Source organism: Rubripirellula obstinata (assembly GCF_001642955.1).
Taxonomy (GTDB): domain Bacteria; phylum Planctomycetota; class Planctomycetia; order Pirellulales; family Pirellulaceae; genus Rubripirellula; species Rubripirellula obstinata.
Genome location: NZ_LWSK01000042.1, coordinates 1 through 45,365 on the forward strand (window position 1 = coordinate 1; position 45,365 = coordinate 45,365).

34 protein-coding genes are annotated in these 45,365 nt (G+C 54.0%); 12 read left to right on the forward strand and 22 right to left on the reverse strand.

Annotated elements, in window-relative coordinates; genetic code table 11:
* Positions 1 to 276: 276 nt before the first annotated feature.
* The 6 genes from RC85_RS12125 to gyrA all read right to left on the reverse strand — a co-directional run bounded on the left by RC85_RS12125 (position 277) and on the right by gyrA (position 10,296).
* On the reverse strand, positions 277 to 2,055 hold the full coding sequence (locus RC85_RS12125; RefSeq protein WP_068262988.1) for a serine/threonine-protein kinase: 1,779 nt from the start codon (positions 2,053 to 2,055) through the stop codon (positions 277 to 279).
* 45 nt (positions 2,056 to 2,100) lie between these two features.
* Entirely contained in the window at positions 2,101 to 2,745 is a 645-nt protein-coding gene (locus tag RC85_RS12130) for a peroxiredoxin family protein (RefSeq protein ID WP_162273202.1), read from the reverse strand.
* Positions 2,746 to 2,871: 126 nt separating this feature from the next.
* Entirely contained in the window at positions 2,872 to 3,552 is a 681-nt protein-coding gene (locus tag RC85_RS12135; RefSeq protein ID WP_202907968.1) for a phosphoadenylyl-sulfate reductase, read from the reverse strand.
* A gap of 101 nt (positions 3,553 to 3,653) precedes the next feature.
* Positions 3,654 to 5,564 carry a protein-disulfide reductase DsbD family protein gene (locus RC85_RS12140; RefSeq protein WP_149752908.1) on the reverse strand — a complete coding sequence of 637 codons (1,911 nt, stop codon included), beginning with the start codon at positions 5,562 to 5,564 and terminating at the stop codon, positions 3,654 to 3,656.
* A gap of 242 nt (positions 5,565 to 5,806) precedes the next feature.
* Positions 5,807 to 6,787, reverse strand: coding sequence for a hypothetical protein (locus RC85_RS12145; protein ID WP_068262994.1), 981 nt, complete (start codon positions 6,785 to 6,787; stop codon positions 5,807 to 5,809).
* 719 nt (positions 6,788 to 7,506) lie between these two features.
* A complete protein-coding gene (gyrA, locus tag RC85_RS12155) occupies positions 7,507 to 10,296 on the reverse strand; it encodes a DNA gyrase subunit A (RefSeq protein WP_235033506.1) in 2,790 nt (929 codons plus the stop codon).
* A 258-nt stretch (positions 10,297 to 10,554) separates the two neighbouring features.
* Between gyrA and RC85_RS12160 the strand changes: the two genes are divergently transcribed.
* The gene (locus RC85_RS12160) at positions 10,555 to 11,196 is read left to right on the forward strand and encodes an MOSC domain-containing protein (RefSeq protein ID WP_068262996.1); all 642 of its coding nucleotides are present in this window, start codon (positions 10,555 to 10,557) and stop codon (positions 11,194 to 11,196) included.
* Positions 11,197 to 11,270: 74 nt separating this feature from the next.
* On the opposite strand, the gene RC85_RS12165 is transcribed toward RC85_RS12160, so the two are convergent.
* The 3 genes from RC85_RS12165 to lipA form a co-directional block, all read right to left on the reverse strand.
* A complete protein-coding gene (locus RC85_RS12165) occupies positions 11,271 to 13,523 on the reverse strand; it encodes an ABC transporter permease subunit/CPBP intramembrane protease (RefSeq protein ID WP_068262999.1) in 2,253 nt (750 codons plus the stop codon).
* Positions 13,523 to 14,305 carry an ATP-binding cassette domain-containing protein gene (locus RC85_RS12170; RefSeq protein WP_068263001.1) on the reverse strand — a complete coding sequence of 261 codons (783 nt, stop codon included), beginning with the start codon at positions 14,303 to 14,305 and terminating at the stop codon, positions 13,523 to 13,525. The genes RC85_RS12165 and RC85_RS12170 overlap by 1 nt, the downstream gene beginning before the upstream one ends.
* A gap of 309 nt (positions 14,306 to 14,614) precedes the next feature.
* A complete protein-coding gene (lipA, locus tag RC85_RS12175; RefSeq protein WP_068263004.1) occupies positions 14,615 to 15,532 on the reverse strand; it encodes a lipoyl synthase in 918 nt (305 codons plus the stop codon).
* A 321-nt stretch (positions 15,533 to 15,853) separates the two neighbouring features.
* On the opposite strand from lipA, the gene smpB reads away from it, so the two are divergent.
* Genes smpB through RC85_RS12190 form a run of 3 tightly spaced genes read left to right on the forward strand, consistent with a single transcriptional unit; the run spans position 15,854 to position 18,476 of the window.
* Positions 15,854 to 16,372, forward strand: coding sequence for an SsrA-binding protein SmpB (smpB, locus tag RC85_RS12180; protein ID WP_068263006.1), 519 nt, complete (start codon positions 15,854 to 15,856; stop codon positions 16,370 to 16,372).
* On the forward strand, positions 16,369 to 17,103 hold the full coding sequence (locus RC85_RS12185) for an ABC transporter ATP-binding protein (protein WP_068263009.1): 735 nt from the start codon (positions 16,369 to 16,371) through the stop codon (positions 17,101 to 17,103). Before smpB ends, RC85_RS12185 begins: the two co-directional genes overlap by 4 nt.
* Complete coding sequence (locus tag RC85_RS12190) at positions 17,103 to 18,476, forward strand: ABC transporter permease (RefSeq protein ID WP_068263010.1); 1,374 nt, start codon at positions 17,103 to 17,105, stop codon at positions 18,474 to 18,476. Before RC85_RS12185 ends, RC85_RS12190 begins: the two co-directional genes overlap by 1 nt.
* Positions 18,477 to 19,028: 552 nt before the next feature.
* On the opposite strand, the gene RC85_RS12200 is transcribed toward RC85_RS12190, so the two are convergent.
* The 9 genes from RC85_RS12200 to RC85_RS12240 all read right to left on the reverse strand — a co-directional run bounded on the left by RC85_RS12200 (position 19,029) and on the right by RC85_RS12240 (position 30,456).
* Entirely contained in the window at positions 19,029 to 19,883 is an 855-nt protein-coding gene (locus tag RC85_RS12200) for a ferredoxin reductase domain-containing protein (RefSeq protein WP_162273203.1), read from the reverse strand.
* A 46-nt stretch (positions 19,884 to 19,929) separates the two neighbouring features.
* Positions 19,930 to 20,121, reverse strand: a complete 192-nt coding sequence (locus RC85_RS27455; RefSeq protein ID WP_068263017.1) for a hypothetical protein — start codon at positions 20,119 to 20,121, stop codon at positions 19,930 to 19,932.
* Between the two features lie 14 nt (positions 20,122 to 20,135).
* A complete protein-coding gene (locus tag RC85_RS12210) occupies positions 20,136 to 20,717 on the reverse strand; it encodes an electron transport complex protein RnfA (RefSeq protein WP_068263018.1) in 582 nt (193 codons plus the stop codon).
* Positions 20,714 to 21,364, reverse strand: coding sequence for an electron transport complex subunit RsxE (gene rsxE / locus RC85_RS12215; RefSeq protein WP_068263020.1), 651 nt, complete (start codon positions 21,362 to 21,364; stop codon positions 20,714 to 20,716). The genes RC85_RS12210 and rsxE overlap by 4 nt, the downstream gene beginning before the upstream one ends.
* On the reverse strand, positions 21,364 to 22,050 hold the full coding sequence (locus RC85_RS12220; protein WP_084422601.1) for an RnfABCDGE type electron transport complex subunit G: 687 nt from the start codon (positions 22,048 to 22,050) through the stop codon (positions 21,364 to 21,366). Before RC85_RS12220 ends, rsxE begins: the two co-directional genes overlap by 1 nt.
* Positions 22,047 to 23,072 (reverse strand): RnfABCDGE type electron transport complex subunit D, encoded by a 1,026-nt coding sequence (locus RC85_RS12225; protein ID WP_068263023.1) that lies wholly within the window; start codon positions 23,070 to 23,072, stop codon positions 22,047 to 22,049. The genes RC85_RS12220 and RC85_RS12225 overlap by 4 nt, the downstream gene beginning before the upstream one ends.
* Positions 23,069 to 24,424: an electron transport complex subunit RsxC gene (rsxC, locus tag RC85_RS12230; protein ID WP_068263025.1), complete on the reverse strand. Its 1,356-nt coding sequence runs from the start codon at positions 24,422 to 24,424 to the stop codon at positions 23,069 to 23,071. Before rsxC ends, RC85_RS12225 begins: the two co-directional genes overlap by 4 nt.
* Positions 24,421 to 29,382, reverse strand: a complete 4,962-nt coding sequence (locus RC85_RS12235; protein ID WP_068263027.1) for a 2-oxoacid:acceptor oxidoreductase family protein — start codon at positions 29,380 to 29,382, stop codon at positions 24,421 to 24,423. Before RC85_RS12235 ends, rsxC begins: the two co-directional genes overlap by 4 nt.
* 201 nt (positions 29,383 to 29,583) lie before the next feature.
* Positions 29,584 to 30,456 carry an RnfABCDGE type electron transport complex subunit B gene (locus tag RC85_RS12240; protein WP_068263028.1) on the reverse strand — a complete coding sequence of 291 codons (873 nt, stop codon included), beginning with the start codon at positions 30,454 to 30,456 and terminating at the stop codon, positions 29,584 to 29,586.
* Positions 30,457 to 30,967: 511 nt separating this feature from the next.
* Here RC85_RS12240 and RC85_RS12245 point away from each other — a divergent pair.
* Positions 30,968 to 32,458, forward strand: a complete 1,491-nt coding sequence (locus tag RC85_RS12245; RefSeq protein WP_068263029.1) for a nucleoside permease — start codon at positions 30,968 to 30,970, stop codon at positions 32,456 to 32,458.
* A 116-nt stretch (positions 32,459 to 32,574) separates the two neighbouring features.
* Positions 32,575 to 33,246: a hypothetical protein gene (locus RC85_RS12250; RefSeq protein WP_068263031.1), complete on the forward strand. Its 672-nt coding sequence runs from the start codon at positions 32,575 to 32,577 to the stop codon at positions 33,244 to 33,246.
* Positions 33,247 to 33,312: 66 nt separating this feature from the next.
* On the opposite strand, the gene RC85_RS12255 is transcribed toward RC85_RS12250, so the two are convergent.
* The 3 genes from RC85_RS12255 to queF are packed head-to-tail and all read right to left on the reverse strand — an operon-like array spanning position 33,313 to position 34,912.
* Positions 33,313 to 33,534 carry a SlyX family protein gene (locus RC85_RS12255; protein WP_068263032.1) on the reverse strand — a complete coding sequence of 74 codons (222 nt, stop codon included), beginning with the start codon at positions 33,532 to 33,534 and terminating at the stop codon, positions 33,313 to 33,315.
* Positions 33,534 to 34,535, reverse strand: coding sequence for a TIM barrel protein (locus RC85_RS12260; RefSeq protein WP_068263038.1), 1,002 nt, complete (start codon positions 34,533 to 34,535; stop codon positions 33,534 to 33,536). The genes RC85_RS12255 and RC85_RS12260 overlap by 1 nt, the downstream gene beginning before the upstream one ends.
* The gene (gene queF, locus RC85_RS12265) at positions 34,532 to 34,912 is read right to left on the reverse strand and encodes a preQ(1) synthase (protein ID WP_068263040.1); all 381 of its coding nucleotides are present in this window, start codon (positions 34,910 to 34,912) and stop codon (positions 34,532 to 34,534) included. Before queF ends, RC85_RS12260 begins: the two co-directional genes overlap by 4 nt.
* Positions 34,913 to 34,930: 18 nt before the next feature.
* Between queF and RC85_RS12270 the strand changes: the two genes are divergently transcribed.
* Entirely contained in the window at positions 34,931 to 35,743 is an 813-nt protein-coding gene (locus RC85_RS12270; protein ID WP_084422602.1) for a 7-carboxy-7-deazaguanine synthase QueE, read from the forward strand.
* A gap of 177 nt (positions 35,744 to 35,920) precedes the next feature.
* Here the strand turns inward: RC85_RS12270 and RC85_RS12275 are convergent, their stop codons facing one another.
* Positions 35,921 to 36,862, reverse strand: coding sequence for a nucleoside hydrolase (locus tag RC85_RS12275; protein WP_068263042.1), 942 nt, complete (start codon positions 36,860 to 36,862; stop codon positions 35,921 to 35,923).
* A 100-nt stretch (positions 36,863 to 36,962) separates the two neighbouring features.
* Between RC85_RS12275 and trpD the strand changes: the two genes are divergently transcribed.
* The 5 genes from trpD to RC85_RS12300 all read left to right on the forward strand — a co-directional run bounded on the left by trpD (position 36,963) and on the right by RC85_RS12300 (position 44,943).
* A complete protein-coding gene (gene trpD, locus RC85_RS12280; RefSeq protein WP_068263043.1) occupies positions 36,963 to 37,979 on the forward strand; it encodes an anthranilate phosphoribosyltransferase in 1,017 nt (338 codons plus the stop codon).
* Between the two features lie 167 nt (positions 37,980 to 38,146).
* Positions 38,147 to 40,525 carry a hypothetical protein gene (locus tag RC85_RS12285; RefSeq protein ID WP_068263045.1) on the forward strand — a complete coding sequence of 793 codons (2,379 nt, stop codon included), beginning with the start codon at positions 38,147 to 38,149 and terminating at the stop codon, positions 40,523 to 40,525.
* 286 nt (positions 40,526 to 40,811) lie between these two features.
* Positions 40,812 to 42,266, forward strand: a complete 1,455-nt coding sequence (zwf, locus tag RC85_RS12290) for a glucose-6-phosphate dehydrogenase (protein ID WP_068263047.1) — start codon at positions 40,812 to 40,814, stop codon at positions 42,264 to 42,266.
* Positions 42,267 to 42,345: 79 nt separating this feature from the next.
* On the forward strand, positions 42,346 to 43,737 hold the full coding sequence (locus tag RC85_RS12295; protein ID WP_149752677.1) for a hypothetical protein: 1,392 nt from the start codon (positions 42,346 to 42,348) through the stop codon (positions 43,735 to 43,737).
* A gap of 111 nt (positions 43,738 to 43,848) precedes the next feature.
* Positions 43,849 to 44,943 (forward strand): glycosyltransferase family 2 protein, encoded by a 1,095-nt coding sequence (locus RC85_RS12300; RefSeq protein ID WP_160148090.1) that lies wholly within the window; start codon positions 43,849 to 43,851, stop codon positions 44,941 to 44,943.
* The last annotated feature ends 422 nt before the right edge of the window (positions 44,944 to 45,365 follow it).

Here is a 45,365-nt window from a genome sequence, read left to right on the forward strand (position 1 = left end):
CTTGGGTCGACAAGCAACTTGGAACGACCCTGACCGCTTTCCGCCGCCAAGTCCTGCCACGTTCGATAGGAAGCGATCCGGCCTAAATAACAAAAGCCCCATCAGATCCCAGTTGCGCAGCCCAGGCTGTGCCCGACTGAACCCTGGTGGGCCCAGCTACGAAAGATTTCGCCAAGACATTTCCCTAGCCGTTTGAGCACTCAACAAAAAGGGCCAGGCTAAAGCCTGGAATCCAGCAAATTACGACATCTTTTGCAAGCCGCGAAATGCACCCAATCAAAGTGGCGATAGTCGGACGATGTCGATGTCGGCGAACGTTGCTGCATTCTTGATGCAGCGTAGCTTGATTGATGTGATCGAACTTGCGTCGCATGGAAGGTTGCCGATCGGGTCGCCGTTGATCGTCAACGACGCAGATTTTTTGGTTCGCTGAAAGGTGAGACTTTGAAAAATGGGGTCTTGGTTGGGCGACGGACTAAATGTCATCGAAGTCGACGAATCTGAATCAGGTGAACTGGCGGACGATCGAAACGCTGCGGTGTATCCATCAAAGCGAAGAACACCGCATTGCGTACTCTGATCCGAATGCATGAAGCTAACTTCGACGACGCTGTCCACCGAAAGCCGCAAGCCGAACCGTAACCGCAAGTTCGGCGAATCATTTTCTGATTTCGTCAGCGGAATTGTCATCTGTGAACCTTCGCTACCGACCAAGACGCGACTGCCATCGCTTGCAACGCCCGGAGACCAGCTTCCGGATTGGCGGAAAAGCGGAACACTTTCTCCATTGAATAAAGGCTGCGGGAATCCATCGACTATCCACTCTTCCGCTGCCTCGTTTGCTTCCGTCACCTCAGTTGATCGGCTGTGCGAATACGCGATGGCGGCGGTGATCCCAACGACAATCAGAACGATAGTAACGAAGCCCTTCGTTTTCATACGGCGATCATGCGTTGCGTCAGCGTTTCTGCGAACGGCAGACCGGGTCTTGGGGGACGAGCGACGATCGATGTCAACCAACTCATCGATCCTCGATATCAGTTCTTCATAATCTGCGATGCGATCTTCTGGATTGGTTTCAGTCATGTCGCGAAAGAGTGCGACGGATTGTTTCGATACCGACGCATCGATTTCGTCTCGCCAGCGATCATCGCCGACTGATTTTTGCATGATTGTCCGCATCGCTGATCGATCAGAACACGGTGGCAGCCCGGTCAACATGTGGTAAACGGTTGCGCCCATTGAATAGATATCGGCTCGCGCATCGACGTGGGTGTCATGTAATTGTTCAGGCGAAACATACGCGGGCGTGCCAAGCGTGGTGCCGGTTGCCGTGATTTGGCTGGCGTCATTTTCTTGGGATTCGAAAGCCAATCCAAAGTCGGCGACCTTCACGAAGGGAACGCCGGGTGGCAAGTTCGTTCCTGCCGGTGCGTGGCTGAGCAATAAGTTGGCTGGCTTGATGTCACGGTGGGTGATCCCGGCATCGTTGGCATGGGAAAGCGCCGAAGCGACTTGCCGCGCGATTAACCATGTCACGTCTTCTGGAATCGGTGATTGTCGGCGAATGAACTCCGCCAGTGTTTCGCCTTCGACCAACTCCATCGCAATGAAGAAACGTCCTTGATGAAAGCCACTGTCAAATGCGGTAACAATGTGGGGATGATGCAAGCTTGCGATCGCATGGGCTTCGCGTTGCATCCGTGATTGGCCAGTGGTCGAAGCGTTTCGAGATCGCACGTTGATGGTTTTCAATGCAACGTCACGGCCGAGCGCATTTTGGTGCGCCCGGAACACCATTCCACCCGCGCCGCAGCCCATCAATCCTGTTAACGCATATCCGGGTGCAAGGCTTTCGGGGCGACACAATAAATTGATCGCATCGACTTCATACAATTCAAGCATCGACAGAGACAGGGCTGCGTCAGACGGCTGGACGTTTGCTTGCAGCGAATGATCCAGGATCTTTTCGACGTGATGCCGTTCCAAAAGACCGTGCCGCATGGCGACGGCGACAAAGCTATTGTCTTCCAACTCAACCGTTTCGTCGTTCATGGGCAAATTCCGCGAACAACATGCATCCGAGAAATCGTTTGCGTCTTACGATCCATTGGCATCGCTAAGCACTCCCAGCATCGCACGAACGGACGGACGATCCGCCGACATGTCTGCACCGACGTAGGCCAGACGCACGTTTCCACTTTTGTCGATGATGAAAGTTGACGGGTGGGCCAAGTTCGACGCGATGTTGAAATAGCCAACGGCGCTGAGGTCTTCGTCAAGCACCAATGGAAAGGGAACGCTATCGACGGCAGCCTTTTCTGTTTTTTTGGCGGCTTCCACAAACTCATCTAAATGATCGCGAGCGCCTGGGTACACAACCAGGATTTCAGTATCCAGCTTTTCGAACTTGTCGTAGTTGGCAACCAAGCGAGAGGTTTGTGTCTTACAGAACGGACACAACATGCCACCGCCAAATCCCTCCGTGAATACAAGCACAACATTTTTGCTACCCAAGTATTCTTTCAAGGCAACACGTTTTCCCGTCGTGTCCAAGAATACTAAACCGTCCAGCCCCGTGGGGACTTCGATATTGGATTGGACTTCATCTTTGAACACAATGTCGGCGGGATCTGGCATCGCCATCTTTCCCATCGGCATCGCGTTGTTAGACCCCTGGATCTTCTCGACCGAATCGACGATATCCTGTGGTGAACATCCGGAAAGCGTAAGGCAAATTGTCATCGCTGAGAAAGTGAACAGGAACGCGCAAGTCGTGTTGAGTAGGTCGTTTCGCATGAGCATCGCCATTAGATTGTGTAGATTGAAACTTCGGTGGGCAATGAAACTTGGTGGGTGTGATTCTTCCAATTAGGTGTGCAAACCGCACTCCTGTTTCATTCCCCGGAATCGGGTGTTTCGTTCGGTGTCATCAGTCGTCGATAACGGACGGCTTGAATGATAGTCACCGACGGTTGCGTAACCTTGTTCAAAGAGAGGATGTTGCGGCAAGTGATGTTGTTGTTGATAGCGATAGACATCCCGAGTGGTCCATTCCAAAATGGGATAGATGCGATAGCGTGTGCCGGTTCGTTTGATTGGCGGCAGATGCTTACGAAAATCAGTTTGGTCGGCTCGAAGCCCCGAAACCCAACCGTGAACATTGAGCTCTGCTAGCGCACGGTTCATCGGTTCAACTTTGCGAATCTGATCGTACTTGTTTAGGTCTTCAAGGTTCTCGCTTTCCCAAAGTCGTCCTAGACGTGATTCCATTTGCGACGGGCTCAATGCCGATTCATAGACTTTCAAGTTCAGGCCAAGCCGACGAGTCAGTGTCGTTGCATATTGGTACGTTTCTTCGTGCAGGTATCCAGTATCGACCCAGATGACCGGGACGTTTGGCATGATTTGCGTTGCCATGTGTAGCGTCACCGCAGACTGAATTCCAAAACTAGTGCTGACAGCCAATGAGTCGCCAAACTCCTCTGCCGCCCACTGCATCAGGTGCTCTGCGCTGAGTCCAGTAAATTGGGCCTCCATCGATTCAGTCATAGATCCTTCGAGACTCGTAAGCATCCTGATGTTCCTAATGCGATGTAATACAAATTTTTGTGGTCGAGAGTCACACAGTGGTGTTGAAAAGATCTTGCGAGTTATTCAACTGAGTAGCTGACTCGCGAGATTCGTGATTGTTCCGGTTTTCGGGTCAATGCTTCAACAAACGGTTCACCCGACGAGAAAAGCCCATCAAGCAAGATCGGTTCGCTGGGGTTGTTGGCTGGGAAGATTGCGTAGAACGGAATGGATGCCGCGGAATTGCCAAGCTTTCGCAACAGTTCATCCACGGCGGGATTTGATTCGGTCTTATCGGCACGCAGTGCGACGGTGCCACTTTCGCGAAGCGCTGCCGCGACCGCATCGGTTTCAATCGCGGACGCTTCATTCGTTTTACAGGTCAAACACCAGTCGGCGGTAAAGTCGATAAAGACCGGTTTGCCATCGCGAACCAGCGACTCGAACAATTCGGGCGAGTACGTTTTCCAGGCAATGTGATCAGGCGACTGATTTTCTGATACGGTTTGAATCTTTGCATCAACAAGTGCTGCACCAGTCGTTTGGCTGGCGACGAATCGGCCGACAGCCCGCTCGAATCGTGATTGCATGACGTCTTGCAACCAACCGAAGGAAACCAGTGCCGTGACCACGACCATGGATGTTGCGATACTCCAAGCTTTCACTTGTTCGCGGGCGGGCGCGTAGCCGGGCGTTTGCGAGGCGTACCAAACGGCCATCCCAATCCCCAGCATCAGAAGTACGGTGGGAACGACCGACGCGATCGGCATGAAACTGATCAGATACACGACCGTGGCCAGCATGACGAAACCCATCAACTGCTTGAACGTGACCATCCAATTGCCAGGCTTGGGCAGAAAACGAATCATCGATGGGAACAATCCAACGACCAAGTAGGGACTGGCCATACCAAGGCCCACCGCCGCGAAAACGCAATACGTCAAGTAGGTCGGCTGGGTGACAGCCCACGCAAGAGCCGCACCCAGAAACGGTCCGCTGCAAGGTGTCGCTAGCAGGGTGCTTAGAATGCCCTTGCTGAATGCTCCACCGTAGCCTTCCTGTTTCGTTGTTCCATTGCCAGCGCCAATGAATCCTGGAAGCGGGATTTCCCAAACACCAAGAAAGCTGAGGCCGAACGCGAAAACGATCGCCGACAAGGTGACCGTGAATCCGGCGCTGCTGAATTGTTCGCCCCAACCAAGCCCGGCGAATACGGCAAACGTCGCCAGGATCAACATCACCGACAACAACCCGGCAGTGTACGCCAAGTTCATCAATAGAATTTGTTTGCGATCAGCATTGGCCTGCTGGACGAACGACAATAGTTTCAGGCCAACGACAGGCAGAACGCAAGGCATAAGGTTGAGCAAGAATCCGGCTACGAAAGCCAGCGGAATGACCGACCATGCGGATTGAGTTTGCGACGACGTTACCTGAAGATTCGAGAGCGAAAAACTAGCTGTATCATCGCTTAAATTTTGATTTGAAGCGGCGACAGATTTTACCGTTTGGTAGTCGGCTTTGAAGGAATAAGTCGTGGGCGCGAAGCAGCGGTCACCTTCACAGGCTTGCGCGAAAACGGTTCCGGCGAGAACTTCGGGTGGATCGGATACTTCGGTTGCCAACTCGTCGCGGATGGTCAGCGGGGCTCGCCATTGGACGGTGCCTTCAAATTCGTGTAACTCGATCCCGAGTGATTCATGCTGAACTAAGATCGGCTTTCGATCAGCGACGAACTCTCCAACCGATTCGATTCGATCTGGAAGATCAGTGATCGCGATCTTGGTGGCAAGAAATGGCTTCGGTTGTGATTGAGCATAGATGTGAAGGCCATCGAAAACCTTTGCGGTGACGACCAATTCGGCTTCGCCGGTTTTCGTTTGTTCAATCGTTGCCGAAACGTTCACATCCGCCCAGGTATCCGATTCTTGCCCCAGCACGACTGAAGTCGTAAGAGCGAGAAACAGAATTGGAATGATTTGTTGAAGCATGACTTGGAATCCTTTTACGGGGATATCAACTTGGGCGAAACTGTCTCGGTGGTGATACAAAAAAAGGTCATACGGCAGGGCATTGCCGTACAACCTCCGCAAACGACATGCGTTTGCTTAGGAAATTAGGCGAAACCTTTCGTAGCTGGTCCCGCCAGGGTTCAGTCGAGTATCGTTCCTGATGAACTGAACCCTGGCGGGCCCAGCTACGGGAAGATCGGGAAGTCATTTCGGACAGTTCTTTACTTGATCACTTTCAGCGATGAGGGCTGAAGCCATGAGATTTTTCCTTGGGTCTTCACGATCCTACCTTCAACAGCAAGTTCCTTATTTCCGAAACGGTCTTTGTAGATTTGCGGGTAGTTCTTGTGAGCGCCTTCGACGACCGTGACGCTGCCATCTTTTCCGACAACGGCCAAACCAAGTTCATCGGGGGCCGACAATGGCGTGACACCAAATTCGCATGCCGCACATCCGCTTCGTCCAACCAAGCGAACCCCGTTTTGGGTTGCGTTCATGCCTGACTTGTTCATCATTTCAAGCTTTGAAACAAACTGTTCAGGAGACCCGCGAAACATGTTGGCTTCGTTGTCCGACGGAAATAGGTAACGCAGACCATTGTGAATCACCGTATGATCAGTCGATCCGGGCATGTGTTTTCCCATCTTGACTAAGCAGACAACGCATTCGCCATCAGCACCCAAGTCGGTGTTCGCAAACTCAGCAGGATTTGCCTTGAACGCGTCTTTTTCATTGGCACTGGGGAACAGGTAAAGACGGCTGTTGTGCAGCACTGGATGTTGAACGGTTCCCGGCACACGTTTGCCAGCCTTTTCGTAACAAACGATGCAGTCACCATTGAGAGCCGGAACAAATTTTTCAGGACTGGCGTCAAACATCGCTTTGATGTTTTCACCTGGGAAGTAATAAGTCACACCGTCGAAGGTCGAACTGATGTTTGGGCTTCCTTTTTCCCATGCTTTCTTCATCACGACGCAAACCGGGCAATAACCATCGAGCCCGATCTTGGTCTTGACCGTGCTGCGATGGTTCATCATCGAGTTGGTTTTGACTGCCGGGCGGTTGGTTGTCGCCTGGGTGTTTCTGGTTCCGTAGCTTCTGGAACCGCTTTGTCCCAATGCGATGTTTGCAGTCATTGGAACGGTCAATGCGGTGATCGTTAAAACAGAAAGAAGTCGTCGTCGGGTGTGTCGCAGTTTCATGGCAAATTTTAAAAGTGAGTTAGATGGGTTGGTGTCGTCTTGCCCTGCTTAATGGTGATTGCGCACAGACGTCCGCCAACGCTGCGGATGTCTAGGGAACTGTCCCGAAATAGCTTTCCGATTTTCCCGTAGCTGGGCCCGCCAGGGTTCAGTCGAGCTTCATCCGATCGTGGACTGAACCCAACGCCTTGAAGGGGTTCTAAATCGTTTAACCGCGTTGGGCATCGCCCCGCGCGTTGTGCTGACCCGAACGCGCGGGGCGATGCCCACGCGGCTAAACGAACTAACACGTTTTTTCCGGGACCAAAACTCTTCATGGCGTTGGACTGAACCCTGGCGGGATCAGCTACGTTTTGAAACAGTCTTTAGGGAAAGGCGATCGAACTGGCCCGCGGCTCACGAGAACGTCCGGCTTATCAATGTCGTAATGGCTGCCCAAAACCAATTAATCTAGCCGCGCAGCGATGACAGACCTCCGGGGCTATTCCCAAACATTCCGATAGCGCAGCGATCAACGACTATTTACATTTAGTCTGTTCGACGTCCCCTGGAAGAGGTCGAGCCAAAGCGTGAGAGAGGGCTTTCGAGCAATGCTGCTCCGTTCCGGCTGCCCAAGCGTCCAACCTCTGCCCGCTACGCGGTGGAGGTGGGAAACTGCACGACGCCCTGCGCGGACAATCGCATGCCTCAACACATTGAACATTCAGTGGGGATGAATGCTACGCGTCCGAATCAGGTTCCGACGGTGGTTCGGCTGCTGGTGTTTCGGAAGAAGGTTCGCCACCGCTTTCAACCACTGCACCTTCAACGACCTCGCCTTCGACAACTTCGGCTTCGGATTCCTCTTCCGCAGGGACTCGGACGACTGCGATCAGGTTGTCGCCTTCGTCGACGTTCATGATTCGAACGCCTTGAGTGTTACGGCCGATGACGTTGATGTCGCCGGCAGCGATCCGCTGGATCTTACCCTTGCCGGTCATCATGAAGATCTCGTCACCCTCGTCCACGCGAGCGATGCCAATCACCTTGCCGTTTCGGTCGCTGGTGCGAATGTCACGCAATCCCTTGCCGCCACGTTTCTGAGTTCGATAGCGAGCACCCGATGCTGAACTGACTTCTTCGCCACTGTTTTCTTCGCCAGTGTCATCATCCGCTGCTACTGAATCATCATCGGCTTCGTCGTTTGAATCATCGGTGGCGTCTGATTCGGCAACGGCATCGTCGGCATTGGGACCAAAGTAGGTTCGCTTGCCGTAGCCATTTTCGCAAACAGTTAATAGGGTCGCGTTGGGATCAGCAACGACCATGCCGACGACGTAGTCATCGCCGACCAACTTGATGCCTTTGACGCCGGACGTGTTGCGGCCCATGGGGCGTGCGTCGGATTCGCGGAAACGAATCGCCATTCCCTTAGACGTTACCAGGATCACTTCGTCGCGAGGCCCGACCACTTTCGCTTCGACCAATTCATCACCATCACGCAATTTAATCGCAATGATGCCACCACGTTTTGGACGGCTATACTGTTCCAGAGGCGTCTTCTTAACCAAGCCGCTGCGGGTGGCCATGACGACGTAGTAACCTTCTTGGTCAAAGTCGCGGATTGCCAAACACTCGGCGACCTTTTCGTCTTTTTCAAGGTTCAGCAAGTTGACGATCGCGCGGCCCTTGGCGTCACGAGCCAATTGCGGCAAGTCGTAAACCTTTTGCCAACGAACTTTGCCCGCTGTGGTCAGGAACAGCAGGTATGCGTGGGTGCTGGCGACGAACAAGTGTTCGATGGGGTCTTCGCTATCGGACTTGGCACCCTTGAGTCCCTTGCCGCCGCGACGTTGGGTGTTGTAAACGCTTGATGGAGTTCGCTTGATGTAGCCCTGGTGCGAAATCGACACGACCATGGTTTCCTCGGTGATCAAATCTTCCAGATCAATGTTGCCGAGTTCTTCCATCGAAATTTCGGTGCGACGATCGTCACCAAACTTACGCTTCATGTCTTCCAGGTCATCCTTGATGATCCCGTAGATCCGTTCCTGGCTGGCCAAGATATCTAGGTAGTCGATGATCTCGGTCAGCAATTCGGCGTGTTCGCCCGCAAGTTTTTCTTGTTCCAAGTTGACCAACTGACCCAAACGCATTCGCAGGATTTCATCGGTCTGGACACTGGTCAGCGTGTACGAATCGGATTCGCCACGTTCAAGCTGGAACTGCTTGAAGCCTTCGTCGCCAAGGGCCCGCTGCATCATCGCCGCGGGGCACTCGATGCCCATCAGCCGTTCTTTGGCTTCGGCTTGTGTTCGTGATTCGCGAATCGTCTTGATGATTTGATCGATGTTGGCCAGGGCCAATAACAATCCTTCGACGGTGTGCTTGCGACGCCTTGCGCGGGCGAGCAAGAATTGGGTTCGGCGGCGGATCACGCTGCTGCGGTGACGGATGAACTCCGTCAACATTTCTTTCAGCGTCAATTCACGCGGCTTGCCATCGACCAACGCCAAAAAGATGACTGAGAACGTCGTTTGCAATGGCGAGAACTGGTAAAGCTGGTTGATGATCACGTCTGGATCACCGTCACGTTTGAGCTCAATGACCAAACGGACCGGTTCCTTCAAATCGCTCTCGTCACGAATCGCCGAGATGCCTTTGATCCGTTCGTCATTGACCAGATCAGCAATTTTTTTCACAACGCCGTCACGCGTTTGCTGATAAGGAATTTCGTGGATCAGGATGCGTGTACGCGTGCCCTTCTTCTCTTCGACCGACACTTTCGCGCGCAGCGTGATCGTGCTGCGACCGGTCTTGTAGCCACGTCGAATTCCGCCACGACCGCAAATGATGCCGCCGGTCGGGAAGTCGGGGCCGGGGACGATCTCGAAGAGTTCTTCGTCGGTGATCGCTGGGTTATCGACCAACGCGATCAACGCGTTGCAGATTTCGGTTGGGTTGTGCGGTGGAATGCTGGTCGCCATTCCGACCGCGATGCCGCCGCTGCCATTGATCAGCAGCGCGGGGAACTTCGACGGCAGGACCGTGGGTTCGGTGCGTGCTTCATCGTAAGTCGGGATGTAGTCAACGGTGTCCAGTTTGATGTCTTCCAACATCGATGCGGCAACGGCTGACAACCTCGCTTCGGTATACCGCATCGCAGCCGGCGGCAGACCTGCGATCGATCCAAAATTCCCCTGTTTGTCCACCAGCATCCGCCGCATGTTCCATTCTTGGGCCATGCGAACGAGCGTTGGGTAAATGACACTTTCACCGTGCGGGTGATAGTTACCCGACGTGTCACCGGAAATCTTTGCGCACTTGACTCGTTTGCTGCCGGGCCCGAGATTCAGGTCATTCATGGCGACCAAAATCCGCCGCTGTGACGGTTTCAGCCCGTCGCGAACGTCCGGCAAAGCACGGCTAACGATGACGCTCATTGCGTAGGTCAGATAGCTGTCGCGAAGCTCTTCTTCGATCGGCAAATCGATCATCCGCAAAGCGCCCGCACCACCACCGGCCGCCATGATGCCGTCTTCATCTGGTCCGCCAGTGTCTTCGTCGTTATTGTCGGTACCGTTCTCGTCAGCCAAGGGGAAAGTTCCTTAGTCAGTGGTGGATGAGGACACGCGTTGAGTCCCCTTTTCAGCCCCACATTGTAGGCAGACAAAGGCTTTCTCACCAGCGGGGGAGCGACTTGCTGGGAGCCCGCTTTTGTTCGTCAAAAGCGTTGTTTTATCAGCGAATCGCGTTCGTTTTTCAGGTGCCACGAAGAGGAGTGATCCATGACTCGAATTGCCAGTATCCAAATCGGCAAAATCGTCTCGGGCGGCGACCCGACCACCCGCGACGTGACCCACCGATGGTGGTCCAGTGCGTTCGACAAACGTTCGATCGCCGGACCCGTTTCCGTCGGCCCGATGGGAATCGTCGGCGACGAGGTGGCCGATAAAAAGCACCACGGCGGAGTCGAAAAGGCGATGCTGTGCTACGGCCTGAGCCACTATCAATGGTGGAACCAGAAGCATCCCGAACTAGAAATGGGGCCGGGCGGCTTGGGTGAGAACCTGACGATCCAAGACCAAGATGAAACCAGTGTTTGCATCGGAGATCGCTATCGAGTTGGTTCTTGCGAGATCGAGGTCAGTCAGCCGCGACAACCATGCTGGAAAATCGCTCGGCGCTGGGGCGTGAAGTCGTTGACCAAAGAAGTGGGCCAAAGCGGATACACGGGCTGGTACGTGCGCGTGATGGTTGCTGGACAAATCAGCACAGGTGACGAACTAGTCTTACAAAGCCGACCAAATCCAAGCTGGTCAATCGCTCGAGCCAATGACATCCTGTTTGGGCGAGAAAAAGATCCGCACGCCGTGGGGCAGCTAAAAGAGTTGCCGGAATTATCACACGAGTTCAAGAAAGACGTTTAGTCAGTGGCATAGGCTTCCAGCCTGTGATTGCGATGTCCACAGTCTGGGAGCTTTTGCCACTTACTCAACGGAACTTAAGCAGGTGACAACGCGGCAGTTGGGTCTGCGAATTCTTCTTCGTTGCCAACCAGGTCAGCCTTCGCATCTTCGTCTACTGATGGCAAGCGAATGAAGTAGAACAAACACATTGATGCGATCGCAACGCTGGCGATGACCCAAACCAAATTGTATTCGGGGCCGCCACCAGTGCTGGACACCAACGCTTGAGCAGCCGGATGAGTGCTTTGGGCGATCCGTTCCAGCGATACCGAAAGCGTGTTGTTGGTCATGTGAATCAGAATGCCCGGAAGCACGCTGCCGGTTTTCAACGCGAGATAACCCAGCAACAGTCCCATGAACGTGGCGCAAATGGATTGTTGAAGCACGCCGTGCGAAATTCCAAACATGATCGCCGTGACAAAAATTGCACGGAGCTTGCCTCGGTTACGAACGAGTCCACCGAAAATGAACCCGCGGAACGCCAACTCTTCGCAGATCGCTGGAACGACCGCCATCAAGAAGATGACTGACATCAGCGGTGCGGAACTGATTTGATCCGTGAACGGCTTCATCGCCGCCGTTGCCTGCTCGCTAATTGGATACGCATAGCTCACCAAACCAGCCAACATGACGTATGTCGGATGCAAACAAATTCCGAACACCACCGCGATTGGCAGTGTCAAAGGATTCGACAAACGAATGCGTAGCGAATGTTTCAGCGACGTTGTTAGCACCGTCGCCATCATCAACGTGGGTGCTAGGATCATGCCAATTTGCGGCATCATGACTAGCTTCGCGATGCCGGCGAACGTTGTCGGCATTTCTGTGACAACTAATTTCCCGAAGAACAACGCGACCAGGATAATCGCACCGCAGGAAAACGCTTGTGTGGGCGTTGCGGCACGTTGCCGGTCTCGCCACAAGTGACGAACCCATTGGCTCAGTTCCCACTGGTCGCCACCGCCAAACAAGACCGCTTCGTCCTCGAATTGCCGACGTGCCCAGGTCACTGCTAACCACAGGCATCCTGCGGTCACTGCAGCGACGATTGGCAAGTACATCAATGCGTGTGCATATTGACCTTCGACCAACGATCGCACCATCAAAAACATGCCGGTCACTGGGATCAAGCTGGTTCCGGCTGTTAAGGTTGTTCCAGGCAACATCGGTAACAACACAAGCGGCAGCGTCACCATCATCAATGGCATCAAGTAGTACTGACCTTCCTTGCTGCTGCGAGCCATCGCTGCGACCGCAAGTGCCAACGCGCTGAACAGGGCAGAAAGCGGAACGAGTGCAACCAACAACCACAGCATGGGTACCATTGGTGGCGAACCGACTTGTCCGCCGCCAACACCCATTTGTTTGAATACGAACGAACTGGTCACCAGCATGCTGCCCGCGTTTAGGATCGCTGTCATCATGCTAAAGGTGGTGACCGCGCCCAGTTTTCCCCAAACGATTTCGCTGCGAAGAGCTGGACTGCAAAGCAGCGTTTCTAAAGTTCCGCGTTCTTTTTCACCTGCGACCAAGTCGATCGCTGGATAGAACGCACCGGTCATCGCCCAAACCAACATGATAAAGGGCAGCAGCTTGCTCCAGAATGCCGCTTCGCGAGTTCGCTCCGGTGCAATGTCAATGTCTGCGAGTTTGAAAGGAGCCAGCAGGCTGATATCAATGCCGGTTGTTTCAAGTCTCTGACGAACCCAACCGCTTTGCCATTTCGACAAAATGCCGGTCAAACGATCCCTCGCAACCATCGATTGGTCCGACGCGACGTTGTAGAGCAATTGCATCGAGGCTTCTTGGTCAGAGCTTCGTGCCTGCGGGTCTGCGAACTTTGGCGGGATCACCAGCACGGCGTCGAAGATGCCGTCGCGAACCCAATTGTTGGTTGTTTCTTTGACGTTCTTGGCTTGGTTTAGGACGCCATCGTGTCGGCCAACACCGTTCCAGGTGTAGCAGAGCAGTTCCAGACGTTCATCGTTATCGGTTAGCCCGTCAACGAAGGTTTCTGTTTTGACCAACGGCGGCACATCGCCAATCAAGTGATCGGTGCCGACGATACAGATCGACGTTGGATGCTGTTGGGTGAACTGCGCGATTTGCATCAACAGCATTCCGACCAACGGGTACAGCAAAATCGGCAGTACCGCGATCGTGAACAGAGTCCGCCGATCTCGCAGTTGGTCCATCATTTCGCGGGCATAGATCATCCAGACGACCGACAATCTTGGCCGGCCCGCCCGTTTTGCTTTTTCTCTCAGTTGTTCGCTGCGTTCGCTCATCAGATTCCGGCCCCCACATCGTGTGCTAGTTCATTGTTTTCTGCGGACTCATGATTGCTGAGCAAGCCGAAGAATAATTCTTCAAAGTCATTTTCGCTGTGTCGTGATCGCAGTTCGCTTAGCGTCCCCGAGTCCAGAATCTTGCCGCGATGCATGATGGCGATTCGATCGCATAACCGTTCGACTTCGCTCATGATGTGTGTTGAAAAGATCAGACACTTGCCGGATTCACGAAGATCGCGAATGACGGAAAGCAAATTTCGAGCAACTAGAACGTCCAGGCCAAGCGTTGCTTCGTCAAAGATCAGCACCGGCGGGTCGTGAACCATTGCCCTGGCGATCGAGACTTTCTGTTTCATTCCCGTTGACATCTTGGCACCGGGCGTGTCGCGAAACTCGTTCATTCGCAACTGTTCAAACAACGTTTCCACGCGATCGGTCAGTTCTTTTTTCGGCATCCCATGCAACCGACCAAAGTACTCGACCATTTCCCATGCCGTCATGCGGTCATAGATGGCGGTGTTGTTGCTGACGAAGCCAATTCTCTTACGCACTTCCGCTGGGTCAGCCGAAACATCGAATCCCGCGACCGTCGCGATGCCAGAGGTCGAACTTAGAACCGTGCTTAAGATCCGCAGCACGGTGGTTTTGCCGGCACCGTTGGGGCCCAGCAAACCAAAAATCTCGCCGGGTTGAACTGAGAAAGAGATGCGATCAACAGCAACGAACTTCCCGCGACTGAGATCGTCATAGGTCTTCGTTAGATGTTGAACGTGGATCATGGCAACTTCGCTGGTGTGTTAGAACGCTTATGCAGATTGTGACGGCGCGCACCGATTCGGCGCAGCAGCGGACACGATCTTGCTTACGTTTAGAGCGTAGCTTGCAGCAAAGTTGCGGGCGGTCAGCAAGTTTGCATGGTTCCATTCAAAGCCAAGTTGCCCCCCGGATTAACCGTTATTTCCGGACAGATTACGGTAATAGACGCGTAAGTGAGCCGCGGGCGCGTAAGTGGCCGGGCATCCCGAGCTGACCGAATCCACACGGCCTACCAGTTGACGATCACCCAAGCGTGTCCGGTTTTCCGCTACCTATTCAGTCTCGGCCATGTCGCGGGCGTGGTAGCTGCTTCGTACGAACGGGCCGCTGGCGACTTTCTTGAAGCCCATCGATTTTGCGATCTCGCCAATCTCGTCAAATTCCTCCGGTGGAACGTAGCGCACTACCGGCAAATACTTTTCACCTGGCTGCAGGTATTGGCCCAGCGTCAGGAAATCGACGTCGTACTCTCGCAGGTCGGCAAACGCATCGATCAGCTCGCCACGTTCTTCGCCCAGACCCAACATCAAACCACTTTTGGTTTTGACGGATGGATTGTATTGCTTGACTTGCTTCATCATTTGAAGCGTCCAGCGGTAATCACTCTTGGGGCCGCGAACTCGGCGATACAATCGGGGAACCGTTTCCATGTTGTGGTTGAACACGGTCGGCGCGGCATCGATGACGATTTTCAGAGCGTCTTTGCAGTGAACAAAATCAGGCGTCAGCACTTCGGTTGTCGCACCGGTCTTTTCGCGAACGGCGACAACACAGTCGTGGAAATGCTGTGCACCACCGTCCTCCAAATCGTCTCGCGTGACGCTGGTGATGACGACATGCTTCAATCCCAAACGCGAAGCGGCTTCGGCGACGCGATCAGGTTCGTCGGCTTCGGGCAATTGCGGTGGACGTCCGCGATGAACCGCACAAAACCCGCAAGGCCGTGTACAAACGTTGCCAAGAATCATGAAAGTGGCGGTTTGCTGGCTGTAGCATTCCATCCGGTTGGGACATTTCGCGTTCTCGCAAACCGTTTCCAACTTCAGCTCTTCCATCAAGCTGTCGGTCATGTGGTTGGAATTGCTACGCGGGATCGGCCGTTTTAGCCAACGCGGCAGCCGACCGGTCGCACTGACATCGGTGCCTTCGGGGATTTCGGGTTCGGCAACAACGGGGAGACGAAAAGCCATGCGAGAGAGTTCAAATGAGTGAAACGGAAGTGCGAGTTCGTATTGTAGTGCAGCACCAACTTTTAGCCAGACTTGGCCAATTCGCCGCAGATCGATCCAACTTCGGTTTTCATCATCAGATTTTCGCCCTCAGGATTTCTTCTAGCCGCTGTTTGGCCGCTGTTTAGCTGCTGTTTAGCCGCGTGGGCATCGCCCCGCGCGTTCGGGCCAGCGCGACGCGCGGGGCGATGCCCACGCGGTTAAACAGTTTGGAAACCGTTCACTGCGTTGCTTTCCGCCCCCTGCCGCATTCAATCACGTGCCCATTACAATTCGGCAACTATGGCCAAGAACAAAAAATCCAAGGGTTCCGTAGGCAAGGGCAAATCAAAGAAGAAGCCCGAGCCCGGCTTTGTGCCCGTTTCCGAAAATCGCAAGGCTCGTCACCGATACGAGATCTTGGACTCCGTGGAATGCGGCATGATGTTGATGGGCAGCGAAGTCAAATCGATGCGGGACGGAAAACTGTCACTCGACGAAGCCCACATTCGCACCAAAGATGATTGTCTGTGGTTGGTGGGGGCCGACATAGCCCACTATCGAAACGCTGGCGATTGGAATCACGATCCCAGGCGACCGCGAAAGTTGCTGGTGCGTTCGCGAGAATACGACAGCTTCGCCGGACGAGCACACGAACGAGGATTAACGCTGATTCCGTTGCGAGTCTATTTCAACGAACGTGGGATCGCGAAGTGTGTGATGGGTCTAGTCAAAGGTAAAAAGTTGCACGACAAACGCGAAACACTGAAAAAACGAGACACCGATCGTGGACTTCGCCGCGCGATGAGGCATCGTCGATGAATCGTGACCAGCAAACCAGTGAAACACTACTGACCGCAACCGACGTGGTCAAAACGTTTGATCAACCCGCCGATCAAAGCGGCGGTAAAGACGGACGGTTGACGGTTTTGGATCTGCCAAAGTTTACGATCGCCTATGGTGAACAAGTCGCTTTGATTGGGCAAAGTGGTGGTGGCAAAACGACTCTGTTGCATCTGTTCGCAGGCTTGTTGGTTCCTGACAGCGGGACGATCAACATTGCCGGCATCGAATTGAGCCGGCTTAGTGAACAGGGCCGCGATCGTTTCCGCGCCGCCAACATTGGTTACGTGTTTCAGACCTTCAATCTTTTGCCCGCCTTCACGGCGATCGAAAACGTCAAACTTGGAATGTCGTTTGGGCAAGGCAGCGTTGATGCTGGACGTGCCGCCGAATTGCTGGACCGAGTCGGTTTGTCCGAGAGAGCGAATTATCGGCCCAGTCAATTGAGTGTCGGCCAGCAGCAACGCGTCGCGATCGCTCGATCGCTTGCCGGCCAACCCAAGTTGCTTTTGGCAGACGAACCAACCGCGAACGTCGATCCCACCAGCGCCGAAACTGTTTTGGATTTGATTCGCACGTCGTGCCGTGATGAAGGCATTTCGTTGTTATTGGTGACCCACGACATGAACGTTGCCCAGCGGTTTGACCGAGTGGACGAACTGGACACGATCAATCGAGCACTCTCGGCCCATTCCAAGCAGGCAGTCTGATGTCGTTGTTGACCATCGCGTGGCGAAACTTTTGCCACCGTCCTCTTTCCAGTCTGTTGACAACGCTTTCGCTTGCCCTTGGCGTCGGCTTGGTCGTGTTGGTGCTGTCGATTTTTGGCATCGTCAATGAAGCGTTCACTCGCAACGCAACCTTTGGCTACAACCTAGTCGTCGGCCCCAAAGGTAGTGCGTTGCAGTTAACACTGAACAGCGTTTTCTACCTGAGCCAACCGATCGAGAATCTGCCATATTCCCAGTACATGGAGATGTTTCCGCAGGCCGAACGCCAAGCCATGGTCGACCGTTTGGGTGGCGATCCAGAATTGGCGGAGCGTGATGGAAAGTATGCCGCGTTCGTTTCAGGCGGCTACGCGATCCCGCTGGCACTAGGCGATTATTACGGCACGTTCCGAGTGGTTGGAACGACGACGGACTTCTTTGAAAAACTACGGCATGGACCGGAGCTGGATCAGCCATTTGAATTTGAGGACGGTGAAGCGTTCCAAGCGGAATCGGAGGCCAACGGATTTTTCGAGGCCGTGTTGGGGAGTCGCGTCGCGGCGGAAATGGAAGTCGGCGTCGGCGATGTGCTGTACCCGACTCATGGTGACCCCGAAGGCAAGGGCCATGAAGAAGCTTTCATGATCACCGGAGTGCTCGCGCCCACGGGAACCCCCAACGATCGCGCCGCCTTCGTCAATTTGGAAGGCTTTTACCTAATGGAAGGTCACGCCAAGCCGATCGACGAAAGCGAGAAATTCGAGCCGGCGAATGATCAGAACGTTTCAAGCGATGATGAAGGCAAGCTTCGCCCGTTAACGATTCCCGAGCGCGAGGTCACTTCGGTTTTGATTCGGACCGGAAACATGATGTTCGCACCAGGGATGCAGAACATGATCAACGAATCGCTGGAAGCGCAAGCGGCGGCACCCGTTGGTGAGATCTACAAGCTGATGGATGCCATCGTTGGTCCCGTCATGCAAGCCTTGTTGGGTATCACGTTGATCACTTGCGTTGTTGCCGCCGTCGGAATTCTTGTTGCGATCTACAATTCGATGAACGACCGCCGCCGCGACATTGCGGTGATGCGGGCTTTGGGGGCTCGCCGCGAAACGGTGACCGCAATCATCGTGTTTGAGAGTTTTTTGGTGGCGATCATCGGCGGAGTCCTCGGCTGGATTCTGGCACACGCGGCGATCGTTTTGTACAGCGGAAAAATCGAAGACCAGACGGGAATCAGCGTCAACTTCTTCACCGTCACCAGCTACGAAATTTATATTCTGCCGGTCGTTTTGGCGCTGGCGTTATTGGCAGCCTTGCTACCCGCTTGGTCAGCTTACCGAACCGATGTCGGATCGAACCTGTCGGCTTGATTCGCCGAAGAAGCGTCCATCTTTTCAACGGTCCTCTCTGTATCCTTGCGACTCTCGCGACTTTGCGTCTATTTCTCAGGCACAAGCGACGCACAACTTCCAGCCCCGCGACCGGACAACGGCAAGGCAGCAGTTGTTGCCCGGGCTGACGAAAATGTGTCGCTGTCAACTTGTCACGCCCCTTGAAAGTAGGCCGTAGCGAGCCATAGCGAGTTACGGCGTTGCGCACATTGCCGTAACTCGCTTTGGCTCGCTACGGCCTACGTGCTGGCGATCAGGGAAATGTGCTGTTGCCACAATGCTTCGCAGCGTTCCAGTTCGTGTTGTCTGCCATGGTGCAGCTTGCCCAATTTGCTGCGTTGCAATGATTTTCATCAGGCCAGGAATCTTCCCGCGCGTTCGTTCCGGGTGGACGCGCGGGGCGATGCCCAACGCGGTTAAACAATTTAGAATTCCTGCACGGCGTTGGCCGTTGCTCGTCCGCAGTCGCTGTGCTTGTGCGCGCGGCAAGTTCATCTTCGGGTTACGAGAGTCCATCAGGTTCGGTGCAGGTCAGTAAACAAGTTCGATCCAGCGTCCGTCGGATTCGAGCTCCGCTTTCCATTGAGACCACAGAGATCCTGCGACTGCCGCTAGCGCAGCGTCGAGTTCTTTGAGCACCTCTTTGACGCCCGCAACGTAAACGTAGGTTGTGGGTTCAGCTAACAACTTGGTCAGCTCGACTGCGCGCGACTTGATGGCGGTTTCCCAATCGATGTCATCGTTCCAGCCGGGGCGTTTGCTAAGTGCATTGATCGCATCGAATGTTTCGCGATCGTAGTACATCGCGAAGTCATCTTTCTCGTCGTTTCGATACAGCATATCCAGTCCCGCTTGCCCGCCATGGAAAAGCATGATTCGACCGGCAAAGCCGGGCTGGTCAGCGTAGATGCTTTTGACGAACGCTCGAAACGGTGCGATCCCGGTGCCAGCACTGATCAAGATCAAGGTTGCGTTGTAATTGGCTGGGAACTTGAAGGGTTGGCCATACGGGCCGGTGATCGTCAACGTATCGTTGGTGCCTAGATCGCAAAGATAGTTCGATGCGATTCCCGGAAACTCTTCGCCGCTGTAGGGATCAAGATATGTACACCTGCGAACGCAGATGCCGAATCGTTGTAAGCCTTCGCTGTTGGTTTGCGGAACGTCCGCAACGCCATAGAGCCGAAAGTGGTGATCGTGTCCAAAGGCTTCCGATCCCGGTGCCAGTACGCCTAGGTTCTGCCCCACTTTGGCTTGGAAGTCAGGGTCTTGAACCTCAATCGTAATTTCACGCACCTCGTGCTCCGAATCAGGCGGGCTGATTCTCTCGCTGCTTAGCACTGTGGCCTGATAAGTGGTTGCGACATCGTAATCCTGCAGTTGCATCATTTCGCTCCGATTGAGTCCGAGTTTTGGTAAATCATCTTCATTCTTATTCGTGTATGTTGTCGCACTGCGAATCGCATCGGCAGCCATGACAACCTAGCCGTCCTTGCAACGCATCTTGTCCGTTTGCCGCCCCCGTGACGCGAATCCAAGACCACTGCACGGCCAACCACGCGACCAGGATCGTGGTCACGCCAAGCATTGCCTTGACGAGCGTTAAAAGCAGCGGTTCGATCATTATTAAAATGTCCTTTAGCTAAACAGGCCAGCGAATCCCATGAAGCAGACCGACAGAAATCCCGCGATGATCAACGTGATCGCGGTTCCCTTGACCAGCTCCGGTGTATTTCCAAGTTCCATCTTCTCTCTTAGTCCCGCCATCAGCACCAGCGCCAGCGTAAAGCCGATTCCCGCACCTGCTGCGTAGACGATGGATTGCAGAAATCCATAGCCCTTGTTGGTTTGGAAAAGTGCCACGGCAAGGATCGCACAATTGGTCGTAATCAGTGGCAAGAAGATGCCAAGAGCTCGAAACAATGTCGGGCTGGTCTTCTTGATGAACATTTCGACCAACTGCACCGTCGAAGCAATGACCGCGATGAACGAGATCAATTTCAGGAAAGGCAGCCCGATCATCATCAACAGTGAATTGATGCCGAATGCGGCCATCGAACTGACCATCATCACAAAAGTAACGGCCCCGCCCATGCGAACGGCCGTGTCTAATTTTCCCGACACACCCAAGAACGGGCAAATGCCCAAAAAGTACGCCAACACAAAGTTATTGATCAGGCAAGATCCAATAAAAATTGACCACAGTGGTTCGTCATTCACAGCGTTGACTCCTTCGCTTCTTGCAGTCGCGATTTTCGTTGTTGGTACCAGTTAATCAACAACAGCCATCCGGCCAGCGTGAAAAAGCCACCTGGCGGCAACATCATCACCACCCACTCTTGATACGATTCACCAAACAGTCGGACATTGAACAACGAACCCGCGCCAAGGATTTCGCGAACACCGCCCAGGCACAGCAGTGCCAGCGTAAACCCCACTCCCATGCCCAGTGCGTCCAGCGCTGATCGTGCCACGCTGTTCTGCGAAGCGAACGCTTCTGCGCGACCCAGAATCAAACAGTTGACCACGATCAGCGAAATGAAAGCTCCCAGGGCTTTGTGCAGATCTAAACTGACGGCCTGGATCGCGTAATCGACGATCGTGACGAAAGTCGCGATCACCAAGATGAATGTCACGATGCGTACTTGCTTGGGCACGACATTGCGAATGGTCGAAACGACGATGTTGGACATCAGCAAAACGAACGCGGTCGCCAAGCCCATCGCCAACGCGTTGATCGCGGTGTTGGTCACTGCCAATACCGGACACATGCCCAACACTTGCACAAACACAGGGTTCTGTTTCCACACGCCTTTAATAAAATCATCCGGCGTCACTGATTGTTCTTGTTCAAATCCCACCGCCATCACGGAGCCTCCTTTTCGCGTGTCGCAAAGTCCGCCTGATGGGGATGCAGTTTAGGAATCCATCGGCCCGTGCTTTCGCTGAGCATTTTGGTGATCGCACGCGAAGAAATCGTTGCGCCGGTGATCCCGTCAATCTGCCAAGCCTCTGTTTTCTCGCCCGGTTTAACGAATTCAATTGGGTTGGCGACTTCGCTCTTTTCAGCGTTCAGGCTGACGTCGAGTGATTCAAAGTTTGCTAGAAAGTTGGCGTTCTTTTCGATTTGATCGCCCAAGCCGGGCGTTTCGCGACTCTCCAAAACGCTGGTTCCGATTACCGCTTGTTTGTCGAACGAATATCCGTACAGGATTCGGATGATATCGGCGTAACCCATGCCTTGGGTTTCAATCGCAAGCCCGATCAGTTCATCGTTATCATCGTATCCGGCAAAAACGAGGCCGGCAGCTTCGGAGTCGGTGGGTTCAGGTTTCAGTTCGCCAGTGGTTTCGTCGATTTGAAACGCCTTGCTTGTGCTAGCACCCGGCAATACTTCCAAGATCGCGCGTTGTCGCATTGCGATTCGATTGTTTCGGATGATGGGCTTGGTGATTTCATCGACGGTTACGATCGCCAAAGCACAAACCAGCCCAACGCTTAAAACGACACCGTAGATTTTCGCAGGACCAGCATCCGTCGAGTCGTTCGTCACGATGGGACTCCTTTGACCGCGCTTCCGTAAACCTTTGGCTGGATCCAATGGTCGATGTGTGGCGAAGCGGCATTGCCAATCAAAATCGCGTACATCACACCATCGGGCATACCGCCCCAGACTCGAATCAGCACGGTCAGAAACCCGATCAGCACGCCGTAGACCACACAACCTCGATGAGTGATTGGCGAGCCCACCATATCGGTCGCCATAAACACGGCACCCAGCATCAGTCCGCCAGAAAACATGTGAAACATTGGGCCTGCGTAGCGACTTGGATCGATCAGGTGAAGAATCGTGCAAAAGATTGCGACCGTGCCAAGGATCGATACTGGAATCTGCCAGCTCATCATCTTTCGAGCGACCAAATAAACGCCGCCGATAATGATTAGGATCGCGCAGGTTTCTCCGGTGGATCCTGTCGTTAGACCCATCAAAAGGTCAGGCGTCGAAGTTGCTTTCTCCTCAAACTTCCAAGCCGAAAGAGGCGTTGCGGCGGACACACCATCAACGTAGACGGGCTTGGTAAACGGCACCGTTAACGTTGACGATGGCAACGACTGAAAACGCCCCTGCGTCTGCCGCATCCAACTGGTCATCGCGGCAGGAAACGCGGCTTGTAAGACGGCTCGCCCGATCAGTGCTGGATTGAAAGCGTTACAGCCAAGCCCGCCGAACAAAAACTTCGACCCGCCAATTCCAATGACGCCACCGGCCGCAACCATCCACAGCGGCAAACCAGGCGGCAAGGTCAATCCAAGCAGGATCCCAGTGATCGCCGCGGACCAATCGCCGACGGTGGTCGGGATGCCATTGATTCGGCACAACAGATGCTCCGTCAGCACACACGAAACGACTGCCGTGATCAAAACCAGCACCGCGGATAGGCCGAACGCATAAATTGAAAACAGGCACACCGGCAACATCGCCAGCACGACGTTGAACATGATCGTATCGACACTCGACACGGCACCAATATGCGGCGAACTTCGGATCGTTAACGTTTTCAGTCCTTGCTTCATTCGTTTGCCTTTGCTTTCCGAATGGCACGTTTGGCGATCCGAAATTTCTGTACCAATGGAATGTGAGACGGACAAACAAACGTGCAACAACCACACTCGAAACAATCCATCAAGTTAAACTCTTCGACCATGGCGTCGTGTTTATTCTGTGATGCCAATAATCCCAATTGCGAGGGATTCAGAAACAGCGGACACGCATCAACGCAGTAAGCACAGCGAATGCACGGGTATTCTTTGCGGCTAATCATCTTGCCCGTATCACGCTGCGAATACGCGATGACGCCGGCGGTGCCTTTTGTGATCGGAATGTCTAAACTACTGGCGGCATTTCCCATCATTGGGCCACCCATGATCACCGTCGATAGATCGTCTTCGGTTCCGACTGCGTCCAAAATAAATCGCAGCGTGGTGCCAATCGGGATTCGATAATTGCCCTTCTTTTTGACCGCTGGTCCGCCGACCGTGATGATGCGTTCATGGAGGCCCATGGCGTGCGGCAACAGTTTGCCAAGTTCGGCGGTGGTCCCCACGTTGACGCAAACGACATGCACATCCAGCGGCAGTCCGCCGGAGGGAACTTCGCGGCCCAGGACAGCCGCGGTCAACATCTTCTCTGCGCCCTGCGGATACTTCACCGGTAACACTTCCACGGTGATTGGTGCGCCGATGGGAACGGCAGCTCGCAACCGGTCGGCTGCATCGACCTTGTTGGATTCAACCGCGATCACCGTTTGGGTTGCACCGGTGGCTCGCATCAAATACGGGATGCCTTTCATCACGTCGTCGGCGTGTTCCAACATCACGCGGTGGTCGGTGGTCAGGTACGGTTCGCATTCGGCTCCGTTGATCAGCAACGTGTCGATAAACTTTCCATCGGGGATTTTCAGTTTGGCATGCGTTGGAAACCCTGCACCGCCCAAGCCCACGACTCCGGTTTGCTGAACCGCAGCAATAATCGTTTCGGGACTGGCCGAATCGATGTCGCAAGGAGTTCCTTCGATGACCTCTTGAGTCGAGGCTGGAAACGGTTCGAGAAAAAACGCCGGTTCCATCTTTCCATTGATCGCCGGCGACAACGCGATGCGGCGAATCAGTCCGGTCGCCGGTGCATGAATCGGGACCGACATGAAACCGTCCGCCTCGGCAATGCACTGACCACGAGTGACTTCGGCACCTTCGCCAACAATCGGTAACGCCGGTTTGCCGATGTGCTGCGAAAGCGGAACGACCAACAAAGGTGCGAACTGGAATTGCTGAATCGGCAGACCGCGGGTGTCATCCTTGGAATCGGGAGGATGAATGCCGTGGGCAAACGTCTTGCTGCCAAAAAGGTCGGTAACGCCAGCACTCATGAGTTGTACTTCTCGGCCCGCGCGATCAACTTCTCAATTCCTTTTTCACTGTGATCTTTCGGCATCCCCGGATGAATGACTCCGGCGGTGCAGCGTTCCGCCGCGACCACCAAATCCTTGAATGGTCCGCCTTGTGGATCTTTGATGATCGCCTTTTTCTGATCGTTGTAAACGAAGATGTGAGGGTTCAGATTGACGCATTCGTCGCACGACGTGCATTTCGGCGTATCGATCCAAGGGGCCATGTATCCATTGGCAGCGGCGGGCTGGCTGGATGCGGGTTGGCCGGATGCGGGTTGGCCGGATGCGGGTTGGCTGGCGGGAGGCATCAGTGCAGGCATTGCTGACGCACTTGTGGTTTCTTCTTGGTCGACACCTGTTCCTTCGCCCAGGGCCATCTGCATGATGCCGGTCGCAATGCGATTCGATACGTCGCGTTTGATTTCGGCTTCGATGGCGCCGCGATCAATTTGCTTCTCTCCCACCCTTGCCATCGACTTCAAAATCTTCCAGAAATCGCGTCGGTCTTCGCAGGATCGAACGATCGGATTGGCAACCAGCAATCGCATCAACTGCTGATCGCGATTAACGCTCCAAACGTACGGGAACAGCCCTTCGCGGTCTTCTTCTTCAAGCTCCAGGTACTCGGCAAGCGGGACCATGTTGTCGTTCCAGGTGTCCGGTGGAGCGGCCCGGTAATGTTTGCGAAAGCGAATCTCAGTCGCGGCAAAGTCCGCAAAGGTCATCGGCAAATCCATCGACTTCTGGCGCCCATTTTCGATGTACTTTAATTCGTACGTCGGCCAATCTGCTTCCATTGCCGGGTTGCCATCCAGTTCCAAGCACTCTTGCGGCGTCGTGCCAAGATCCGGGTTGTACCTGTACAGCGGATAGGCTCGTGATTCAACGGCTAGCTTTGCCTGATGAGCACTCATGTCGTCGCCGATCCCATGCTCAGGCTGGCAAGGCGTGTACAGCGTAAACATGGCTGGCCGACGAGACTTCAAGCCTTGGATGAACCCTTCGATCACGTGATTCGGGTTGGCGATTGAGCTTTGCATGATGTAGGTCGTTCGGTGCGCCATGCCGATTAGTCCGATCTCTTTGCGAATCTCTTCCTTGCCCTTGGCCGCATTGCCGTACTGGGCCATGTCCGAAATCTGACCAAAGAATCCAGACGTGCAAGCTTGGCCGCCGGTGTTGGAATAGACCTGCGTGTCCAGGATCAGCACTTTGATCGGTTTGCCTGACATCATCGCGCGAGACAGGTTCTGGAAACCAATGTCGAACATCGCCCCGTCACCACCGATGGCGACCACTGGCGGGCAAAGTTCCCATTCTTCGTCAGTGAATTGTTGCCAATCGAAATGAGTCAGCGATTCGGCGTCAACCGGCTTACCCGCCAATTCGCCTTCCGCCATTCGGATCGTCCTAAACCCGTCGGCCATCTTTGCCATGTGTCCTTCAAAGACGCCCATCGCCACCGAACATGGATCCTGGAACAAGTGATTCGACCAGGGGAATGGATAGGGATTGAACGGATAAGTGCTGCCCCAAACCGACGAGCAACCCGTCGCATTCAAAATGCCCGCATTGGCTCGGCCACGCCCGGTGACGCCATCGCTGTACTTCCATTTCAATTCTTGCAGCTTGCCCAGCAAACTGGTCACGTGACGTAGCCATTGTTGGTCGATCGGCTCGCCGCCATTCTGTTTTTCAACACGCCCGGCAATCCCCGCCAGCGTGACGTCGCTGTTGCCAATGTCATCGATGATGCTTGCGATCGCCTTGGGATCGCTGACGTCAATTTCGTGGACCAGTTTTGCCTGAATTTGTTGTTGCAGTTTTTGAATCAATTCGTCCAGGTGAGCAACATGACGCTCGACGCGAGGTTGCATTAAAGCTTCGATTGTTGCGGTGAAGATGTGAACGACACTCTTTTCACCGCAACCTAGGCAGGCACCGTCGCCACTGGCCAAGGCTGAGTAGTTTTCCTTTTCAAGCAGAATTGTTTCCAGCGCACCAATGCCTTCTTCGATGTCATCGACGCGAACGTATTTCTTGGGCGTGGTCGGCAAGTCCTTCCACAAATCCCAATTCTTACGCAGCGTTTCAACGGACTCTGTTGTTTGCGTGACCGTTCGCAGTGCATCGTCGTTGCAAACTTCCACGCACTCCATACAGCCTTTGCAGGTGTAGGGATTCACCGTGATGCTCAACAAACCGCCTTCGCCCGGCGACTTGTCTTCCTTGTTCGTGAAATAGGGTCGCGACAGAGCGAACTGGAACTCGCCCAGTTCTTCGCGGAATATCTCGAATTCATGTTTCAGTTCGTCACGATCAGACGTTTCCAGTTTGCTTTCTCGCAGCGTCTTTCCGATCGCTTCGTCCAGCATTCCCGAAACATTATCGTTCTCGTTTGCTTCGGTCAAAATCCCACGAAGGTTTGTTTCGACTTGACGAACCGCACCAGGCAAATGCTTTAGCTCGGCACCATGTTTGCGAACACGATCGACGACTGTATCGAACACCTGACTGACTTCATTGACCAATCCGGGGATCGCCGTGTCGGGACAAACCGTGTAACAACTTCCGCACGCGGTACAGTTCTCCGCGATCCACTGGGGATGCTGAAAACGAATTCCCGTCATGTCGCGAAACGCAGTCGTGACCGCGGGCATCGTTCCCATCCCGCTGAACGGATCGGTGATGATGTCGTTGCCCATCCCACGCGCGTAGAAGCTGCCGGTTTCCTCCCAGAAGCGATGAATGTCGCTCAGTGGCGTTTTTCCCTGCGGCAACGATTTAAGCAGGATCGGCAAATGCGGTTCTTTGCTGTGACCGTTACTTTGCTCGGACGGCTGTTCGATCTCGCCGTGCGTCACAGGTTTTACTTCATCGAAGCCGCGTTTGACGACCGCCAAATTCTCTTCAACGATTCGTGCCCCCTTCGCACCAAACTTGCTTTTAAGTTGCGTGTGAATCGCATCGATCAATCGGTCATTCGACAATCCAGCTTGCTCGGCGACCGGCGAAGCGGCAAAGAACGCACCTTGAAAAGCGATGCCTTGCATCCGGAGCTGCAAATCCGGGTCGCTCGCTTCTTCACGGGCAATCTTGAACGCATCCAAGTAGAACAGTTGGATGTTTTTGTCAGCGATGATGCGACGATAGGGTTCAGGAATGCTTTTCCAAACGGCAGCGGCGGACGGTTGGTCGCTTTGAATGATGAAGACGCCGTTTTCTTTTAATCCCGCCAGTGCGTTGGTATGCAGGAACACGTTTGGATCAGGAGACAGCACTACGTCAACGTAGAAGTACTCGCTGTTGACGCGAATCGGTTCGGGGGCTGCGGACAAGTAGTACGTCGTTGGCTGTCCTTTCTTTTCTGATCCGTATTTCGGGTTCGCTTTAATCTCGAAGCCCAGCAAATCGTACAGCGTCATCGCCAGGTTTTTACCGGTCGTGATCGCACCCCAACCGCCGACCGAATGCATCCGAGCGGTGATGCTGTTCTTCGGCATCAGATTGGGATTTTCGCTGCCGCGAATCGCTAAGTCACCGATGCCCGGGTAGGCTTGTTCCAGGTTTTCTTGGTGCAGTCGTTGTTTGGGGCTGACCGGGTTGTCTCGCAGGAAGTCGATCGAAAGATAAAAGAATCGACGCTGGCTTCCTTCGGGCAGCATGTTTTCGATCGCGCCGATGATTCCTTCGGGCTGCAAATCGCGGCTGCCCATTCCAAACGATCCTGAATACAACGCCGGTGCATCTTGAATCGCAGTGTAGGTTTCCAGATCGGGGAAAGCTGGTTGAGCAACATCGCGGCCGTTTTCCATGCAACGACTTACCGTTGCCCGCACCTCTCGCATCAACGGCAATTCAACAGCGAGCGGTTGGTCGAGCCGTTCCAGAATCGTGACGCCCTTTTTGCCCTTTAGCACGCGGCTGATCAGGTCCGCCGGGAACGGTCGAAACATCAACAAGTCAACGACACCAACTTTGATCTTACGTGTCTCTCGCAAATAATCCGCGACCGCTTCGGCCGTCGGGATCATGCTGCCTTGGCCCAGGATCAAATAGTCGGCGTCTTCGGTACGGTAATTCTGAACGCGTTCGTAGCGGCGGCCGGTCAGAGCGTAAAATTCGTCGAAAGCGCGTTCGGTTAAGTCGGCGATATGGTCAAAGAAGTACGGGCGCTGGGCCGCAACGCTTTGCATGTAGGAATCCTGGTTTTGCACCGTGCCCGACATGATCGGATTATCGACATCCCACAACTCAGGAATCCGCCGCCGAGTGTCACCGTAGATGATTCGCTGGGCCGGCGTCGGAGTTTGAATGATGTCGTCGGGGCGTCCCAGAAACTCCGCAATTAATTCTCGCTCGGGAATTTGAATTGATTCGATCAGGTGCGTTGTCAGGAATCCGTCCTGTGCGATTGCGCCTGGCGTCAGTGCTAGTTCGGCCACTCGGTGTGCGACCAGGTTCAGGTCTGCAGCGGACTGAGCATCCTTGGCGAACATCTGAAAAAAGCCAGTGTCGTCCATGCAGTGGTAATCATCGTGGCCCGCATGCACATTCAGCGTTGCCTTGGTCATCGCACGAGCACCAACGTTCAGAACATACGTCAATCGCTTACCGACCGCCGCGTACAACGATTCGTGCATGTACGCGATGCCCTGGCCGGACGAGAAATTACTGGCTCGCAATCCGGTCATCGACAACCCGGCCGTGACGGCCGCAGCGGCGTGTTCGCCTTCGGGTTCGATAAAGATCAGTGGGCGACCGGAGACGTTGACGTATCCCTTGGCTGCGTTTTCCGCCCAGTACTCGCCCATTTGAGTTGACGGTGTGATCGGATAGGCCCCCGCAGCGTCGGTTCCGTCACGCTCACACAATGAAACAGCGGTGTTGCCATCGACGGCAGCTTTTTTTCCGGGGTACTTAAATTGCGTCGTCATGTCCGATGATCCAGCGGAAGCGGAATGGGGAGTAAAGCCGGAAGGTTCCGGCAATGATTCTGAATTGGATTGCCAGTGTTTCGGCAACTTTTAGTCTGTGGGGTGGGTGGTAGCCGAAGTCGCCAAAACTTTCGGTAATCTCCCTGACTGCCGAAACTCTTGGCGAGTTCCGCTACCTGAAAATCAAATGTTGACGAAGCACTAAGTTGCAGTGTCACGCATCTCTCCTTGGCGAATGACTTTCTTGGCTGCGTTCCCCTTGACGATGCCCTTGGTTTCGTCGATCCAGACAATCGCACCGGTGGGACATCGCTGTGTCGCATCGGCACTGAGCGAACCTTTTTGGTAGTCCACCACTGGCAAGCCATTTTTCATCTCGATCAGGTTTGGTGCGTCGGATGCACAGCGACCGCACGCCGTACAACCAACTTCGCATTCTTCTAAGACCTCGTCGCCATTTGCCAAAGACGAACAGGCAACCCAAAGCCGGTGACTGACTTCGTGGATCGAAAACAGGTCTTTTGGACATGCTTGAACGCAATCGCCACACGCCGTGCAACGATCTTCGTCGACGACGGGCAACTGGCTGGGACTCATTTCAATCGCGTCAAAGTCGCAAGCCACTTCACAATCAGCCAGACCTAAACAGCCCCAAAAACATGACTTTCCGCCACCGGCAACCAACGCCGCGGCTGCACAAGACTTGTGCCCTTGATAGTGAGCCCGATTTCGAGCGACGTTGTTTCCACCAGCGCAAGCCAACCGGGCGACTCGCTTTTCTTGCACGCCCACATCGACGCCCAAGTAGGCTGCGATCCGAGCATGGTCGGGCGGCGCGCTAACAGAACACTTCGCCGGAGGCTCAACGCCCGAAACCAAGACCTCAGCAAACGCTCGGCAGCCTGGGTACCCGCACGCACCGCAATTTGTGTGCGGCAACATCGCTTCGACGTTGTCGATTCGCGGATCTTCCACCACATGAAGCCAACGATCCGCCACCACAAGCAAGGTCGCCAATACGGTTGCCAACGCTCCCACGGCGGCCAGTGAAGTCAGGAGTGCGGCGATGTCCATGAGGCGAATCGCTTCTTGCTAAAGTGATCTCAATCGAACGGCGAGATCGTTTTAGGCAACGGCCGCACCGGATGCAACAATCAGCAAAACATGTGCCGCAGCAATTTTTCGCGTATCTGTTTGGCCCGCCGCGCTCATTCGCACGCGCGCGTGCGGGATCACTCATTTGCTCCGGTGAATTGATCCGTTTCGCACAGTGTTTTTTCACGCTGGGGAATTTCTTGTGAGCCGCTGGCGGTAACGCCTCGGGCATTTACGTAGGCCCGGCCGCTTACGCGATCACGGCTCACAACTCAATTTGAAAAACTGACTTGCCCTGAGCCATTTAGGAACGTGCGACTTTTTATAGTCGCCTTTCGCTCCGCGAAAGCAGCGGATTCGCTACTTTCGCGGTGCGAAAGGCGACACTAATTTCCCGCTCGTTCCTTACAAGCGTTCACGACAATTCCGCCGGTGAGCGGTAAGATGATGCGTTGCTGTTCCGTTTTCACAGTTTGTCCATTGAGAATTGATGCCTGAATCAAAAAGCCGTTCCTGGATCGTTCCTGCCTTGTCGTTGATGATGTTTCTGCAGTTTTTTGCCTGGGGAGCTTGGTTTGCGACGCTGTCGGCTGCGATGGATACTCATTTGCTTGGGGCGTTCATTGGCGGAGCTTACGAATCGGCACCGATCGCCGCGATTTTCGCTCCGTTGTTTCTGGGGTTGATCGCCGATCGTTTCTTTGCGTCCGAGCGAGTCATGGGTGTGCTGATGCTGATCGGCGGAGCGATCATGTTGATGCTGCCGGGGATTGCCGAGAGTGCTTCGACGTTTGCCACTGAATCCGCCGAAGCGATGCGAGCAGCCGGCACTTACGATTCTGCACTCTTCCTGGAAAATCAATTGGCGGAGAACGATGCAGGCAAGACGATGGTTTGGATGATTTTGGCGTACCTGCTTTGTTACATGCCGACACTGGGGCTTGGAAACACGATCGCATTCACTCACATCCCCAGCCAGAACGAATTTCCAAAAATTCGAGTTTGGGGAACGGTCGGTTGGATCGTCGCTGGATTGATGCTGGGCTTGATGGGTTGGTCGGCCACCTACAACATTTTTTGGCTCGGCGCGGTCAGCTCTTTGTTGCTCGGCGTGTTTTGTTTCTTCCTGCCGCACACGCCACCGCCGCTAAAGGGCAAGCCGATGGACCTGCGTTCGTTGTTGATGGTGGATGCGTTTAAGTTGTTGAAGGATCGAAACTTTTTTGTCTTTGCGATTTGCTCGACTTTGATCTGCATTCCCTTGGCGTACTACTACGGAGTCACGGCGACGTATCTGAATCAAACGGGGTTTGCTGAACCGGGTGCGACGATGGCAATCGGGCAGATGTCTGAGATCTTTTTCATGTTGTTGATTCCGTTTTTCTTTCGCCGACTGGGCATCAAAATCATGATCATGATTGGCATGGTTTGCTGGGTGCTTCGGTACGGTTTGTTTGCGTTGGGTGCGCCCGATCAAGTGACATGGATGCTGTTGTTGGCGGTAGCGTTGCATGGCATCTGTTACGACTTCTTTTTCGTTACCGGATTCATGTACACCGACCAGAAAGCGCCGCCCGCGATTCGTGGCCAGGCTCAAGGTTTGTTGGTTTTCTTGACTCAGGGCGTCGGCATGTTTTTTGGGTATCGAATCATGGCGGGCGGGAACCTGTTTGGTTTTATTCCGCTTGATTTGACGTTCGGTCGATATGGCGAACAAGTCACGTCGGCACCTCAGTACGTGGAAGCACTTGCGGCTGCGCAAGGAGAGCCGGAATCGGTTTCGTTTCTTGAATCGTTCAGCAAGATGTTCTCGCGGAATTTGCCCGACGGACTGGACGCGGGAATCCTGTCCGAAACCATGGCCCAGTGGCGTGACTTCTGGATTTCGCCCGCGATCATGGCGGCGATCATCCTGGTGTTGTTCACGCTAACGTTCTGGGATCGGAGCAAGCAAACCGCAGCCGACGATACGATTGCTTAGCTAAACGAGGATTTGTCACAAAGCAATTGGCAAAAATGACTAGATCTGTGATCGATTGAAATCGTCTTGGATTAGCTTTGCATTGTTCCAAATCGCTCAAAACCAAAAGTTGCCTGATGAAGAAAAAGAATCTGCTGATTGTCGTCGCGGTCGTGTTTCTGTTGATCGCTGGCATCGCCGTGTGGTTGTTGCGATCGGTGGATCATCCTGCGTTGGGGCAAGCGACACGCAGTTTTGTGGTGGACTGTTCGTTCGACAAGTTTCGTCAAATTATGATCCGCAAGAATGCGACCAAGGCGATTGTTGGCGATTCAGGAATGCGGCTGCTCGACGAACGTATCCTCGATGTTGACCTGGATACTTCCAAGGATGACCGCCCCTTTTTGAATGCGATCCGTGGTCGATCAAAAACCGATTTGGCGGCTGTCAAAGAATTGACGGTCGGTCTGGACGATCCGATGTTGGAGGCCGATGAATTGGTGCTTCGTCAAAATGCCGACATCGACGACACCAGCATGAAGGTGCGAACCGTTTCGCGACGAGCCGCGGGACGCTTAGAAGAATACGAAACCACGTTTGACGCGATCGCCGACGAAGATGGAACACGAATCACGTTGAGTGTCACGATGAAGGTTCGCGTCGCGGTTCCCAACTATTTTCGTCACCTAGCCGATGATGGCGTCCAGCAAGCAGCGGACGAGGCCATCGACGGGCAACAGAAATCAATCAGCGAATTCATCGAACTGTACGCCGATGAGCGATTCATTTTCCCGGATTTAAAACGCTGATTTGAAACGTTGATTTGAAACGTTGATTTGAAACGCTGATCTGAAACGTTGATCCAATCGCCAAGTTCAATAATGTGGCGGTCTTTCGTCTTCGAGCGAACGGTTTTCTTCGGCCGGTTTTTCTTTGGATGTTTTGAGCTGTTGTTCCAGTTCGCTGATCCGACGTTGCATTTTGTCCGAGCGGATTGCTTCGGACGTGACCACTTCGTTCAACTGATCAAAGAGCCGCTGAAGATGAGCGAGGCTGATTTCCAGTTCGGTGATTCGCTGAGCCTGCTTGTCGTCCACTAGCGTGCTGCTTTGACGTCGCTGAAGTCTCGCAATTGATAATCCATTCCGACGTAATCAAGCACTTTGCAAAGGCCACGAAGTGCGACACCGAAACCGTCGGGGCCGCTGAATCCGCCGAATTGGCCACCGCCTTTGACGTGAGGTTCCAGGTCCATGAACACTCCGTCGGCACCACGATCGGTCATGCGACGATGGAGTTCAGGCAGAAAATCTTTCATGTCGCGCAGGATTGCTTCGTGGCCACTGTCACCGATGTCCGCCGGCACAAAGTTGCTAAGCGACGCTTCGTCCACGTGATCGATTCGGCCCGTTGGTGACGGGTCGTGATAGTCCTTGATGTGGATCCAGCCGAGCGATGGTTTCATCGCAAGGTATTGGCCGTACGTATCATCGGCGGAGAATCCTTGGGTGACGATGTTGGCACCGTCGAAGATCGTCAGCATCGCGGGATGGTTGACCTTTGCCGCAATCGATTCGAGCAACTGTCCCGTTTGTCCCACCAAGTTCGCTTCGACTTCCAAACCAAATGTTAGGCCGCGTTTGTCGCAAGCTTCCGCGATCGCGGTCAATTGATCACTCGCTTGATCGATGTGATCTTCTGGCTTGGTTCCTTTGGGATGGTAGAACGCGAATCCGCGAATCAGTTTGGCACCAAACGCTTCGGCGCGATCGCAAGCGGTTTCGACATCTTCGGCCAAGTATTTCTCAAACGGAATGAATTTGTTGTCGGTTCCGTCATCGACGTCCAACAGTTTGACCTTGCCGATGGGCGATCCGATGCTGCTGACCTTCAACCCGTAATCACCTTGCATCTTGACCAGATGTTGGATTTCAGGATCGGACAATTGCATCACGTTCTTGACGCCTTCGCCGGCGTCGACGAAGCGGATCGAATAGTATTTCAGGCCGACGGCGGCAAAGGCTGCGTATTGCTGGACGGCTAGTTTTTCGTTGGCGGCTTCGTCTGCAAAGCCGCTGATTAGGATCGGGATGCTCATGATTCGTCTGGATGTCGGATGATGATGTTGCTGTGGAGACCGCCGCGAGGAGTCCAACGACTTTCCACGGTGGCGCTACGCGGCTTTACGACGGCGACGAAGTCATCCATGATCCGGTTGGTGACCGCTTCGTAGAAAATACCTTCGTTGCGAAACCGCTGCAGATACATTTTTAGACTTTTCAGTTCCACGCAAACCTGATCGGGCACATAAGTGAAGACAATCGTGCCGTAGTCGGGCTGTCCCGTTTTGGGGCAAACCGAAGTAAACTCTGGGCAATGATGCTCGATCGTAAAGTTTCGTGCTGGGTTTGGATTGTCAAACACCTCCAGAGTGTCACGAAAATCACCTCCTGTTCCGTCGCCACCGTCGCTCAATTTTTCACCTTTGAAACTATGGAATCTTCAAGTCAAACCGAATTCTCGCATGCAGAGTCGGACCGGACCAGGGGGACCAGTCACGATGTGGTCAGGGGGACCATTGACGATGCGACCAGGGGGACCAGTCACGATGTGGCAACGCTGAAAATCTCGGAAACCTTTCAAAGCTGCCAGGGCGAAGGCAAGCTGACCGGAACGGACAGTTTTTTTATTCGCACCAGCGGTTGCAATCTGCGATGCCACTTCTGCGACACACCGTACGCGTCTTGGAACCCCACCGGCGATCAACTCCCGATCGATCAGCTCGTCGCCATGGCCGTCGAGACAGGACTGCAGCACGTGGTTTTGACTGGTGGCGAGCCGATGTTGCCGATCCAAATCACGTCGCTGTGCGAGCTGCTTCGTGATGCTGGAATGCATGTCACTATTGAAACGGCTGGCACGATCGATCGAGAACTCGTTTGTGACCTCGCCTCGATCAGTCCCAAGCTAGAAAACAGCACTCCGGATTCGCAGCAGCATCCACGTTGGTCTGAACTGCATCAACAGCGACGAATGCCGATCGAAGTGATGCGAAGCGTGATCGATCGATCGATTGACCATCAAATCAAGTTTGTGGTCACGTCGTTGGACGACTTCGCTGAAATTAACAGCGTGGTCCGGCAATTAGACGTCGATGCGGATGCCGTGTGGATCATGCCCGAGGGCGTGACGATCGAAGCGATGGATGCGGCGGCGAGCTGGCTGAAACCGTACTGCGATGATACGGGGTACCGCTATTGCGACCGAATGCAGATCAGGTGGTTTGGCAATCGTCGCGGAACTTAGATTGATCTGGTTTGTCGATGCAGCCAGAAGCAAGCAGATTGGGTTCCCGTAGGCCGTAGCGAGCCTAAAGCGAGTTACGGCGTCTTGGGGTATTGCCGTAACTCGCTTTAGGCTCGCTACGGCCTACGTTTGTGTATGCCATGGGATTGCCGGAACTTCGCTGCGCTTTGTTCCGGCCTACGTTTGTTGGCCTGAGTAACGTAGCGAACGGATGATGGAGGCTTCGGCGACGGCGGCGTCTACTGATGTGGCGACTTCCATGTTTAGCGGCCATTGTCGGCGCAATCGTTGATCAAACAACGTTTGGCCTCGCGAGATACCGCCTTTGGTTTCGACCTTGCCGGCCATCGGTTCCCACTCGAAAATCTCGGGCTCAGTAACGGCAAGCAAGGTCATCGCGTCGTACAACGGAATCAGTTCACGGCCCAGCTTTTGGTGATATGTTCGGAACGCGAAAGGCAACATCTTGTGCAGCATTGACCCAGCACGCGTAAATTTGGACGGCAATTTTTCTAGCAACTCGACGCCAAAGCCAACCGACTCAGTCACGTCCAGCGGCACCAGCGTCTTGGTCGTCAAGGATGCAAAAACTTCCGATGCCGATTGCGGATCGAAGAACATATTGTGCTCGGCCGCGACGGTTGCGTTGCCCGGATGATTGACGGATCCTCCGCTGATGACCACTTTGTCGATCAAACTAAGCGCGGCCGGATCTCGACGAGCCAAGCGAGCCAAGTTGGTTAGCGGCCCAAGGCAAACCAGCGTGATTTGGTTGGGATATTGGTGGACCAGTTCGCTGATGATTTTGTCGCCGGACGTCTGATGTTGGCGGCCAGATTCCTCGTACTGGAATTCCCCCAAACCGTCTGGACCGTTGAGGTCAAATTCATCCGCGACCGGTGCGTCATCGGGGGCGGTGGCTTTTCCGATTCGAGGGTACCTTGGTGGGTCCAGGTGCCCGACGATCGCGGTGACGTTGCGAGTTGCCAAGTCGGCGTCGACCGTTCCAGCGGTCGGCGTGATGGCAAGCAAGTCGACACGGGGATCGAACAATGCGATACATAGGGCAACCGTGTCGTCGATTCCAGGGTCGCAATCAATGATGAGTTTTCGATTCATCGCAAGAGTTTACGTGGGCACCGCACCCCAGGTAAAGCCAGCATCCCCATTCTGGACGACATTCTGGAAGACGTTTCTTCGCCGCATGAACGAGAATTGAATGAATCCCGCCAATCTTTTTGCAGACGCAACCCGCACCGCCACCGCCGGAACGGATTTATCGACCGAACAGACCAGCGACCTGATCGACCAAATGCTTCGCGGGCAGGTCAGCGACGATGACATTGGATCGTTGCTGTTGGCCCTGCGTCAGAAAGGTGAATCGGTCAGCGAATTGGTCGGCGCGGCCACTGCGATGCGGCGTCACATGACCAAGATTCAACATCGACATGACATCCTGCTTGACACCTGTGGCACCGGCGGCAGCGGCAGCGGGACGTTCAATATCAGCACCGCCGTTGCCATGGTTGCCGCGGCTTGCGGAGTTCCGGTGGCAAAGCACGGAAACCGAAAAGCGACCAGTTTGACAGGATCAGCAGACGTTTTAGAAGAACTAGGCGTTCGCATCGAATCGGACGCCCAGTCCGTTGCCCAGCGGCTCGACAAGACTGGAATTTGCTTCTGTTTTGCCGCAAAACTGCATCCCGCGATGCGGCACGTTGTGGCCGTGCGGCGACAATTGGGAGTTAAAACACTGTTCAATTTGCTGGGCCCGCTGTGCAATCCAGCCGGGGCCACTCATCAGCTATTGGGAACTTCATCGGCCGACGCACAAATCAAAGTCGCCGCCGCGATCGCTCAATTGGGCACCACCAAGTCGTTCGTCATTCACGCCAGTGATGGGCAGGACGAGGTATCGCTGGAAGGCACGACGCGAGTGATCGAGGTCACGGATGCTGGCCAGGTTGAACACGAATTTTCGGCCGATGATTTTGGATTACTGCCGGTCGGGCAAGAGGCATTGGCGGCAGCCGACCCGGTCGCCAGCGCCGCGATCATTCGCCGCTTGCTAGACGGAGAACCCGGCCCGTGCCGCGACACTGTGTTGGCCGGAACAGCGATGGCGTTGTGGTTAGTTGGGACGGTTTCCGATCTTAGGAGCGGCGTTCAAATGGCGGCCGATGCGATTGATCAGGGGAAAGCAAAGCAGACGCTGGAAGGTTTGAGAGCCGACTGAAACGGTCGTTTTTTAGTATCTCGAAGAAAAATTGCACGGATCGACGCTCGCTTGGTCACTGTTTTATTAGGCCGTATTGAGCACATCGAAATACGGCGTCTGACGCCTTTGCCGTATTTCGATGCGCTCAATACGGCCTACTTTGGTGCTGAAACAACAGTGATCCCATGCGATTGACCCTGCGAACTTTACTGGCTTACTTGGACAACACGCTTGAACCGGCGGATGCCGAGATTTTGCGTCAAAAGGTAACCGAGAGCGGGTTTGCGACCCAGTTGGTTCAGAAAATTCGCCAGCGGCTTGCCGATCCTTCGCTACCTGCTCCGCCGCCCGAAGCGATTGGCCCGGTTCACGACGCAAACGTGATTGGTGAATATCTGGACAGTACGCTGCCCAACGAACAGGTTTCTGAAATCGAGCGTGCTTGTTTAGAACTGGACGCAAATCTGGCTGAGGCGGCTGCTTGTCACCAAATCTTGACCATGGTGTTGGGCAACAAAGCCGATGTGCCGGCTGGTTTGCGTGAACGAATCTATCAGTTGCCCGATCGCGAAGTCGAGCGGATTGCGGCGTCGAGTGATCGTTTCTCATCAATCTCGATGGACGATACACCGTCACAAAATCGTGCCCGCACCGGTGGATCACCGTCGTTGGCTTCGCAAGATGATTTACCAACGATCGAATCCGCCGATCCGGAAAATCATGATTCGGTGCAACCGGTCGGCATCAGCGATTCGGGCGTCTTCGATGCGCCAACGCGTTTGCGACAATCCGATGTGGTCAATCCAGAAGGTGCCGGGTTCAGCAGCCCGACCGCATCCAACAATGCTCAGCTACGTGCCAAGGCGGAAAGGGATAGCATTTACGGTGGATCGATTCGTCCTTCGCGGATCACGCCCTGGTTAGTTTCGCTGGCGGTCGTCGCAGTATTGTTTTTTGCGATCGCTCAGATTTTCAGACCGCTGCTTCCCAAGAATCAAAAGACAGAATTAGCAGACAACAACATCCCGACGGACGTGATTGTGCCACCAAGTGAAGCACCACCGATGGTTGCATTGGATCCAGTCATTCCGGATGCCATTGTTTCGCCAGGAGATCTGCCAAGCAGCGAACCAGAAATCGTCAATGCAGCAATAGCCCCCACCGAGACGACGGAAGCATTACCGGCTCCTGAACTGAATCCAGATTCAATGCCTGCCCCTGAACCAAGCCCAGTCGAGCCAAACCCAGTCGAATCAAACCCAGTCGAACCTGTTTTGGATGAACCGGGCGACTTCGCTGCAGATTCCGAGATGGTCCCGCCTCCGGTGCAACGAGATGCGACGCCCGTTGCACCGCCGCTGGCAAGCGAAATCGCGGTCGAAGCAGAACCAGTAGAAAAAGCTGAATCGAAACCAGACGCCATGGCCCCAGTCGCGATGATCGATGGCAGCGACTCCATGATTGTTGCGTTAAACGCAGAAGGAGTTTGGGAAAAACTTGATGAATCAGGCGTGGTAACCGCCAACACGCCCGTCATCTGCGGTCCAAAGTTTCGCGGTATCATGGAGACAGAGTTTTCTCCAAGGATCGAATTGATCGGTCCTACGGGCGTGCGATGGTTGGCGATTGGTGAAGATTCCTACGGACTGGAAGTCGAATTTGGCCGTTTGCTGATCACGTCGAAAGAGCCTGATTCGATGCTTTCACTGAAACTAGGTGCTCGCCCCATGGAACTGTTTTTTGCGGACGAAGAAACCGTGGTGGCAGCCAGCATCAAGCGTTTCCGCAGCCCAGGCGTCGATCCACTCGATGCACCCGAGCAACTTGAATTGATGGGCATTTTGACGATCCAAGGCAGTGTTCAGGTCAAGCATGATGGCGAGACATCCGAAGTAACGACTGGTGAACAATGGGTCAAACGCGGCGAAGATTTCCCGACGGTGTCGCCGCTTGGTAAGGTTCCGAATTGGATTTCAGCGCCACCCAGCGACGAAAAATCGCTCGACGATACCGCTCGCGATGGCTTGCTTGACTTGGTGGATGCCGACGAATCACTCGACCGCTCGCTTCACGAAGCCACGTTGTTCCGGCGTTCTGAAGTCGCGGCTCTTGCTGGCCAAACGATGTTGTTTCTTGGCCAAGGCGACGTCTACTTTGGCGGAGACGGGATTTTGAACGAGCCAAAACAGCGTCAGTATTGGCCGGAGCATTTCACGGCACTGGTGGCGACTTTGGACCGTGGCCCAGAGTCGGCTGAATTGCTGATGCAGGCGATTGTGAAAATGGACGCAGCCAACGCAAAGGTGCTCTATCGATTGCTCGTCGGCTATTCCCAAGAACAGCTTGCTGCCGGCGGCGACGAAGAATTGGTCCGTTTGTTGGATTCCGAATCGATGGCGGTTCGCGTCTTGGCCCTCGAAAACCTTCACAAAATCACCGGAACCACACTGTATTTCCGAGCTGAAACCGACAACCGAGCTCGCCGTACACCCGCAATCCGCAAATGGATGGTTCGACAGCAGAAGGGCGACATCCGATGGCCAAACGGTGCGGGGAGCCCGTAGCAAATCCCTTGCTAGCGCTGCTAGGCTGTGAAGTTAACTCATTCTTAAACGTAAACTTGAACTTCAACCTAAACTTTCGCCGTGAGAGTTTAAGTTTAAGAAAAAGTTGAAGTACAAATTTTGGGATTGCTCATTTATTCACAGCCCACGCGGTTAAACGATCTGGAATTGCCTCACGACGTTTCCAGGCCGAGAAGCTACTCGCCTATACCCGACGCTGGGTGATCTCTAAACTTAGCCTTCGTTGACTTCCAAACGTTTGCCTTCTCGCTACCGCTGCATCTTTATGTCTGACACCATCGTCATCTTCGGCGCCTCGGGCGACCTGACCAGTCGCAAGCTGATTCCGGCACTCTACAATTTATTTGCGAAAAATCGATTAGCGAATGATTCCAGAGTCGTCGGTGTTTCTCGAAGTAAGTTTGAACACGAACAATGGCGAGCGTCGCTTCGAGAAACGACCGAAAAATTTTCCAGCGATTCATTCACAGATGAAACTTGGGAAGCGTTCAGCCAAAACGTTTTCTATCATCCTGGCGATATCAAAAATCCGGATGACTTTGTCTCGCTAGAAAAATTCTTGCAGTCGATTGAACCAGAGAAATCTTGCGGGCGAGTCTATTATTTGTCGACGATGCCTCAGTTGTATGAAACTGCGATCGCTCAAATGGGCAAGGCAGGTCTTGCGGATGATTCCAACGGCTATCGACGCGTCATTATTGAAAAGCCATTTGGCACCGACCTGAATACTGCGAAAGCGTTGAACGAATCGATTCATCACGCGTTTCGCGAAGACCAGATTTATCGGATCGATCATTATCTGGGCAAGGAAACGGTCCAGAACATTTTTGCATTGCGATTTGCCAACAGTATTTTCGAGCCGATCTGGAACCGCAACTTCGTTGATCACATTCAGATCACGGTTGCCGAAGAGGTCGTGATCGGACGACGCGCCGGTTACTATGACACGTCAGGAATCCTGCGTGACATGTTCCAAAACCACCTGTTGCAACTGATGATGATCACGGCCATGGAACCGCCCGCCAAATACGATGCGGCACTGGTGCGTGACGAAAAGGTAAAGGTATTGCACAGCGTTCGAACGATGCACGGCAGCGACTTTGCGAAAAATACGTTTCGTGGCCAGTACGATGGTTACTTACAAGAAGAAGGCGTTCCGGCCGGCAGCGAAACAGCGACCTTTGCCGGGTTGAAATTGTACTGCGATAATTGGCGTTGGAAGAATGTTCCTTTTTACTTGCGCAGCGGCAAAGGCATGTCATGCCGAACAACGCAAATCGTGATTCAGTTCAAAAATGTTCCTCATATTTTGTTCGGTGAAAAAACACGCGAACCGCTGGGCAACCGACTGGTGATTCAAGTTCAGCCGGCCGAAGGGATTCAACTGCACTTTGAAACCAAGGTGCCTGATTCGGAAATGAAGACGCGGACCAGCACGCTGGACTTCAGTTTCCGGCATACGGCCAATGGAGGATCGATTCCGGATGCCTACCAACGCTTGTTGATGGATGCGATTCAAGGTGACGCAAGCTTGTTCGCGCGAGGCGACGAAGTCGAATTGGCCTGGAGCATTATCGATCCGATCATCGCAGCGTGGCAAAGTCCCGCGGCACCCGAGCTGTTTAGCTATCCGACGGGATTGTGGGGGCCAACCGAATCTTCGGATTGGATTCAATCGCAGAAACGAGAGTGGTTCGATGTCTGCCCGGTGTTGAAGTAGATCATCGACGCGCAGGTCGTATCATCCGGTAAGTCATCGTGTCATCCGGGAAGTCACCGCGGGCGATCGGGAAAAAGTGTTGAACGAAAACAACCGAACGTGGTCGCTTCTTGCGATTCTGATTGTAACGTCGCTCACCTTTGCCGCTGCCACGGGTCGTCTGACGCCGCATCATGTGGACGATACGCCAAGTTATCTGGAGTACCCGTTTGATTCTCTTTCGTCGGCACTAAGCAGCGTTCGAACGCCGGGTTACCCCGCGATACTGCAAGTGTTGCAGCGCACGATCGGACTGTCCGTGGTTCCTGCGTTTCAATGGATCGTCGCATGTGTTGCCGCTTGGTGGTTTGCAGTCGAACTTGGGCAATGGAAAGCGTCGCGAATTGCAATGTGGGTTTCGGCCTTTGCAATCGTGTTTGGCTGCACATCGCTGGATCACCAATCGACGTTGGCGACCGATGCATTGGCGGCGTCCGTCGGCGTGGTGACGGTTGCAATGACGTTGCGATGGATTCGACGAGACCGTCGGCACATCGATGCGGCGATGGTGATTTTGGCGGCGATGTTGGCAATCCTGCTGCGGCCCGCGTATTTGCCAATCATCATTTGGATTGGATGCTTGGGAATCGTTTTGTTGCCGCCGACGGGTGACGTTTTCCCATCGCTGAAGTCCCGTGTTTTGTCTTCGCTGCGGGTGACTGGTTTTTGTGTCGTTCTGATTTTCAGTTGGATGACGATGCGATGGGCGGTTGTCGATGACTTTGGGTTGTTGCCGTTTGGTCACCAAAACCTGGCGGGGCTGACTTTGCAGATGGTCAGTGATGACGAATTGAAAGACATCGCAAGTGAAGACCCAAATCCGATGACGATGCAGTTGGTGAACGAGGCGATCAAGCAACGTGACAGTGCTTTGGTGAAATTCCAAAGAGGCCCTGGGCTGCCCACAATGACGATGGAAAGTCAGTGGAACGATGTCATTTATCAGGCGGTCGTGCCAGCGTCCTTCGAATTGCACCCAAGCGATCCCGTCGCCAGGCACCGCATCATCGGCGACTTGAACCGGTTGGTGATTCAAAAGTATCCAGGCCGTTACGTTCGCTGGTTGGTACTCGCGTTACGGCGAGCGGTGTGGGGAACTGCCGCAAATATCCTGATGAACCCTTTGTTTCTGTTTTTTTGGGTAATCGCCGGATGCTATTGGTTGGCCAGAATTATGATCCGTCAGCCCTGGCGATCGGATAATCAGGATAACCCGCACAGACAGGTTGCTGAGCGCGCGGTCGGGCATTCGCCTGCGGTAACCTTAATAGCGGTGGTTGCTCTTTCCTACGCAGTGGTCATGGTGAGTTTTGTCGTTCTTACCAGCCCTCCGATTGGACGATTTGCCGACGCATCATCCATTTTGATACCGTGTTGGTTGATGACATGGGCCAGCGAATCACTGATGATTCAGTCCGAAAAGGTCGCCTGAATTCGCGTTTTCCCGTTGAAAGAGTAATCTTGGCGGACGATGCTAAGGAGTCCGCTTGTTGGGCTTTCGCAAAACCAAGAACCCAATCCACGACTTCTGAACCATCTTTTCATGTCTCGCTCCACTATCCCACAGGTCTCGATTGTTGTCGCTTGCTACAACGCCGAGCCATTTTTGAGGGCGGCGATGGAGTCAGTGCTTGCGCAATCGTTTACCGACTGGGAAATGATTGTCGTCAATGATGGTTCAACCGATGGTTCGCCGCAGTACTTGCACGATCTCGCAAAGCAAGATGATCGCGTTCGAGTCATCGATCAGTCTAACCAAGGTCAGAACGCCGCGGCCAACCATGCGATCTCATTGGCGAAGGCACCTCTTGTCGCGCGAATGGATGCAGATGACGTTTGTGATTTGCATCGTTTGGAAAAGCAAGTCGCGTTTATGCGAGACAACCCGACCGTTGGTTTGCTAGGCACGCAAATTCGACGCTTAGGTGATCGCAGGTCTGGATTGCATTCCAGTTTTCCGACCGATCACGACGAAATTGTTTCAGCGCTGCTTCAGAACCATCATGCGATCTGCAATCCGACGATTGTGTTTCGGCGTTCGCTGTTCGAGCAAATCGGCGGCTATTGGGAACACAACATTGCCGAAGATTGGGACATGTTTTTGCGAATGGCCGAGGTGTCTCGTTTAGCAAATTTGGACGAAGTTCTTTTCTCTTATCGATTTCATCGCGGCAGCATCAATGGCCGGCGAATCGTCGAGGCGCAATTGTTCAATGAATACGCTGCGTCGCAGTGGCATTTGCGGCGACAGGATTTGCCTGGAACTTCTTTCGAGCAATTCATCAGCGATCACCGATCAAGTCGCTGGCCGACATCTTGGTTGTTTTCGATCGACAGTCATTCGATCGGCCAGTATCGGCAAGCGGTGGCGGAAATCTACAGCGGCCGATCGATTCGCGGATCGATGCGTCTGTGCTTTGCGATGGCAATGTCTCCGCTGCGGACGTTACGGCGAGCCAAACGGATGTCCGGGCGAATTCTATTTGGTTCTGACCAGTCCGTCGTTCACGCCGACCCAGTTCAGGATTTACCGATCGTCGCGAGTCGCACAGAACGGGAATCGAGCTCGCGTCAATCGCAACCGAATGTTTCAACCAACCCTGATGATTCGGTCAAGGCAGTCGCAGGAAAAGGATAAGCCGTTGTCTTGTGATCCGCTGACCGTAAGGAACGAGCGGGGAATAAGTGTCGCCTTTCTCAACTGGAACTCAGGGGACGTCGTCTTAATTACTGCCGGATTGGTGTCGTCACTCATCCCGAGGGAAGTCGAACAAATCAATGCAAATTGTCGTTGATCGATCCGCGATCATAACGTTGGTGAATAGTCCCGGCGGGACGGAAGCTCTCTGCCGGGGATGTAAATCCCCGGATGGCAGCGTTATATCTCACCAATTCTCTGGCTCGGTTACAGAGAATTGATGTGGGGTAGCCATCAACGCCGTGAAGGGTTTCTAAATCGTTTAACCGCGTGGGCATCGCCCCGCGCGTCCATGCGGGGCGTAACGCGCGGGGCGATGCCCACGCGGCTAAACGAACTAAACCGTGTTTTCCGGGACCAAA

Coding starts and splice junctions, on each gene's coding strand:
- RC85_RS12125 (WP_068262988.1), bottom strand. CDS start 2,055: ATGAACGACGAAACGGTTGAGTTGGAAGACAATAGCTTTGTCGCCGTC.
- RC85_RS12130 (WP_162273202.1), bottom strand. CDS start 2,745: ATGACAATTTGCCTTACGCTTTCCGGATGTTCACCACAGGATATCGTC.
- RC85_RS12135 (WP_202907968.1), bottom strand. CDS start 3,552: ATGACTGAATCGATGGAGGCCCAATTTACTGGACTCAGCGCAGAGCAC.
- RC85_RS12140 (WP_149752908.1), bottom strand. CDS start 5,564: ATGCTTCAACAAATCATTCCAATTCTGTTTCTCGCTCTTACGACTTCA.
- RC85_RS12145 (WP_068262994.1), bottom strand. CDS start 6,787: ATGAAACTGCGACACACCCGACGACGACTTCTTTCTGTTTTAACGATC.
- gyrA (WP_235033506.1), bottom strand. CDS start 10,296: ATGGCGGCCGGTGGTGGTGCGGGCGCTTTGCGGATGATCGATTTGCCG.
- RC85_RS12160 (WP_068262996.1), top strand. CDS start 10,555: ATGACTCGAATTGCCAGTATCCAAATCGGCAAAATCGTCTCGGGCGGC.
- RC85_RS12165 (WP_068262999.1), bottom strand. CDS start 13,523: ATGAGCGAACGCAGCGAACAACTGAGAGAAAAAGCAAAACGGGCGGGC.
- RC85_RS12170 (WP_068263001.1), bottom strand. CDS start 14,305: ATGATCCACGTTCAACATCTAACGAAGACCTATGACGATCTCAGTCGC.
- lipA (WP_068263004.1), bottom strand. CDS start 15,532: ATGGCTTTTCGTCTCCCCGTTGTTGCCGAACCCGAAATCCCCGAAGGC.
- smpB (WP_068263006.1), top strand. CDS start 15,854: ATGGCCAAGAACAAAAAATCCAAGGGTTCCGTAGGCAAGGGCAAATCA.
- RC85_RS12185 (WP_068263009.1), top strand. CDS start 16,369: ATGAATCGTGACCAGCAAACCAGTGAAACACTACTGACCGCAACCGAC.
- RC85_RS12190 (WP_068263010.1), top strand. CDS start 17,103: ATGTCGTTGTTGACCATCGCGTGGCGAAACTTTTGCCACCGTCCTCTT.
- RC85_RS12200 (WP_162273203.1), bottom strand. CDS start 19,883: ATGCAACTGCAGGATTACGATGTCGCAACCACTTATCAGGCCACAGTG.
- RC85_RS27455 (WP_068263017.1), bottom strand. CDS start 20,121: ATGATCGAACCGCTGCTTTTAACGCTCGTCAAGGCAATGCTTGGCGTG.
- rsxE (WP_068263020.1), bottom strand. CDS start 21,364: ATGGCGGTGGGATTTGAACAAGAACAATCAGTGACGCCGGATGATTTT.
- RC85_RS12225 (WP_068263023.1), bottom strand. CDS start 23,072: ATGAAGCAAGGACTGAAAACGTTAACGATCCGAAGTTCGCCGCATATT.
- rsxC (WP_068263025.1), bottom strand. CDS start 24,424: ATGAGTGCTGGCGTTACCGACCTTTTTGGCAGCAAGACGTTTGCCCAC.
- RC85_RS12235 (WP_068263027.1), bottom strand. CDS start 29,382: ATGACGACGCAATTTAAGTACCCCGGAAAAAAAGCTGCCGTCGATGGC.
- RC85_RS12240 (WP_068263028.1), bottom strand. CDS start 30,456: ATGGACATCGCCGCACTCCTGACTTCACTGGCCGCCGTGGGAGCGTTG.
- RC85_RS12245 (WP_068263029.1), top strand. CDS start 30,968: ATGCCTGAATCAAAAAGCCGTTCCTGGATCGTTCCTGCCTTGTCGTTG.
- RC85_RS12250 (WP_068263031.1), top strand. CDS start 32,575: ATGAAGAAAAAGAATCTGCTGATTGTCGTCGCGGTCGTGTTTCTGTTG.
- RC85_RS12260 (WP_068263038.1), bottom strand. CDS start 34,535: ATGAGCATCCCGATCCTAATCAGCGGCTTTGCAGACGAAGCCGCCAAC.
- RC85_RS12270 (WP_084422602.1), top strand. CDS start 34,931: ATGGAATCTTCAAGTCAAACCGAATTCTCGCATGCAGAGTCGGACCGG.
- RC85_RS12275 (WP_068263042.1), bottom strand. CDS start 36,862: ATGAATCGAAAACTCATCATTGATTGCGACCCTGGAATCGACGACACG.
- trpD (WP_068263043.1), top strand. CDS start 36,963: ATGAATCCCGCCAATCTTTTTGCAGACGCAACCCGCACCGCCACCGCC.
- RC85_RS12285 (WP_068263045.1), top strand. CDS start 38,147: ATGCGATTGACCCTGCGAACTTTACTGGCTTACTTGGACAACACGCTT.
- zwf (WP_068263047.1), top strand. CDS start 40,812: ATGTCTGACACCATCGTCATCTTCGGCGCCTCGGGCGACCTGACCAGT.
- RC85_RS12300 (WP_160148090.1), top strand. CDS start 43,849: ATGTCTCGCTCCACTATCCCACAGGTCTCGATTGTTGTCGCTTGCTAC.